Source organism: Geodermatophilus sabuli (assembly GCF_010686765.1).
In the GTDB taxonomy this organism is placed as follows: Bacteria; Actinomycetota; Actinomycetes; order Mycobacteriales; family Geodermatophilaceae; genus Geodermatophilus; species Geodermatophilus sabuli_A.
In genome coordinates this window covers 113,891-169,517 of the sequence record NZ_JAAGWF010000007.1, presented here as the reverse complement: position 1 = coordinate 169,517, position 55,627 = coordinate 113,891, and the positions used below count along the sequence as shown (strand labels likewise).

Sequence of the window (55,627 nt, the reverse complement as noted above, 5' to 3'; positions counted from 1 at the left end):
ATCGTGGCCCTGGTCGAGGGAACCGAGGCGACGGCCCGCTGACCTCACCGCTGGGCGGGGACGCGCGGCCGTCCCCGCACGGAGGTCACGACCAGCTCGGGGACCGGCACCTCCGTCCGGCCGGGTGCCGCGCGTGCGGGGAAGTCGAACAGGCCGAGCATGAGCTGCACGGGGTAGTCCGGGGCCTGGTCGAGCCGGCGGACGACCTCGCCGTCGATCGTGAAGACCAGTGACCCCGGCGCCCAGTCCACGGCGTAGGTGTGGAACGCGGCGACGTCCAGCGGGTACCGCTCGGCGGTGAAGTCCTCGGTCAGCGCCGGGTCGCGGAAGCGGTGCAGGCCCATCCCCACGGCCGCCGTCCCGTCGCGGACCGTGTCGCCGAAGACCTCGACCACGCAGATCTCCCCGGACCGCTCGGGCACGTCCTCGATCCCGGACAACCAGAGGGAGAACATCGAGCGCTCGGTGAGCGTCGCCCGCAGCGTCACCTCCACGTGCCCGTGGTGCGGCGTGTAGCCCCAGAAGGTCGGCTGCTCCTCCCGCACGACCAGGCCGTCCGCGAAGGGCTGCTGCCCGACCGTGCTGCCCAGCGGGCCGGCCGAGCTGCCGGTCTGCAGGCAGGAGACGCGCAGCGGCTCCGCGTGCAGGTCAGGGCACCACAGCGGCTGGTCGGCGGGGATGCTCAGCCGGAGCTCGCCGTCCCGCACCTCGTACGTGGCCGCGGAGCCGGCCCGGGAGCTCCAGTGCGGCAGGTAGTACGGGGACCAGACGTCGGTGTCGAGGTCCTCGCCGGCGAACCGCTCGTCCAACTCGTCGCGCACGGACCGCAGCGTAGGGGCGGCCACCGACGTTCCTCAGCTGGTCAGCAGCCCGCCCTCGACCGGCAGCGTCGTCCCGGTGACGTAGCCGCCGGCGTCGCTGACCAGGAACACCAGCGCCGCGGCCAGCTCGTCGGGATCGCCGGGCCGGCCCACCAGCACCCTCGCGAGCTGGGACTCGATGTAGCCCTCGGGGTACTGGTCGGTCATCTCGGAGGCGAAGAACCCCGGCGCGAGCGCGTTGACCCGGATGCCCTTGCGCCCGGTCCACTGCTGCGCCAGGTCACGGGTCAGCCCGATCAGCCCGGACTTGCTCGCCGCGTACGCGGCCTGGGGCAGCCCGGCCGTGGTCAGCCCCAGGATGCTGGAGATGTTGACGATGGAGCTGCCCGGCTGCATGACCCGCGCGCAGGCCTGGGCCATCCAGTAGCAGCCGTTGAGGTTGACGTCGATGACCGAGCGGAACTGCTCCGGCGTCTCCCGGGTGGCGGGGACGGCGGTGCCGACGCCGGCGTTGTTCACCAGCACGTCGACCCGGCCGAACTCCGACATCGCGGCGTCCACCAGTGCCTGACAGTCCTCGGGCCGGGAGACGTCGGTGCGCACGGTGACCGCCCGCCGCCCGGCCTGCTCGACCGCCTCCCGGGTGCCGGCCAGCCGGTCCTCGCGGCGCGCGCCGAGGGCCACGTCGCAGCCGGCCTCGGCCAGCGCGCGGGCGAACACCGCCCCGAGGCCCGAGGACGCCCCCGTCACGATCGCCACCCGGCCGTCCAGCCGGAACATGTCGAGGATCGTCCTGCCGGCCACGGTCGCTCCCGTCGTCGATGTCGGTGGTCCCCGCGAGCCTGTCCCCCGGCATCCGACGGCGCCACCGCGAGCTCCCGCAGGGGAGCGACCGGAGCCGGTCCCGATGTGGGGTAGACCACAGCCGGCCCGGGTAGGGGGCCACGGTCCAGCCCCCAGCAGAGGGAGCACTGCCATGGCCAACCTCGCCCAGCACCTGCTCGACTCCGCCGACGAGCACGGCGACCGGCCGGCACTGCGGATGGACGACGCCGTCCTCACCTACGCGGGGTTCCGCGACGCCGCCGCGGGTGTGGCCGCCGGTCTCCGGGCCCGCGGGATCGCACCCGGCGACCGGGTGGGGATGGTCCTGCCCAACGTGGTCAGCTTCCCGGTCGTCTTCTACGGCGCCCTGATGGCGGGGGCGGCCGTCGTCCCGATGAACCCGCTGCTCAAGGCCCGCGAGGTCGAGTACTACCTGCGCGACTCCGGCGCGCGGCTGGTCGTGGCGCTGGACTCCGTGGCGGCGGCGGCCGAGGAGGCCGCCGCCGCGGTGGGCGTGGAGGCGGTGACCGTCGGGCCCGTGGACCCCGGGGAGGCGCTGGGCGGGCCGGCCGGGGACGCCGGGATCGTGGAGCGCTCCGACGACGAGGCGGCGGTCATCCTCTACACCTCCGGGACGACCGGGCCGCCGAAGGGCGCCGAGCTGACCCACGCCAACCTGCGCGGCAACGCGCGGACGACGCAGGAGACCCTGCTCGAGGGCACGCCCGAGGACGTGATCATGGGCTGCCTGCCCCTGTTCCACGTCTTCGGCCTGACCTGCGCGCTGAACGCCGGCGTGCTCGCCGGGGCCTGCCTGACGCTGCTCCCCCGCTTCGACGGCGCGAAGGCCCTGGAGGTCATCGAGCGGGACGCCGTGACCGTGTTCGAGGGCGTGCCGACGATGTTCGCCGCCATGTTGCACTCGCCCGACCGCGACCGGTCCGACGTGTCCAGCCTGCGGCTGTGCGTCTCCGGTGGCTCGGCCATGCCCGTCGAGGTGATGCGCGGCTTCGAGGAGGCCTTCGACTGCATCGTCCTGGAGGGCTACGGGCTCAGCGAGACCTCGCCGGTCGCCTCCTTCAACCACCCGCACGCCGAGCGCAAGCCGGGCACGATCGGCACGCCCATCCGCGGCGTCGAGATGCGCCTGCTCGACGACGACGGTCGCGACGTCGGAGAGGGCGACGTCGGGGAGATCGCGATCCGCGGCGAGAACGTCATGAAGGGCTACTGGCAGCGCCCCGAGGAGACCGCGAAGGCCATCCCCGACGGCTGGTTCCGCACCGGCGACCTCGCCCGCCGGGACGCCGACGGCTACTACGCGATCGTCGACCGGAAGAAGGAGATGATCATCCGCGGCGGCTACAACGTGTACCCGCGGGAGATCGAGGAGGCGCTCTACGAGCACCCGGCGGTCGCCGAGGCCGCCTGTGTCGGCGTCGCGCACCCCGACCTCGGTGAGGAGGTGGCGGCCGCCGTCGCCCTCAAGCCGGGGGCGGAGGCCGACGTCGACGAGCTGAAGGCGTGGGTCAAGGAGCGGGTCGCGGCCTACAAGTACCCGCGGCACCTCTGGCTGGTCGAGGCGCTGCCCAAGGGCCCGACGGGCAAGATCCTCCGCCGCGCGGTCGAGGTCCCCGCGGGGGTCGCACGGTGACGACGCAACTGGACACCAGCCACCTGGGCGAGGCCCTGGGCACCGACTTCTTCTCGGTCCGCGACCAGTTCACCGAGGAGCAGTGGGAGAAGTTCCTGGCCGTCCGGCGGTTCGTCGACCGCGAGGTCCTCCCGGTGGTGGGCGACTACTGGGAGCGCGCGGAGGTGGCGTGGCCGCTGATCCGCCGGCTGCCGGAGCTGGGCATCGTCGGCGGGACCATCAGCGGGCACGGGTCGGCGGGGCTGAGCCCGATGGCGGCCGGTCTCGTGCAGATGGAACTGCACCGCGGCGACGGCAGCCTCGGCACCTTCATCGGCGTGCACGCCGGCCTGGCCATGCAGTCGATCGACATGTGCGGCTCCGAGGAGCAGAAGGCGCGCTGGCTCCCGCAGATGGCCCGGCTGGAGAAGCTCGGCGCGTTCGCGCTCACCGAGCCGCAGCACGGGTCGGACTCCGTCGCGCTCGAGACCACCGCCCGCCGGGACGGCGACACCTGGGTCCTCGACGGCTCCAAACGCTGGATCGGCAACGGCACCCTGGCCGACCTGGTCGTGGTCTGGGCGCGGGACGTCGCCGACGGCAAGGTCAAGGGCTTCGTCGTCGAGCGGCCGGCCGAGGGGTACGAGGCCACGGTCATCACCGGCAAGGTGTCGCTGCGCTCGGTGTGGCAGGCCGAGATCGAGCTGCGCGGCGTGCGGGTCCCCGAGGCCGACCGGCTGCAGGAGGCGCACAGCTTCGCCGACACCGGCCGGGTGCTGGCCACCACCCGCGGCGCCTGCGCCTGGATGGCCCTGGGCCACGCGACTGCCGGCTACGAGACGGCGCTGGCCTATGCCCGGGAGCGCACCCAGTTCGGCAAGCCGCTGGTCAGCTTCCAGATCGTGCAGGAGCGGCTGGTCAAGATGCTCGCGGCGCTCACCGGGATGCAGCTGTACTGCATGCAGATCGGCCGGCTGGCCGAGGCCGGGCGGCTGTCCCCCACCGTCGCCGGGCTGGCCAAGATGCACAACACCCGTACCGCCCGGGAGATCCTCGCCGAGGCCCGCGACCTGCTGGGCGGCAACGGGATCCTGCTGCAGAACCACGTCATCCGGCACATGGCCGACATCGAGGCGATCCACACCTTCGAGGGGACCGAGACGGTGCAGACGCTGATCGTGGGCCGGGACATCACCGGGGTCAGCGCCTTCACCTGAGCCGGCGGCGGGCCGCCGGCCGCCGTCCCGCCGTCCCGCCGTCCCGCCGTCCCGCCGCGAGCCCGGGAGGACCGCATGACCCAGCCCCCGCCCCTGTGGCGGCAGGCGTTCGACGCCGCCGAGAAGCGCGTCACCCCTCGCGCGGAGGAGTTCGCCCGCTCGGACACCTTCGCCGTCGGGGTCGCGCTGCTCCGCCGCGCGACGACCGTGGCGCGCGACTCCGCCCGCGGCGTCACCACCCGCTTCTGGCACCTGATCGACCTGCCCGCCGGCACCGACGTCAGCCGGCTGCGGGCGCAGGTCGGCGCGCTGGACCGGGAGGTCCGCCGGCTGACCCTGCAACTGGAGGCCGAGCGCCACCGGGCCGCCCCGCCGACCCCCGAGGAGCCCCATGCCGAGCATCCCGAGCCCGCAGACCGTCCTCGACCGGGTCCGGCGCGACGTCGAGCGCAACGCCCTCCGGGCGCGTAACGGCCTGAAGCTGGTCAGCGGGGTCGACCGCCCCGGCGTCGGCCAGACGCCCAAGGACGTCGTCTGGCGCCGCGGCCGCAGCCAGCTGTGGCACTACCGCAACGACCCGGACACGCACGGCGGGGTGCGGCACTCCCCGCCGCTGCTCATCGTGTTCAGCCTGGTCAGCCGGAGCTACATCCTCGACCTCACGCCCGGCAACAGCTTCGTCGAGCAGCTGCTGGCCGCCGGGTTCGACGTCTACCTGCTCGACTGGGGCGAGCCGGACGAGCGGGACGCGGCCAACACCCTCGAGGACTACGTCGACGACTACATCCCCGCCGCGATCGACCGCGTGCTCGAGGTGTCCGGCGCCGACGAGGTCAACCTGTTCGGCTACTGCTTCGGCGGCGACCTGACCCTGCTGCACGCCGCCCACCACCCCGACGCGCCGCTGCGCAGTCTCACCGTGCTCGCCACCCCCGTCGACTTCCGGCACATGGGGCCGCTGGCCGACGTCTTCCGCGTCGGGGGGCTGGAGGTCTCCTCGGTGCTGGACGCCGACGGCAACGTGCCGCCCCGGATCGTCGTCCAGGGCTTCCGGGCGCTGACCCCCACCGCGGAGGTGACCCGCTACGTGACGCTGTGGGAGCGGCTCTGGAACGACGAGTACGTGGCCGGCTACCAGGCGATGACCGGCTGGTCGGACGACCACGTGCCCTTCCCGGGAGCCGCAGCGGAGGAGACGGTGCGGATGCTGGTGCGCGACAACGGCATGGTCACCGACCGCCTCGCGGTCGGCGGCGACCGGGTGCACCTGGCCGACGTGCAGGTGCCGTTCCTGACCGTCAGGGCCGACCGGGACCACATCGTCCCGCCCGACGCGACGGCGCCGCTGATCGACCTGGTCGGCTCGCCGGACAAGCACGAACTGCGCCTGCCGGCCGGGCACATGGGCCTGGTGGTGGGACGGACGGCGGCGAAGACGACGGTGCCGCAGATCATCGACTTCCTCCGCCGCCGCAGCGAGCCCGTGGCCGGCGCCGCCCAGGGGGCTTGACGTGACCGACGTGGTCGAGCTGAGCGACACCCACTGCGACGCGCTGCTGCGCTTCTTCGCCGACCTGCCGGCCGGTGACCGCACGTTCATCCGCGAGGACGTCACCGACCCCGACGTGGTCCGCGGCTGGGCGGGCGGCGGGACGCCGGGCACCCGGCGCTGGGTGAGCACCGGGCCGGGCTCGGCCGTCACCGGCTACGTCGCCGTGCTGCGACTGCCCGGCTGGTCCGACCACGTAGGGGAGGTCCGCCTGGTCGTCGCGCCGTCGGCGCGCGGTACGGGGCTGGGCCGTGAGCTGGCCCGGCACGCACTCGTGCAGGCGGTGGAGGCGGGCCTGACCAAGGTCGTGGTGGAGGTGGTCGCCGAGCAGGGCGCGGCGCTCTCGCTGTTCACCGAGCTCGGGTTCACCGGCGAGGCACTGCTGGTCGACCACATCCGCGACCGCGAGGGCCGGCTGCGCGACCTGATGGTGCTGGCCCACCACGTCCGCGACACCTGGGCCGGGATGGACGCCGTCGGCCTCACCGACGCCCTCGGCGACGACCTGAGCTGACCGCGTCACCGGCCCGGCCCGCTCCGGTGACGGCGACGGCCCGCGACGGCACGAAGAGGTGCTGGTGGAGCACGCCCGGGTGCGTGCGGCAAGGGCCGTCGCGCATCTCGGGACAGCCCCGTGGGCTGGGGATCCACCGCTTGAACGCGCCTCCGTTCCGGTAGGCTTCGAACAGGTGATCGAGCCGGTGGGAGGTGTCGTGGACGAGCTGCACGCGGCGCTGGACGCCCTGGCCGGTCACGATCTGCACTGCTTGTCCGACGGTGCCCTGCTGGAGCGGACCGCGGCCCTGGTCGCCGTGCGCAACCGGCTCGACGCCGAACTGACCCGCACCGTCCGGGCCGCCGATACCCGGCAGGCCAGTGAGCACGACGGGCTGAGGACGATGCAGTCCTGGCTGCGCGGGCACGCCCGGCTCTCCGCCGCCGAGGCCGGCCGGATCCTCCGCGCCGGGCGGGCGCTGGCGGTGCTGCCCGCGGTGGCGGCCGCCTTCGCCGCCGGCACCATCACCGCCGAGCAGGTCACCGTGGTCGTGCCGGTGACCACCCCCGAGCGGCTGGCCGCCGCCGCCGCGCAGCAGGGCGTGGACCTGGCCGAGGTGGACGCGGTGCTCGCCGACACCGCCACCAGTCGGCAGCCGGTGCGGTTGGCCCGGGTGGTCGGGCACTACCTGACCCGCCTGGACCCCGACGGCGTGGAGCCCGACCCGACCGAGGGGCGCGCTCTGACCCTGGCCCGCCATCCCGACGGGTCGCTGTCGGTGCGCGGGGAGCTGGACTGCGTGGGTGGGGAGAAACTGGCCGCCGCACTGGAGGCCATCGCCGCCGCCGGGCGGTGCGCCGGGGACCGGCGGACCCGCGCCCAGACCCTCGGCGACGCCCTCGTCCAACTCGCCGACACCGCGCTGGCCTCCGGCCGGCTGCCGGTGCTGCGCACCGTCAAACCGCACGTCATCCTCACCCTTCCGCTCATCGACCTGGCCGACCCCACGGCGGGGCCGGGGGTGGCCGAGACCGGGTTCGGGGCCACCTGTCCGCCGCCCGCGCCCGCTGGCTGGCCTGCGACGCCACCCTCACCCGGCTGGTCCTGGACCCCGACGGGCTGCCGCTGGACGTCGGCCGCACCGCCCGCGTCGTCCCACCCCACCTGCGCCGCGCCGTCGAGCACCGCGACCGGCACTGCGTGTTCACCGGCTGCTCCGCCCCCACCCACTGGTGCGACGTGCACCACCTGCTGGAGTGGATCAACGGCGGCGCCACCAGCCTGGAGAACTCCGCGCTGCTGTGCGAAAGGCACCACACCCAGGTCCACCACGGGTACCGGATCGAACGACGACCCGACGGCCGATGGCGCACCTGGCGCCCCGACGGCACCCAGATCCAGACCCACCCCAACCGGCTCGCCGCCTGACCCACGGCCCGCGCACGGACGCGCGCCGTGGGTCAGGTGAGCGGCCGGCAGGTCAGCCGGCGGCGGGCGCCGGGCCGTAGGTCAGGTGCGCCACCCCGTTGCTGAGGCTCTCGGCACCGAGCAGGGACAGCGGTGTCCGCGGCGCGCCGTCCGGGAACATCCGGATGCCCGTCCCGACCGCCAGCGGGTACACGTACAGGTGCAGCTCGTCGACCAGGCCGTCGGCGAGCAGGGCCCGCACCAGGGTGACGCTGCCGCTCACGTAGAGGTCACCGTCGACCTCCTGCTTGAGCGCCCGCAGGCGGCCGGCGTCGTACCCCCCGACCACGGTCGAGTTCGACCACACCCCCTCGGCGTCGGAGAGGGTGGACGAGACCACGTACTTGCGCGTCTCGTTGAAGAAGGGGGCTCCCTCGTCGTCCTCCACGGTCCGGGTGGACCAGGCCGGCGCGAACATCTCGAAGGTGTTGCGGCCGAGCAGGATGCCCGACGAGGAGCCCGTGAGTGCGCCGATGGACGCGGCCAGGTCGTCGGGGAACCCGTAGTCGACCGTCCACATGGGTGCGTCGACCACCCCGTCGACGGTGGTGAACTCGTGGACCTTGATCGCGCCCAATGCGTGCTCCTCAGCTGTGCGGGCGGTGCTCCGCCGGTGTGGGTGTCGTACGGGAGACGATGTCCGATCCCGTTTCTCATCGGTGCGCGGGGGCGGCGGCCCGTGTCCCCGGTCACCCCGTGGCGGGTCCGGGGCAGGGAGAACGTCCCGACCCCGCCTCCCGGGCGTCACCGGCCGGTCACCTCGACCGGCCAGGCTCGGCGGCAGGCGGGCCCGCCCGGGCCCCGACCGCCGGGAGGTCCCCGTGGCCGCACCGTCCGCACCGCTCCGGCCGGCCCCGGCCGCCCACCCGCGCTGGCTCAGGGTCGGCGCCGCCTACGCCGCCGAACGGTTCCGCCCTCCCCTCGGCAGCCCGCGGCGCCGGGCCGTCTGCGGCGCGGCGCGGCTGCTGACCGGCCTCGGCGTCCGGGTGGAGGTGCGCGCACCGTCGACGGCCTGGCCGCGCACCCCCGGTCGCGCACTGCTCGTGGTGGCCAACTCCGTCTCGGCCCTGGACCCGCTGGTGCTGCTGACCGCGCTGCCCGGCACCGCCCAGGCGGCTCCCGACCGGATCGCCGGCGTCCCCGTGCCCGCCGTCCCGCCGGTGTCCGGACCGGTGGCCGCCGCGCTGCGACGGGGGACGTCGGTCACCGTCCGCCCGGAGCAGCCGGTCCCGGGACGGACCGGGCTGGGCCGCTTCTCCCCCACGCTGTTCGCCGCCGCCACCGAGACCGGCTCCCCCGTCTGCCCGGTCGCGCTCCGCTACCGGGGTGCCGGCGACCCGCCGCCGGCCGGCCGCTCGGCGGTGGCGGCGCTGCGCTGGCTCGGCAGCAGGCCGGGCGTCGTCGTCGAGGTGCACCTGCTGCCCGCGCTGACCCCGTCCGGTGCCACGCCGGCGGAGCTGGCCACGCTGGCGGAGTACGCGGTGGCCGCCGTCCTCGAGGCGCCGGCGCTCACGCCTCGGTGACCGTGCCGCTCTCGACGGCCAGCCGCCGGGTGGTGGCGACCGCGGAGAGCATCCGGCGGTCGTGGGTGACCAGCAACAACGTGCCGCGGTAGGCGTCCAGGGCCTGCTCCAGCTGCTCGATGGCCGCCAGGTCGAGGTGGTTCGTCGGCTCGTCGAGCACCAGCACGTTGATCCCCCGCGCCTGCAGCAGCGCGAGCGCCGCCCGCGTGCGCTCCCCCGGGGACAGCGTGTCGGCCGGTCGCAGCACGTGCTCGGCGGTCAACCCGAACTTGGCCAGCAGCGTGCGCACCTCCGCCGTCGGCCAGTCGGGCACCTCCGCGGAGAAGGCGTCGAGCAGCGTCTCCGACCCGAGGAACGCCTCGCGCGCCTGGTCGATCTCGCCCACCCGCACCGAGGGCCCCAGCGCCGACCGGCCGTCGTCCAGCGGCACCCGGCCCAGCAGCGCGGCCAGCAGGGTGGACTTGCCCGCGCCGTTGGGTCCGGTGATCGCGACCCGGTCGCCCCAGTCGACCTGCAGGTCCACCGGCCCGAGGGTGAACTCCCCCCTGCGGACGACGGCGTTCGACAAGGTGGCGACCACCGCACCGGCGCGCGGGGCCACGGCGATCTCCATCCGCAGCTCCCACTCCTTGCGCGGCTCCTCGACCACCTCCAGCCGCTCGATCCGCCGCTCGGTCTGCTTGGCCTTGGCCCCCTGCTTCTCCGACGTGGCGCGGTGGTGGTTCTTGACGTGCTTGTCGCCGTCCGTGGCCTTCTTGATCGAGTCACGCACGCCCTTGGCCAGCCAGTTGCGCTGCATGCGGGCGCGGGCCTCGAGGCCGGCCTTGGTGTCGGCGAACTCCTCGTACTCCTCCCGCGCGTGCCGGCGGGCGACCTCGCGCTCGGTCAGGTAGGCCTCGTAGCCGCCGTCGTGCACGCGCACCAACTGCTGGGCGAGGTCGAGTTCCACCACGCGGGTGACCGTGCGGGACAGGAACTCGCGGTCGTGGCTGACCACGACGATGCCGCCGCGGGCCCCGGTGACGAACCGCTCCAGCTGCTCGAGCCCGGCCAGGTCCAGGTCGTTGGTCGGCTCGTCGAGCAGCAGCACGTCGTAGCGCGACAGCAGCAGCCCGGCCAGGCCCACCCGGGCGGCCTGCCCGCCGGACAGCGCCGTCATGGCCGCGTCCAGCGACACCCCCGGCGCGACCTCGGCGACCACCTCGGTGGCCCGCTCGTCGAGGTCGGCGCCACCCAGGGCCAGCCAGCGCTCCAGCGCGTCGCCGTAGGCGTCGTCCGCGCCGTCCCGGCCGGCGGTGAGCGCCTCGGTCGCGTCCTCCAGCGCGGCGTGCGCCGCCGCCACGCCGGTGCGGCGGGCCAGCGCGGCCCGGACGGTCTCCCCCGGCCGGCGCTCGTGCTCCTGCGGCAGGTACCCGAGGGTCGCCGTCGGCGGGCTGACCGTGACGCTCCCCGACTCGGCCGGCAGCTGGCCGGCCAGCGTCCGCAGCAGGGTCGACTTGCCGGCGCCGTTGACCCCGACCAACCCGACGACGTCGCCGGGGGCGACGACGAGGTCGAGGTCGGAGAACAGGACGCGGGCGCCGTGGCCGGCAGCCAGCCCGCGGGCGACGAGGGTGGCGCTCACGACCGACAGCCTCCCACCCGCCCCGGTCAGTCCTCCGCGCCGCCGGGGCCCAGGACGTCGTCGGCCATCTCGTCGAGCATCGCCTCGAGCGAGCTGTCCTGCTCCCCCGGCGGACGCCGGCGCACCAGCCACGGCTGCAGCCGGTCGTACCCGCGCACCGACACCCGGTTCAGCGGGCGGACGCGGTAGCGGGGCAGGCCACGCAGGTGCCCGGCGAGGGCGCGGTCGACGAGCAGCGTCTCCGGCCGGGCGATCGAGGTCAGCCGGCTGGCCAGGTTGACCACCGGGGAGTAGACGTCGCCCAGGTGGGTGAGCACCGTCCCGTACGCCGCGCCCACGCGCAGCGGCGGGCGGTCCGCGGCCTGCCAGACCCGCGGCAGCTCGAGGCCGATCTCGACGGCGTCGACGGCGGACACGGTGGTGAACAGGACGCCGTCGCCGACGGTCTTCACCACCCGCCCGTGGTGCCGGGCGATGACCTCGGTGGCGATGCTCTCGAAGTCCTCCACCATCGCGCCGAGCTCCCGCCCGTCCATGCCCTGGCTGCGGGTCGTGTAGCCGACGAGATCGGCGAAGCCGACGGCGAGGTCGCGGCGGTCCCCGCGCCCGGCCGCGGCCAGCAGCCGCTCGGCGTTGGCGGCCAGGTGCCGCCGCCACACGTAGTCCTGCACGGCCCGGAGCAGCGGCAGCAGCCGGCGGGTGCTCTCGACCGCGCGCTCGGGGTCGATCGGCGCCTCCGGACCGGCCCCACGGGAGAGGACGTCGGCGAGCATGTCCGTCTGCCAGTCCGCCAGCCGCGAGAGCGACTGCGCCATCGCGCGGGCGATCGAGGCCTCGGCGTCCTCGTCGACGAAGCCGGTGTCGATGAGCGCCGAGAGCAGGCCCAGCGCCTGGACGTCGGCGTCGGTGAAGACGAGGTCGTCGTCCGCCGCGTCGGGGAAGCCGAGGGCCCGCCACAACCGCTGGGTGCGGTGCGGCGGCATGCCGGCGAGCTGGCCGACCTGCAGGCGCGTGTAACGCCGCGGCCCGCCCAGCAGCAGCCGCTCCAGTGCGTCCCCGGGGTCAGGAGCGCCGGGGACGTCCCCCGTTCCGGTGTCCGGCAGCGGTCACCCCGTGGTGTGCACGACGAGCACGTCGACCGACGAGCGGCGGGCGATGTCGGAGGGGACCGAGCCCAGCAGCCGGCCCTTGATGCTGTTGAGTCCGCGGTTGCCCACGACCAGCAGGTCGGCCTGCTCGCGCGCCACCACGTCCAGCAGCGCGTCGACCGGCTCCCCGACCACGGCGAAGGGGTACACCTCGGTCGCGCCGGCCTCCCGCGCCTTGTCGGCGGCGGTGCGCAGGGTCTCCTCGGCCGGACCCGACCCGATCACCTGGTAGGCGTCGTCGCCGAGGACCTCCTGGGCGCGGCGGACCTCCCGGTCGTCGGCCCGCGGCGGCTGGTAGGCGCAGACGATGACCAGCCGGGCGGCGCAGGCACCGGCCAGCGCACCGGCCCGGCGCACCGCGCGCAGAGAGGAATCCGACCCATCGGTCCCGACGACCACCGTGCGATACGCGCTCACGGGCGGGCAACCTACCGGGGAGGCCGGAGCTCGGCTGTGCGCGGGGTCACCCACGGCCCTCCGGCGGCGCTGCGACGCGCCCACGACGGACTCCCGGGACGTCGTCCGGGTGCGCTTGGATGGGTGGGACGGACGGCCGACGACGAGGGAGACCGCCATCCAACCCGGCAGCACCGCCCACCGCGACCCCGTGCGGGTCGAGGTCCGCGGCCTCACCAAGACCTTCGGCGCCGTCCGCGCCGTCGACGACCTCACCTTCACCGTCGAACCCGGCTCGGTCACCGGCTTCCTGGGGCCCAACGGGGCCGGGAAGACCACGACCATGCGCATGGTGCTCGGCCTGGAGGAGCCGGACTCCGGCACGGCGACGTTCAACGGGGCCGCCTACGCCACCCTGCCGGCGCCCGTGCGCACCGTCGGCGCGGTCCTGGAGACGGCGTTCCACCCCGCGCGCTCGGGCCGCAACCACCTGCGGGTGTACTGCCGCGCCGCCGGCCTGCCGCTCTCGCGCGCCGACGAGACCCTCCGCCAGGTCGGCCTCGCCGACGCCGGCGGGCGCCGCGCGGGCGGCTACTCGCTCGGCATGCGGCAGCGGCTGGCCCTGGCCACGGCGCTGCTCGGGGACCCGGCCGTGCTCGTGCTCGACGAGCCGGCCAACGGCCTGGACCCCGAGGGCATCCAGTGGCTGCGCGGCTTCATCCGCCACCTCGCCCACGACGAGGGCCGCACCGTCCTCGTGTCCAGCCACCTGCTGTCGGAGATGGAGCACACCGCCGACCGGGTCGTGATCGTCGGCGCCGGCCGGTTGGTCCGCGAGGGGTCGATCGCCGAGCTCCGGTCCGGCGCCCAGGGCGCGGGCACCGTGCTCGTCCGCAGCCCGGAGGCCGACCGGCTGTCCGCGGTGCTCACGTCAGCCGGCCTGGCCGCCACCCGCAGCGAGGACGGCCTGGTCACCGTGACGGACACGACGCCGGCCGCCGTCGGGGCGCGGGCCTTCGCGGCGCAGGTGGAGCTGCACGAGCTGCGGGCCGAGACCAGCGGCCTGGAGGCCCTCTACTTCCGGCTGACCGCCGGGCAGGAGCAGTTCGCGGCCGGCCCGACCCCGACGACGACCGAGGGAGCTGCCCGATGACCGCGCTCGTCCGCGCCGAGTGGACCAAGCTGTTCACCACGCGGGTGTGGATCGGCCTGCTGCTGGGGTCGTGCGTGATGGTGGCCGGCTTCGCCATCCTGTTCACCTCGTTCGCCGGGAACGCGCAGAGCGGCCTGCCGGCGGTGGGGACGGAGCAGTACGAGGAGCTCGCCTTCGCGACCGCGGCGAACGTCACGGTGCTGTTCCTGATCCTCGGCATCATCGGGATGACCCAGGAGTACCGGCACCGCACCGCCACGCCGACGTTCCTCACCACGCCCAAGCGGGGCCGGGTGGTCATCGCCAAGCTGATCGGGTACGCGCTGGCGGCGGTCCCGTTCGCCCTCGTCGTCCTGGCCGTGAACGTCCTGGTGGTGTGGATCCACGCCGGCGCCCGGGGAGCCGCTCCGTCGCTGACCGGGGACAACCTGCGGATCCTGGCCAGCAGCGGCCTGGCCCTGGTCATCTACGCGCTCATCGGGGTGGGCCTGGGGGCGTTGCTGCGCAACCAGGTCGGCGCGATCGTCGGCGGGCTGGTCTACCTGTTCGTCATCGAGCCGATCATCCGGTCGATCCCCGCGACGGCGGGGGCCTACAAGTGGATGCCCGGCGGCGCCCTGGAAGCGCTCACGGCGACCTTCGAGGGACCGGACCTGCTCGAGCCCTGGCAAGGCGGTGTGCTGTTGCTCGGTTACGGTCTGGTGGCGGCTCTGCTGGGCACCCTGCTGGCCGTCCGGCGGGACGTCGTCTGACGAAGGACGCCCGCGGACACCCCGACCCGGAACGAGATCTCCCATGACCATCCGCATGACCGCGCAGCGGCTGGGCCGGCTGATCGCCGAGGGCGACGTCGAGGCCGTCCGCGCCGCCGTCCAGGCCTCACCGCGGCTGCTGACGTCCACCGTGGAGCGCGGCGGCGACGGCGGCTGGACGCCGCTGCACCTGGCGGTCGCCGAGGGGCGCACCGACGTCGTCCGGCTGCTGGTGGACGCCGGCGCCGACCTCGCCGCGCGCACCGACCACGACCGGACCCCGCTGCACACCGCGCTGGAGTCGGCCCCGCACCTGGTCGTCGTGCTCCGCGAGCTGGGCGCCCCGGTGGACGCCCCGAGCGCGGCCTACCTCGACGACGTCGACCAGCTGACCGCCGCGCTCGACGGCGGGGCGCCGCTGGCCGACCCGGTGACCGGTGTGGACCTGCTGACCTGGGCCGCCGCGGGCGGGGCGGCGGGCACGGCCCGGACGCTGCTCGATCGGGGGGCCGATCCCGACGGCGGGGCCCTGCACGCGGCGGCCGGCAGGGCACGGCTGGAGGTGGTCCGGCTGCTGCTGGCGGCCGGGGCGGACGTCAACCGGCGGGATCCCGACACCGGCCGGCACCCTCTGCACGCCGCCGTGGCCGCCGGGGCCGGGGGCGACGCGCCCGAGGTGGTGCGGGTGCTGCTCGACGCCGGCGCCGACGTCGACGCCACGACCAGCGACGGCGCCAGCGCCCTGGACATCAGCCGGGTGGCCGCGGCCCGGAGCCGGCGCGCGGACGCGGGTCTGGCGACCGCCCTCGACGCGCTGGCCGACCTCCTGGTGGCCCGCGGCGCCACCGCCTGAACGAGCACCCGCCCGCCCGGACCCCGCGGCGTCGCGTCCGTGGCCTGGGACGGGCCTGTTTCGCACCCGGTCGGCCCGAGGGGACCGGCGTAGACTCCACCACCGGTCCAGACACGTCCCCCGACGACGAAGAAGGCACTCGACCCCGTGTCAAGCGTGAACTCATCCCGGCCCTCCGCCACCCCCTCCTCCTCCGCGGTGGCGGGCTTCGGCACCAACGAGTGGCTGGTCGAGGAGATGTACCAGCAGTACCTCGCCGATCCCTCCAGCGTGGACCAGGCCTGGCACGAGTTCTTCGCCGACTACCGACCCGGGAGCCCCGTCGCCGCCAGCGACGACCGTGAGCAGGCGAGCGCTCCCGCCGCGCCGCAGCCGTCGGCGTCCCCGGCGCCCCCGCCGGCCCAGCAGGAGGACCCCCCCGTGACGGAGCAGCAGGCCCCCGCCCGCGAGCAGACCGCTGCGGCGGACGACGGGGCGGCCTCCCGCGCGACGGCGGTCGAGGCGAAGACCGAGGCCACCGTCGTCCACCGCGCCGCGGACACCACGGCCGCCCAGCAGAAGGCGGCGCCCGCGCCGAAGCCGGCCGCCAAGCCGGCTGCCAAGGCGGCTGCCGGTCCGGGGCGGACGACGCTGCGCGGCGCTGCGGCCAGCATCGTCAAGAACATGAACGCCTCGCTGACCGTCCCGACGGCGACCAGCGTGCGCGCGGTGCCGGCCAAGCTGCTGGCCGACAACCGCATCGTCATCAACAACCACCTCGCCCGCGCCCGCGGCGGGAAGGTCTCCTTCACCCACCTGATCGGCTACGCGCTGGTCCGGGCGCTGGACGACTTCCCGGAGATGAACGCCGCGTTCGCGGAGGTGGACGGCAAGCCGACCCTCGTGCGGCCCGAGCACGTCAACTTCGGCCTGGCCATCGACCTGCCCAAGGCCGACGGTTCGCGCTCGCTCGTCGTCGCCTCGATCAAGGGCGCCGAGGAGATGGACTTCGCCCAGTTCTGGGGCGCCTACGAGGACGTCATCCGCCGTGCCCGGGCCGGCAAGCTGACCCTCGAGGACTACTCCGGCACCACGATCAGCCTCACCAACCCCGGCACCCTGGGCACCAACCACTCGGTGCCCCGGCTGACCGCCGGCCAGGGGACGATCGTCGGCGTCGGCGCGATGGAGTACCCGGCGGAGTTCCAGGGGATGAGCCCCGAGGCGCTCACCGACATGGCGGTCAGCAAGATCATCACGCTGACCTCCACGTACGACCACCGGATCATCCAGGGCGCCCAGTCCGGCGACTTCCTGCGCCGGCTGCACCAGCTGCTGCTGGGCGAGGACGGCTTCTACGACGGCGTCTTCCGGTCGCTGCGCATCCCGTACGCGCCGGTGCGCTGGATGCCCGACGTGCGCGTCAGCCGCGAGGGGCAGATCGACAAGGAAGCCCGGGTCATCGAGGTCATCGAGGCCTACCGGCGCAACGGCCACCTGATGGCCGACACCGACCCGCTCGAGTTCAAGGTCCGCACCCACCCGGACCTCGACATCCTCCAGCACGGCCTGACGCTCTGGGACCTCGACCGCAAGTTCCCGGTCGGTGGCTTCGCCGGCGAGCGCATGATGCCGCTGCGGGACATCCTCGGGGTGCTGCGCAACTCCTACTGCCGCACCGTCGGCGTGGAGTACATGCACATCACCGACCCCGAAGAGCGGGAGTGGATCCAGCAGCGGGTCGAGCTCAAGGCCGAGCAGCCCGACCGGGACAAGCAGAAGCACGTGCTGGGCCGGCTGAACGCCGCCGAGGCGTTCGAGACCTTCCTGCAGACCAAGTACGTGGGGCAGAAGCGGTTCAGCCTCGAGGGCGGCGAGTCGGTCATCCCGCTGCTGGACGAGGTGCTGATCGCCGGCACCGACCACGACCTCGACGAGGTCGCGATCGGCATGGCGCACCGCGGCCGGCTCAACGTGCTGGCGAACGTGCTCGGCAAGAGCTACGCCAAGATCTTCGGTGAGTTCGAGGGCAACATCGACCCCGGCACGGTCCAGGGCTCGGGTGACGTCAAGTACCACCTGGGCGCGGAGGGCACGTTCAAGAACCCGTTCGACGACAAGTCGATCGCCGTCTCGCTGGCCAGCAACCCGTCCCACCTGGAGACGGTCAACCCGGTCCTCGAGGGCATCGCCCGGGCCAAGCAGGACATGATCGACAAGGGCGAGCAGGGCTTCACCGTCCTGCCGGTCCTCCTGCACGGGGACGCCGCCTTCGCCGGCCAGGGCGTGGTGCAGGAGACCCTGAACCTGTCCCAGCTCCGCGGCTACCGGACCGGCGGCACGGTGCACGTCGTCATCAACAACCAGGTCGGCTTCACCACCAGCCCGGCGCAGTCCCGGTCGAGCCTGTACTCGACCGACGTCGCGCGGATGATCGGCGCGCCGGTCTTCCACGTGAACGGCGACGACCCCGAAGCCTGCGTGCGGGTGGCGCGGCTGGCCGTGGAGTACCGGCAGGCGTTCAAGAAGGACGTCGTCATCGACCTGGTCTGCTACCGCCGCCGCGGGCACAACGAGGGCGACGACCCCTCGATGACCCAGCCGCTGATGTACGACATCATCGACCGCAAGCGCTCGGTCCGGAAGCTGTACACCGAGGCCCTCATCGGCCGCGGGGACATCACCCTGGCCGAGGCCGAGGAGGCGCTCAAGGACTACCGCGGGCAGCTGGAACGGGCCTTCGCCGAGACCCACGACGCGCAGGACTCCTCCAAGCCCGAGCCGGTCATGGACCCGCGGACGGCGCAGGAGTCCACCGTGGCGACGGCGATCAGCACCGAGGTGCTCAAGGCGATCGGCGACGCGCACGTCTCGCTGCCCGAGCACTTCACCGCCCACCCCAAGCTCCAGCGGATGCTCGAGCGGCGCGCGGCGATGGTCAGCGAGGGCGGCATCGACTGGGCGATGGGCGAGCTGCTGGCGTTCGGGTCGCTGCTCATGCAGGGCGTCCCGGTCCGGCTGGCCGGCCAGGACTCCCGTCGCGGCACCTTCGTGCAGCGCCACTCCGTGCTCATCGACCGGCAGAACGCCGCGGAGTACACGCCCCTGGCCCACCTCTCGGACGACCAGGCCAAGTTCTTCGTCTACGACTCGCTGCTGTCGGAGTACGCGGCGCTGGGCTTCGAGTACGGGTACTCGGTGGCCAACCCCAAGGCGCTGGTGCTCTGGGAGGCGCAGTTCGGCGACTTCATCAACGGCGCGCAGATGGTCATCGACGAGTTCATCAGCTCCGGCGAGGCCAAGTGGGGCCAGCGCTCGGGTGTGGTGATGCTCCTGCCGCACGGCCTCGAGGGCCAGGGTCCCGACCACTCCAGCGGCCGGATCGAGCGGTTCCTGCAGCTGTCGGCGGAGAACAACATGACCGTCGCCAACTGCTCGACGCCGGGCAACTACTTCCACCTGCTGCGCCGGCAGGCGCTGTCGGACGTGCACCGGCCCCTGGTCGTGTTCACGCCGAAGTCGCTGCTGCGGGCCAAGGCCGCGGTCAGCGCGGTGTCGGACTTCACCGACGTGGACTTCCGGCCGGTGCTGCCCGACCCGGGCGTGGGTGGCGAGCCGCTGGACGACGGGGCGGTGCGGCGGGTGCTCCTGTGCAGCGGGAAGGTCGCCTACGACCTGCTCGCCCAGCGGGAGTCCGAGGGCACCGCGGACGTCGCCGTGGTGCGCGTCGAGCAGCTGTACCCGCTGCCGGCGGAGCAGATCCAGCAGGCGCTGGAGCGCTACCCGAACGCCTCCGACGTCGTCTGGGTGCAGGAGGAGCCGGCCAACATGGGCGCCTGGCAGTTCATGGCGGTCAACCTGCCGGAGCACCTGCCCTCGGGCCGCCGGCTGCGCCCGGTCAGCCGTCGCGCCTCGGCCAGCCCGGCCGTCGGCTCGGCCAAGGTGCACGAGGTCGAGCAGAAGGCCCTGGTCGCCCAGGCCTTCGCCGACTGACCGGCCGCCGCGTGTACTTCACCGACCGCGGCCTGGAAGAGCTGGTCGACCGGCGGGGCGAGGAGCAGGTGACCCTCGCCTGGCTGGCCGACCAGCTCCAGGCGTTCGTCGACCAGCACCCGGACTTCGAGGTGCCCGTCGAGCGGCTGGCCACCTGGCTGGCCCGCGGCGGCACCGGCGACGACGACGACGAGTGAGCAGGGGTGATCCCGGCGCGGGGGCCGGAGGCTCCCCGACGGGATCGCCGGACCGGCTCATCGCACCGGGGGACGGCACCGGGCCGCGGTCGGTGAGCAGGGGTGATCCCGGCGCGGGGGCCGGAGGCTCCCCGACGGGATCGCCGGACCGGCTCATCGCACCGGGGGACGGCACCGGGCCGCGGTCGGAGTCCGGAGGACGACCGAGTCATCGCCTCCCGTGGGACCTGCTGGCCCTGCTCGGCGTGCTCTCCGCCTTCGGGCCGCTGTCGATGGACCTGTACCTGCCGGCCCTGCCCTCGGTCGAGGACGAGTTCGGCGCGGGCCAGTCCGCGGTCCAGCTGACCGTCTCGGCCGCGGCGATCGGCCTCGCCCTCGGGCAGTTGCTCGTCGGGCCGCTGTCGGACCGGTACGGACGGCGCGGGCCGGTCCTCATCGGTGTGGGGGCGTGGGCCGTGGCGTCGGCGCTGTGCGCGGTCGCTCCGGACGTGTGGACCCTCGTCGCGATCCGCCTCCTGCAGGGTGTCGGCGGTGCGGCCGGGATCGTGCTCGCCCGGGCGATCGTGCGGGACCGGCTCGACGGCGTCGCCGCGGCACGGGCGTTCGCGGTGCTGGCCTCCATCATGGCCGCGGCGCCCGTCCTGGCACCGCTGGCCGGCGGCCTGCTGCTGAGCCTCACCGACTGGCGCGGGATCTTCGCCGCCCTCTTCGTCATCGGGCTGTGCGTGGTGGGTGCGCTCCTCTGGCGACTGCCCGAGACCCTGCCCCGCGACCACCGGGTCCCCGGCGGGCTCGCGACGACGCTGGCCAACGGCCGGGAGCTGCTCGGCCGCCGGAGCTTCCTCACCCCCGTCCTGGCCATGGGGCTGGGTTTCGGCGCGCTGTTCACCTACATCTCCCACTCCGCCTTCGTCCTGCAGGACGGCTACGGCCTGTCCGCGCAGCAGTTCTCGCTGGTCTTCGGGGCGAACGGCGTCGGGATCGTGCTGGCCGGCCAGTTCTCCCGGGTGCTGGCCGGCCGGGTGCGACTGCGGACCCTCCTGCGGGCCGGGCTGGCCGGGCAGGCCGTCGGGGGCGCCGTCCTCGCCGCCGCCGCCCTCGGCGGGTGGTCCCTCTGGGTCGTCCTCCCGGCGATGTTCGTCGTGACGACGTCCACGGGGCTGGTCATGCCCAACGCCACCGCGCTGGGCATGGCAGAGGCCGGCCGCAAGGCGGGGACCGCCTCCGCGCTGCTCGGCGTGGTCCAGTTCGGCCTGGGCGCGCTGATCGCGCCGCTGGGCGGGCTGGGCGCGGCGGGCGACCTGCTGCCGATGGCGCTGGTGATGCTGGGGTCGACGTCGCTGGGGCTGCTCGCCGCGGCCGCCCTGCCCGACCGGGAGCGACAGGCCGTCGGCGCCGACTGACCGGCTGCGGGGACACGCCGGACGGCCTCCCCCGCTCCCCCGCACGACGGCGGGACGCTTCGTGCATGCTCGGTCACTCCCATGCCCTCTCCGGGCTCGCCGTGGGCGCCGCGACGCTGCCCTGGGCCCCGGTCGAGGGCACGGTGGCGCAGGCGGCCTGGATCGCCGCCGTCGGTGGCTTCGCCATGCTGCCCGACCTCGACTCCAGTGGCTCGACCGTCTCGGACATGTGGGGGCCGGTCACCGACGTCCCGTCCGGTGCGATCGGCCGGCTGGCGCAGGGGCACCGCTGGGGCACCCACGACGCCGTCCTGGCCCCGCTCGCCTTCGGTGCCCTGGCCCTCGCCGCGGCCAACGCGTTCTGGTCCAGCATGCTGCTGATGGCGCTGGCCATCGGACTGGCGCTGCGCGCGCTGCACTTCGTCATCCCGGGGCGGGCGGAGAACACCGTCGTCGGCAACCTGGCGCTCTCCTGGGGCGGGGCCTGGCTGTTCCTGGACTCGATGCCGCCACCTGCCTGGCTGCCCTGGGCGGTCGCCGCCGGGGTCCTCACCCACATCGCCGGTGACGCCATCACCAAGCAGGGCGTGCCGGTCCCGCTGGTCTGGCTGCTCAAGCGCTGCCGGCTGGTGCTCACCCCGCTGCGCACCGGAGCCGCCCTGGAGAAGGGCGTGCTCGTCCCCCTCTTCGTCGGGGCGACGCTGTGGTTCGTGTACGCCAACACCGGCGTGCGGGCCGTCCTCGAGCCGCTGATCCAGGACCTGCAGAGCCTGGGCTGAGCTCCCCGGCGATCCCCGGGCAGGGCCTAGGGTGCTCGCCGATGCCACCTGAGCGACCGACGCGGGCACCGGGAGCGGCGCGGCCCACCCCCGGCCGGGAGCTGCTGTCGGTCCTCTGGTCGACCGACGCCGCCCGGCCGCCGTGGCTGGCCGGTCCCCGGTGGCTCCGGCGCGCGGTCCCGGTCGCCGCGGCGCTCTACGCACTCGTCGTGGCCATCGCCGCGTCCAGCCTGGTCAACGACTCCGGGCGCATGACCGGCGGGCTGTTCTTCCTGCTGGAACTGCCTGCGGTCGCCGGGGTCGCCGTGGCCGCGCACCGGCCGCTGGACGGCTGGCGCACGGTCACGGTGTGGCTGGTCCTCGTCCAGTTCGTCCTGCCGAAGTCGGACGCCGCTCTGCCCCCGCTGGAGCCCTGGGAGTGGTGCCTGTGGGTCCCGGTGCTGCTCGCTGTCGCCTGGACGTCGAGCCGGCTGGTGACCGTCGCCGTCGCCGTCGTCTCGCTGCTCGCACTGGGCCTCGTCGGTCTCCAGCACTTCTGGCCGCAGCAGCCGGGCAGCCTGGTCGTGCCGCTGGCCCTGCTGCTCCTGCCGCTGGCGCTCGGTGCCGCGCTCGGCTCCCGCTGGGACGCCCGCCGCGCGCTCGCGGCCGAGCAGGCCCGGACGGCGGAGGCCCAGGCGGCGCGGGGGGCGCTGGCCGAGCGAGCGCGGATCGCCCGCGAGATGCACGACGTGGTCGCCCACCACCTGTCCCTGGTGGCCGTGCGCTGCGAGACCGCGCCCTACCGCCTCGCCCCGCTGGAGGACCGCGCGGCCGCGGAGCTGGCGGAGGTCGCCGAGACGGCGCGGCAGGCGCTGCAGGACCTCCAGCGGCTGCTCGGCGTCCTGCGCACGGAGGACCAGCAGGCCGAGCGGGCGCCGCAGCCGGGCGCCGCCGCCCTCCCCCGCCTCCTCGACGACGTGCGGGCGGCGGGCACGGACCTCGAGGCGCACCTCGACGACCTGGCGCTGCCGGACACCCTGGGCCTGACCGTGTACCGGGTGGTCCAGCAGGCCCTGGCCAACGCCGCCCAGCACGCCCCGGGCGCCCCGGTGCGCGTCGCGGTGACCCGGTCGGGCCCCGCGGTCCGGGTCGAGGTGGTCAACGGGCCGGGGGTACGGCCGGGCACACCGGGCGCCGGGCAGGGCCTGGTCGGCATGCGGGAGCGGGTGGCCGTGCACGGCGGCCGGCTGGACGCGGAGCGGACGGCGGACGGCGGGTTCCGGGTCTGCGCCGAGCTGCTCCTGGCGGGCCCGGTCGCTGCGGCGCACGGGGAGGAGACGCGGTGATCCGGGTGCTGCTCGCCGACGACCAGGAGATGGTCCGGGAGGGCTTTGCGGCCCTGCTGTCCGCCCAGCCGGACATCGACGTGGTGGGCACCGCGGGCGACGGCGCCGCCGCGGTCGCGGCCTGCACGCGCCTGGCCGCCGCCGGGCACGGCCCCGACGTCGTCCTCATGGACGTCCGGATGCCGGTCATGGACGGGCTGGCGGCCACGCGGACCCTGCTCGGCGGGGCCGCGGACGGGCCGGCGCCGCGGGTCGTCGTCCTGACCACCTTCGACCTTGACGACTACGTCTACGACGCGCTGCACGCCGGGGCCAGCGGGTTCCTGCTCAAGCACGCTCCGGCCGCCGAGCTGCTGCAGGCGGTCCGCGTGGTGGCGGCCGGCGACGCGCTGCTGGCGCCGGCCGTCACCCGGCGGCTGATCGCCGACTTCGTCGCCGCCCGCCCGCGCCCGACCGACCGCGTGGGCCGGCCCGACCGGCTCGGCTCGCTCACCGAGCGGGAGACGGAGGTGCTCGCGCTGGTCGCCCGGGGGCTGTCCAACGCCGAGATCGCCGGCAGCCTCGTCCTCGCCGAGCAGACGGTGAAGACCCACGTGAGCCGGGTGTTCACCAAGCTCGGGCTGCGCGACCGGGCGCAGGCGGTGGTACTGGCGTACGAGACTGGGCTGGTCGCGCCGGGCGCCTGACCACCCCGGTAGCACCGCAGGACGGCACTGCGGTGTGACGACCCGGTCGCCGTCCGTGCCTAGCGTCAGGTGGCGTGACGCGCCGGATCCTCTCCCTGTTCCTCCTGCTCAGCGCGGTGTGGGCGGTCGTGTCCGGTCCCGCCGACGCGCCGGTCCCGCCGCGCCCGGGGGTGCACGCGGACTGCGCCGCGGCGCTCGCCGACCGGCTCGGCCCGGTCCGGGTGCTCGGCTGCGACCCGCGCGGGCGCGGGCTGGCGGTCCTCGCGCTGGGCGACCCCGCCACCGCCGCCGCCGTCGCCGTCCTGGTCCCCGGCGCGGACACCGACCTCGCCCGGCTGGCCGACGACCTGCTCCCGGAGCGCCGGCCGTTCGGCTGGGCCCGCGCACTGGCCGACGCCGGGGGCCCGGACCTCGCCGTCGTGCTGTGGGTGGGGTACCGGACGCCGCAGGGGCTGGGGCTGGACGCGGCGACCGGCCGGCTGGCCCGCGCGGGGGCGGTCGCCCTGGTCCGCTTCGTCGACGAGCTGGACGCCCTGGGCCGGGTCACGGTGGTCGGGCACAGCTACGGAGCCGTCGTCGCCGCCCTCGCCGGACCGGACCTGGCCGCCGACGACCTCGTCCTGCTGGCCAGCCCGGGCGCCCGGGCCGGGTCCGCGGCCGAGCTCGGGACGCGGGCCCGGGTGTGGGCGGCCCGCGCCCCCGGCGACTGGATCGGCCGGGTGCCGCACCTGCGCCTCGGCGACCTCGGGCACGGCACCGATCCCACGGACCCGGCGTTCGGCGCCCGCCTGCTCCCCACGGGTGGTGGAGCCGGTCACGCCGGGTACTTCCGCCCCGGCTCGGCCACCCTCGCCGCCGTGGCCGACGTCGCGCTCGGGCGGGGAGCGCGGGCGTGACCGGGCCGCGCGAGCCGGCGGTCGACGCGGTGCGGGCCCTCGCCGTCGGCGGGGTCGTGCTGGGCCACTGGCTGGTCACCGCCCCGGTGCTGGTCGACGGTGCCGTGCGCGCCGACAGCCCACTGCGCGGCGTCCCGGGTCTGGCACCGGCGAGCTGGCTGCTGCAGACGCTCGGGCTGTTCTTCCTGGCCGCGGGCTTCGCCGCCGCCCGGAGCGGCGGCGGCTGGTGGCCACGCGTCCGCCGGCTGCTGTCCGCCGTCACCACGCTGGTCGCGGTCGTCGGGGTGGCCGCCGCGGCGCTGGCGTGGACCGGCGCACCGCAGGGCGTCGTCCGGACGGCGGTGCTGCTCCCCCTCCGCCCGCTGTGGTTCCTCGCCGTGTACCTGGTGCTGCTGGCCGCCACGCCCGCGCTCCTCCGGCTGGACCGGCGGTGGGGCGCGCGGGCCGCCGCCGTCCCGGTGCTGCTCACCCTGCTGCTGCCGCTGGCCGGTCCGGTGCCGGTCGCGGTCGCCGCGCCGCTCGCCTGGTGGACCCCGTGGCAGCTCGGCGTCGCCATGGCCCGCCGGCCGCTCCCGCCGCGGGCGTCGTGGGCGCTGCTGCTGGGCGGGGTGCTGGCCGTGGCGCTCCTGGTCGGCCCCGGTGGCCTGCCGGACACCGCCGTCGGCGTCCCCGGCGCCCGCGCCTCCAACCTCGACCCGCCGTCGGCCGCCACCCTCGCCCTCGCCCTCGCCCAGACCGGCGCGGTGGGGATCGCCCTGCCCGGGCTGCGGCGACTGGGCCGGACCCGGGCGGTCGCCGCCGTCGACCGCGCCGCCCTGCCGGTCTTCCTCGCCCACCAGCCCCTCCTCGTCGCGCTGTGGCTGGGCACCCTCCCGCTGGCGCCGGTGCCCGGCCTGCACGACGCCCCGGCCGGGTGGGGTTGGCTGCTGCACCGGGCGGGCTGGGCCGCGCTGTGCGCCGGCGTCCTGGTCGCCACCCTGGCGGCCACCCGGCGGACCGCGCCGCACCGCTGACCAGGCACTACGGTCGGCGACCGTGACCGCCGTCCCCTCCCCCACGCGGCTGGGCCGCGGGGTCCACGTCGGCTACGCGCTCGGCTCGGTCGGGACGGCGGCGTTCGGCACGGTGCCCGGCCTGCTGCTGCTCTTCTACCTGACCGACGTCCTCGGCGTGGCCGCCGGCATCGCCGGACTGGTGGTGTTCGCCCCCAAGGCGTGGGACGTGCTGCTCAACCCCTGGATCGGCAGCCGCTCCGACCGGACGGCGAGCCGATGGGGCCCGCGCCGGCCGTGGATGCTGGCCGGCGGGCTGGCCCTGCCGCCGCTGTTCGTGCTGGTCTTCGCCGGCCCCGGGGCGCCGCCCGGGGCGGCGGCGGCGTGGGTGGCGGTGACCTTCCTGCTCGCCGCCACCGCCTACGGCTGCTTCCAGGTGCCCTACGTGGCGCAGCCGGCCGAGATCACCGACGACCCGGGCGAGCGGGCCACCCTCATGTCCTGGCGGGTGGCGGTCCTGGCGCTGGGCATCCTGGTGGCCGGCGCGGGGGCCCCTGCCGTCGTGGACGCCTTCGGCGGCGGGCGGGGCGGGCACCTGGCCATGGCGGTGTTCGTCGCCCTGCTGCTGGCCCTGGGGATGCTCGGCGCCGTCGCCGGCACCCGGGCCGCACCGACCCTGAGCCGAGTGCGCAGCGAGGGCCGGCTGAGCGCCACCGTGGCGGTGGCGTGGCGGGCCCGGCCGTTCCGGGTGCTGCTGACCGGCTTCGTCGTCCAGGCCCTGGGGATCGGGGTGATGCTGGCCGGCGTGCCGTACTACTCGCGGCAGGTCCTGGGCGACCCGGCGGCCGGATCGCTGCTGTTCGGCGCGCTGGTCGGCCCGGCGATCCTGGTCATGCCGCTGTGGCTGCGGGTCAGCCGCCGGCTGGGCAAGCGGTCGGGGCTGCTGCTGGCCTCGGCGCTGTTCGTCGTCGGCGCGACGGGACTGGCCGTCGGCGACGCGGGGGGCACCGGTCTCGTGCTCGCGCTGGTCGTCCTGGTGGGGATCGGCTACGCGGGGATGCAGATGTTCCCGCTGGCGATGCTGCCCGACGTCATCGCCGCCGACGAGGCCGCGTCCGGGCAGCGCCGGGCCGGTGTCTTCACCGGCGTCTGGACGGCGGCCGAGACCCTCGGCCTGGCCGTGGGGCCCGGCCTGCTCGGTGGCCTGCTCGCCCTGGCCGGGTACGTCTCGACCACCGGCGACGACGTGGTCGCCCAGCCCGGCACCGCGGTGACGGCCGTCCGGCTGGGCTTCAGCGTCGTCCCGGCGCTGCTGGTGCTGGCCAGCCTCCCGGTCCTCGCCCGCTACCGCCTCGACCCGCAGGAGACCCCGTGACCCCGGACGACGTGCTGGCCGAGCTCACCGCGCTGCAGGCGGGGGACGTGCCCACCCACGGCGGCGCGACGATGGCCTACGTCTACGACTCCGGGCGGGCGGACGTCGACGAGCTCGCCGCGGCCGCCCAGGCGTCGTTCCAGTGGACCAACGCCCTGGACCCGACCGCCTTCCCGAGCGTCGCCCGCATCGAGAACGACCTGGTCGGCGTGGCCGCCGCGCTGCTCGGCGGCGGACCGGGGACCGTGGGCACGCTGACCAGCGGCGGCACGGAGAGCTGCCTGCTGGCGGTCCTCGCCGCGCGGGAGCGGTGGCGTGCCGCCGGCGGCCCGGGCCGCGCGCGGCTGCTGCTGCCGGTCACCGCGCACGCCGCCTTCCGCAAGGCCGCGCACCTGTTCGACCTCGAGGTCGTCGACGTCCCGGTGGACCCGGTCAGCTGCCGCGCCGACCCGGCCGCGGTGCGGACCGCGCTCGACGACCGGTGCGCGCTGGTGGTGATCAGCGCGCCGTCCTACCCGCACGGCGTCCTGGACCCGGTCGGGGAGATCGCCGGGCTGGCCGCCGCGGCCGGCGCCGGCTGCCACGTCGACGCCTGCATCGGCGGCTGGGTGCTGCCCTTCCTCGACGACGTCCCCGAGCCCTTCGACCTGTCCGTGCCCGGGGTGACCTCGCTGTCGGTCGACCTGCACAAGTACGGCTACGCCCCCAAGGGCGTCTCCGTGCTGCTGACCGCCGACCCCGAGCTGCGGCAGGCGCACTGGTTCGCCACCGCCGGCTGGCCGGGCTACCCGGTGGTGAACCCGACCCTGGCCGGCACCCGCCCGGCCGGCCCGATGGCCGCCGCCTGGGCGGTGCACCGGCTGCTCGGGGCCCCGGGCTACCGGCAGCTGGCGCGTGACACCCGGGCGGCGACGCTCGCCCTGGCCGCGGGCGCCGGCGCCCTCGCCGGCCTGCGGGTCGTCGGGACGCCGGTGACGACGCTCGTCGCCCTGGCCCAGGACGGGCCGGACGGCGTCGACGTGCTGAACCTCGCCGACGAGATGACCGCCCGCGGGTGGCTGCTGCAACCCCAGCCACCGTTCGCGCAGTCCGGCGGCGACCTCCCGGCCACCCTGCACCTGACGGTCACCGGGGCGACCGCGGGGCGGGTCGACGCGCTGCTGGCCGACCTCGCCGACGCCGCCCGCGACGCGGCGGCGCTGCCCCGGCCGGTCGCCGACCCGGAGCTGGTCGCCGCGGCGGCGGGCATCGACCCGGCCGCGCTCACGGTCGCCGAGGTCGACGGGCTGCTGGAGCTGGCCGGGGTCGGCGGAGGCCGGCTCCCCGAGCGGATGGCGCCGGTGCACGCGCTGGTCGCGGCGCTCCCCCGCCCGGTGGCCGAACGGCTGCTGGCCGGCGTGCTCGACCTGGTCTACCGGCCCGCCGCCGTGCCGCGCTGAGCGGTCTCCCGGGCCCACCTGCGGGAGCGGACCGGCTGCGCGCACGGTGCTGGACGGCGACCGGCCGCGCGAGGACGCTGGTCCCACTGCCCCGCCCCGGGCAGGCCGCCCGGCGGGAGGAGACGCCGATGCTGCTCCGCTTCACCTTCGACACCCGGGCCACGCCCGCGCAGGTCCGGGAGGCGTTCACCGACGTCAGCGACCGCCGCCTGCAGGTGTGGCGACGCACGCTGGACCCGGCGAAGTACGAGGTGCGCGAGACCGGCGACGACTGGGCCGTCGTCAAGGAGGGCAGCCGCGGCACGCGCATCTGGGTGCTGCTGCGCTACGAGTGGCCCGAGCCGGACACGATCCGCTGGACGCTGCTGGACAGCGACCACTGCGACCGTGGCCGCGGCGAGGTCGTGGTCACCCCGGCGCCGGACGGCGGCAGCCGGGTGCGCACCTCGATCGACCACCGCGCCCCCCGGGGCCTGCGCGGCCGCGCGATCCTCCTGACGCAGCGGCTCGTCGGCCCGATCGCCTTCCCGCGGCTGTGGCGCTCGACCCTCGACGAGCTGGCCGCCACCCTCAGCGGGTGACGCCCTGCTCCCGCGCGCAGGTGGCCACGGCGGACGCCACGGCCTCGGCCACCCGGCGGTCCAGCGGGCTGGGCACGACGTGGTCGGCGCGGACGTCGTCGCCCACCACCCCGGCGATCGCCGTGGCGGCGGCCAGCTTCATCTCCTCGGTGATGCGCGTGGCCCCGGCGTCGATCGCACCCCGGAAGACACCGGGGAAGGCGAGCACGTTGTTGATCTGGTTGGGCTCCCCGCTGCGCCCCGTGGCCACCACCGCGGCGTGGCGGGCCGCCATCTCCGGGTCGACCTCGGGGATCGGGTTGGCCAGCGAGAACACGATGCACCCCGGCGCCATCCCGGCGATCGCCGCCTCGGGCACCGAGCCGCCCGAGACCCCCAGGTACACGTCGGCGCCCTCGAGCGCGGCGACCATCGAGCCCGCGGCACCGCCGCGGTTGGTGTGCTCGGCGAGCCACCGCTTGACCGGGGGCAGGTCGGCACGGCCGGTGTGGAGGATCCCGCGCGAGTCGGCCACGGCGATGTCGCCGACGCCGGCCTCCAGCAGGATCTTGGTGCAGGCCACGCCGGCGGCCCCGGCGCCGGAGACGACGACCCGCAGGTCCCCGAGCTCGCGCCCGACCACCCGCGCGGCGTTGCGCAGCGCGGCGAGGACGACGATCGCCGTCCCGTGCTGGTCGTCGTGCATCACCGGGATGGGCAGGCGGGCACGCAGCCGCTCCTCCACCTCGAAGCACCGGGGCGCACTGATGTCCTCGAGGTTGATGCCGCCGAAGGACGGCGCGATCGCCGCCACCGTCTCGACGATCGTGTCGACGTCGGTGGTGGCGAGGACGACCGGCACCGCCGACAGCCCGGCGAACTCGCTGAACAGGCAGGCCTTGCCCTCCATCACCGGCAACGCGGCGACCGGGCCGATGTCGCCCAGGCCGAGCACGGCCGTGCCGTCGGACACCACGGCGACCGCCCGCGGCGCCCAGGTGAACCGGTGCGCCAGCTCGGGCTCGGCGGCGATGGCGCTGGACACCCGCGCGACGCCGGGGGTGTAGGTGAGGGCCAGATCGGCCACCGTCGCGATCGGCCGGGTGGGCCGTACCACCAGCTTCCCGCCCTCGTGCACCGCGAACGCCGGGTCGGCGGCGAAGCGGTCGGGGCTCCCCACCGGAGGCGGGGACTGCTCGGAGGAAGGGGTTCCGCCCATGGACACCGCAGCGTAGCGGCGCGGGCTCGATACGGTCGCTGCGTGCAGATCCGGGAACTCGCCGTGCGCGACGCCTACGTCCTCGACCTCGTCCCCCACGGGGACGCCCGCGGCCGGTTCACCGAGTGGTACCGGGCGGACGTGCTGTCGTCGGCGACCGGGTACGGCCTGCCGCTGGCCCAGGCCAACCACAGCGTGTCCGCGCGCGGGGTGCTGCGCGGCGTGCACTTCGCGCTGGTGCCCCCGGGCCAGGCCAAGTACGTCTACTGCCCGGCCGGGCGGGTGCTCGACGTCGTCGTCGACGTCCGGGTCGGCTCCCCCACCTTCGGCGGCTCCGACGCGGTCGTCCTCGACAGCGAGCAACCCCGCGCGGTGCACCTCGCCGAGGGCCTGGGCCACGCCTTCGTCTCCCTCGCCGACGGCAGCTCGGTCACCTACCTGGTGTCCAGCGGCTACGACCCCGAGCGGGAGGTCGGCATCGACCCGCTGGACCCGGCGCTCGGGCTGCCGTGGCCCGCCGACGTCGAGTTCGAGCTCTCGGCGAAAGACCGCGCGGCCCCCACCCTCGCGCAGGCGCAGGAGCAGGGCCTGCTGCCGACGATGGAGCAGTGCTCGGCGCGCTACGCCGAGCTACGCGCCCGGCGCTGACCCCGGCCGCGCCCCCAGCCGCCCGGGCCGCGGCCACAGCCGGCCCACCACCCGGCCGACGACCACGGCCGGCCCGAAGGCCCGGCTGTCGTCGGCGACGAGCGGGTTGTCCCCCTCGACCCAGTGGCCGCCGGGTACCACCCGGGCGACCCGTTTCACCACGAGCAGGTCGGGCCGCGACGGGAACCGGGCGAGGACGACGTCGCCCGTCCCGACGGCGACCCCGGCGTCGGCCCGTCGCACGAGCAGCCGGTCGCCGTGCCGCACCGTCGGGGACATCGAGGGGCCGGCCACCCGCGCCAGGACCCAGGGCGTGACCAGCGGCGGGACCTCTCCGGAGGTCCCGCGCTCGGACGTGTCTCCGCCACTCACCGCGAGTAGGGTCGCAGACGACACAACCGACGAGATCCGGAGGCACGTCCATGCGTTTCCGCATGTTCTCCGCCGTGGAGGCCACCGCTCACTGCGACCTCCCCTGCGGCGTGTACGACCCGGCCCAGGCCCGCATCGAGGCGGAGTCCGTCAAGGCCATCCAGGAGAAGTACCAGGCCAACGAGGACCCGGTCTTCCGGATGCGCGCCGTCCTGATCAAGGAGCAGCGGTCCGACCTGGCCAAGCACCACCTGTGGGTGCTCTGGACCGACTACTTCAAGCCCCCGCACTTCGAGAAGTACCCGCAGCTGCACGAGCTGTTCAACAAGGCCACCAAGCAGGCCGGCGCGTCCGGCGGCAAGGGCAGCATGGACCCCGCCGAGGGTCAGAAGCTGCTCGACTACATCGCCGAGATCGACAAGATCTTCTGGGAGACGAAGGCCGCCGCCTGAAAGAGGACCCCGCTGCCCCCACCGCTCGCGAGCTCGCGGCGGGGCCCTGCAGCGGGGCCGAGGCTGCCGGGTCGTCCTTCCGGACGGCCCGGCAGCGTCGTCGTGGGCATGTTCCACTGCACCGGTCCAGGCCCGGCTCGCGCCCGCGCCTAGGGTCGGCCCATGCGCGGCTCGGAGGATCTCGTGATCGACGTCGGCGCACTCCTCGAGAAGGTGGAGGCCGCGGCCCCCCTCGACGCCGTGCCCGCCGTCGCGGCCGCCCTGGCCGAGATGGTCGAGGCCCGGTCGGCGACCCTGCTCGTCGCCGACTTCAGCGGCCGGGCCGTCGTCCGCCTCACCTCCGCCGCGCCCGGCGTCGAGGGAGCCCGGAACCGGGGGATCGAGCAGGCGGAGACCCTGCCGCTCACCGGCACCGTGTACGAGCGGGTGCTGCGGACGCAGCAGCCCGACGTGCAGCCCGAGGGCGACGGCGCCCGGGCGATCGTCCCGGTCACTGACCGGGGGGATGCCATCGGCCTGCTGGAGCTCGAGCTGCCCCGGAGCCCCTCGGCTCACGACATCGCCGAGATCGGGAACGCCGCGCACGCCCTGGCCTACGTGGTCATCGCCGCCCGGCGGCACACCGACGTGTTCGAGTGGGGCCAGCGCTCCACGCCCTTCGCGTTGGCCGCGGAGATCCAGCGACGGCTCCTCCCGGCCGCCTACACCTGCGAGGCCGGGCAGTTCACCCTCGCCGGCTGGCTGGAGCCGGCCAGCTCGGTGGGCGGCGACACCTTCGACTACACCCTGGACCGCGACTCCCTGCAGGTCTCCATCACCGACGCCGTCGGCCACCAGGTGGCGGCCGCCCTGCTCGCCACGCTGCTGGTGGGCAGCCTCCGCAACGGCCGCCGCCAGGGCCTCGACCTCACCGCGCAGGCCGGCCACGCCAACGACGCCCTCGTCGCGCACGCCGAGTCGGGCCAGTTCGTCACCGGGCAGCTGGTGCGGCTGGACCTGCACACCGGGACGGCGGAGATCGTCAACGCCGGCCACCCCTGGCCGCTGCGGCTGCGCGACGGGCGGGTGAGCGAGATCGCGCTGGACATCGAGCCCCCGTTCGGGGTCGTGCGGGGTCGGACCTACACGCCGCAGCGCCTCCCGCTCGAACCGGGCGACCGGATCGTCTTCCTCACCGACGGCATGGAGGAGCGGAACGCGGCCTCCCTCGACGTCGCCGCGGCACTGGCGGAGAGTTCGGACCTGCACCCGCGGGAGGTCGTCCACGCACTCGGCGCGGCCGTGATGCACGCCACGGGGGGAGACCTGCGGGACGACGCCACGATGGTCTGCCTGGACTGGTACGGCGGCCCGCCGCGTGGCCGGAGGACCGAGCACGGCGCCGATCCCGACCGGGTCTCGCCGCCTGCCGTCCCCGGGTGACGCCGGATGCGTCCCGGTACCGTCTGACCCCGATGCGCATCGACCCGGCCGGGTGGCCCTTCCTCACCGGGCCCCTGGCCCCCGCCGCCCTCCTCGCCGCCACCGCGCGGGCCACCGGCCGGCGCGGCCTGCGGCTCGCGGCCTGGCCCTTCGTCGCCCTCGCCGCCTACATGGCGCTGTTCTTCCGGGACCCCGACCGCCGCTGCGACGCCGAGCCCCCCGCCCCCGACGACGTGGTCTCCCCCGCCGACGGCGTGGTCATGGTCGCCGGCGAGCCGCAGGAGGGGGTGGCGCCCGACGGCGAGTGGCAGCAGGTGAGCGTCTTCCTGTCGGTCGTCGACGTGCACGTCAACCGCTCCCCGTACCGCGGCGAGGTCGTCGAGAGCTCCTACCGCCCGGGCAGCTTCCTCGCGGCCTACCGCAAGGAGTCCGCGCACCGCAACGAGCGCAGCGAGCTGTGGCTGCGCGACGGCGACCGGACCGTGGTGTTCCGGCAGGTCGTCGGCGTGCTCGCCCGCCGCATCGTGACCCGCACCGGCGTCGGCCAGCAGCTGGCGACCGGCGAACGGATGGGCCTGATGAAGTTCGGCTCCCGCATGGACGTCTTCGTCCCGCCGCAGTGCACACTCACCGTCCGCACCGGTCAGCGGGTGCGGGGCGGCGAGACGGTCATCGCCCGCTTCCCCCACTCCGGCTGAGAGGTCGCCGCCGATGCCGCCGACCCGGCGAACGGCCACCGTCGAGTTCGTGCGCGGCTCGGTCCGCGGCACCCGCAGACGGGCGCTGGCCACGCTGCCCAGCCTGTTCACCCTCGCCAACATGATGTGCGGCTTCGCCGCGATCCTGGTCTCCATCCGCGGCCAGTACACCCTGGCCGCGGTGCTGGTCGGGTTGTCGATCGTCTTCGACATCACCGACGGCGCGGTGGCCCGGCTGGTCGGCGCGGTGACCCCCTTCGGTCTCCAGTTCGACTCGCTGGCCGACCTGGTCTCCTTCGGGATCTCGCCGGCGGTGCTCGCCTTCACGCTGTTCAGCGAGGGGCGGGACGAGTGGGACCCCCTGGGCTGGGTCGTCTGCTTCCTGTGGGTGGCCTGCGCCGCGATCCGGCTCGCCCGCTTCAACACCACCATCGACCCGACGGCCGACAAGCGGTACTTCATCGGCATGCCCAGCCCGGGCGCGGCCGGGGTGGTGCTCGCGTCGGTGTTCGCCTTCGGGGACCAGATGCAGGGCCGGGACCGGCTGTGGGTGCTGCTGATCGTCGCCGTCCCGGCGCTGCTCATGGTGAGCAACATCCGGTTCCGCTCGTTCCGCTCCCTGGTCAGCCCCAGGAGCGGCAAGCCCTACGGCATCATCGCCGCGGCCCTCGCCATGGTCGTCGGCTTCTCGCTGGCCCCCGTGGTCACGGGCATCGTCCTGGCCTACGGCTACCTGCTGGCGCCCGTCCTCATCCCGGTGGTGTCCCCGCTCGCCCGGCTGGTGCCCGACCGCCTCAAGGAGCTGCTCACATGACGGTGCGGGCGATCCGCCCCGACGACGTCCCCGCCGTGGTCGGGCTCGTCCGGGAGCTGGCCGAGTACGAGCGCGCCGCGCACGAGGTCCGGCTCACCGAGGAGCAGCTGACCGCGGCGCTGTTCGGGGAGTCCGCCGCGCTCTTCGGGCACGTCGCCGAGGCCGGTGGCGAGGTCGTCGGGATGGCCCTGTGGTTCCTCAACTTCAGCACCTGGCGGGGCACCCACGGCATCTACCTGGAGGACCTCTACGTCCAGCCCGGGCACCGCGGCAGCGGCCTGGGCCGGGAGCTGCTGCGCACCCTGGCCCAGGTGTGCACGGACCGGGGCTACGACCGGCTGGAGTGGTCGGTGCTGGACTGGAACACGCCGTCGATCGCGTTCTACGCGGCGGCCGGGGCGGTGCCGATGGAGGACTGGACGGTCTTCCGGCTCACCGACGAGGCACTCTCCGGCTTCGCCGCCGACCGGCGCGTGCCGTGAGCCTCGAGCGGCGGCCGGCCGAGTGCTGGCTCACCGACATGGACGGCGTCCTGGTGCACGAGGGGAACGCCCTGCCCGGCGCGGCGGACTTCCTCGCCCGCCTGCAGGAGCAGGGACGGCGCTTCCTGGTGCTGACCAACAACTCGATCTTCACCCCCCGCGACCTCGCCGCCCGGCTGGCCCGGTCCGGTCTGGCCGTGCCGGAGGAGTCGATCTGGACCTCCGCGCTCGCGACGGCGGACTTCCTCTCGGGACAGCTGCCCGGCGGCTCGGCCTACGTCATCGGCGAGGCGGGGCTGACCACGGCGCTCTACGAGGCCGGCTACACCCTGACCGACACCGATCCGGACTACGTGGTGCTCGGGGAGACCCGCACGTACTCGTTCGAGGCGATCACCCGGGCCATCCGGCTCGTCGGGCTGGGGGCCCGCTTCATCGCGACCAACCCCGACGTGACCGGCCCCTCCCCCGAGGGCCCGCTGCCGGCCACCGGGTCCGTCGCGGCGATGATCACCAAGGCGACCGGCGCGGAGCCGTACTTCGTCGGCAAGCCCAACCCGATGATGTTCCGCAGCGCGATGAACCGGATCTCCGCGCACTCGGAGTCGACCGTCATGATCGGCGACCGCATGGACACCGACGTCGTCGCGGGCATCGAGGCCGGGCTCGACACGATCCTGGTGCTCACCGGCTCGACCCGGGCCTCCGACGTGTCGCGCTTCCCGTTCCGCCCCGGCCGCGTCCTCGACTCGATCGCCGACGTCGTCGACCTGGTCTAGGGCCCCCTGCCCCACCGCTCGCACGCTCGCGGCGGGACGCGGGGGGTCCTCAGCGGCCGGAGAACGCCAGCCGGGCCTCGGGCGTGGCCAGCTGGTAGAGCTCCACGGCGACCAGGACGAGGATCGGGACGCCGATCAGCGGGCGGTCGGCCTCGAACGCGGACGTGTAGCCGAACAGGCCCAGCAGCACCTGCAGGACGATCACCGGGCCGCGGGCCCAGCCCGACACCCGCCACAGGCCGACCGCCGCCGCGGCGAGCAGGGCTGCGAAGAAGCCCACGTAGACGACCTCGGCCACGGCCCGGCTGACGCTGTCGGGGGTCGAGGTGATGGTCAGGTACAGCAGCACGAAGGCGAGGACGGCCAGGCCCGCGGACTCGACGGCGACGACGAGGGCGGCCCGGCGGACGGCGGGCGGCGCCTCCGGGCGGTGACGTCCCCGCCGCGGCGCCGTCGGCTCCGCCGCTCCCCCGAGCAGCCGGTCGACGCGCCGGCGGCCGCTCGCCGGCCGCCCCCCGGGCTCCTCCGTCACGGCCGCGAGGGTACGCGCCGCGCCCGGGTGGTCCGGGTCTCCGTTCGCGTCCGCCCGCACCTGCCCGGCTCCGGCGACGACGCTGGCTAGCCTGGCGACATGCGTGCGCTCGTGGTGGCCAACCCCGCGGCGACGACGACGACCCGGGCGACGCGGGACGAGGTGCTCGCCGCCCTGGCCGGCGAGCTCAAGGTCGACCTCGCCGAGACCGGCCACCGCGGCCACGGCAGCGACCTCGCCGCCCAGGCCTGCGCGGACGGTGTCGACGTGGTCGTGGCCCTGGGCGGCGACGGCACGGTCAACGAGGTGGTCAACGGCCTCCTCCACCACGGGCCGCGGCCCGGCCTCCCGCTGCTGGCGGTCGTCCCGGGCGGCTCCACGAACGTCTTCTCGCGGGCGCTGGGCCGCTCGCGCGACCCGCTCAGGGCGACCCGGGAGGTCCTCGCCGCGGTGCAGGCCGGGCGGACCCGCCGGGTGTCGCTGGGGACGGCGAGCGCGCGAGGCGCCCCCCGGACCCCGGCCACCGTGCCCGATCCCGCCGGTGCGCAGCAGGCCGCCGACGGCGCCGCCGCCGCACACCCGGAGTGGAGCGAGCCGCGTTGGTTCGCCTTCTCCGCCGGGCTCGGGTTCGACGCCGACGTCATCGGCCGGGTGGAGGCCCACCGCGCCCGCGGCCGGCGCTCGACCGGGGTGCTCTACGTCCGGGAGGCCACCCGCGCGTTCGTGCTCGGGCACGAGCGCCGGAACCCGGCGATGACGCTGGAGGTGGCCGGGCAGCCCCCGCTGGACGGGCTGTTCCTCTGCCTGGTCTCCAACGTGGCCCCGTGGACCTACCTGGGGCCGCGGCCGGTCAACCCGAGCCCGGAGGCGTCCTTCGACACCGGCCTGGACGTGTTCGCCATGGGCCGGGTGGGGGTCTTCCGCATGCTGCACCACGTGCGGCAGGTGTTCGCCGCCCGCCCGGACGCCCGGGGCCGCGGCGTCCACCGGCTGCACGACCTGCACGAACTCACCCTGACCGCGTCCCGTCCGCAGGGCTGGCAGGTCGACGGCGACCACCTGGGGACGGCGACCGGCCTGCGGGTGACCCACGTGCCCGCCGCCCTCCGCGTCGTCGCCTGAGCGGGAGAACCGGACGTTCTCGTAACACGGCTCTCACCTGCGCATTTCCACGGATGGCCGCCGTTGTCAAGGTCCCGCGCGCATCCGGGGACAGGTCGAGTGGCAGGCCTAGCACGGGCGTGGTGAGGTTGCTCACGAGGGGTCGACCGAAGCCCTCGTTCTGCTTGACAGGCGTCCTCGCCGTGAAAACATCGCGAGAGGAAAGCAACCTGTCGGTAACAAATGCACGACGTCGCTGTGCCATGGCGCTGGTCACCCCGGTGCCGGCCTGCGGAACGGTCCGAGGCCGGCGACTGACGCACGAGACCGTAGACGACACCGAGGAGAACCCCACCATGGACTGGCGCCACCGCGCGCTCTGCCGCGACGAGGACCCGGAGCTGTTCTTCCCCATCGGGACGACCGGCCCGGCGACCGTGCAGATCGAGCAGGCCAAGGGTGTGTGCCGGCGCTGCCCCGTCGTCGAGTCGTGTCTGGACTGGGCCCTGCGCTCGGGTCAGGACTCCGGCGTCTGGGGTGGGCTGTCCGAGGACGAGCGGCGCGCGCTGAAGCGGCGCCAGTCTCGTACTCGGGTGCGCACCGCCTGAGGGGTCGCACCCCCGGCGTCCGGACCCCGGTCCGGCGCCACCCTGCAGCACCGACCGCGAGGCCGGTCCCGGACCCGGGACCGGCCTCGCGGCGTCGGGGCTCACCGGCGCAGCCGGGCGGCTCCGGGGAGGGTGAGCACCACCTCGGTGCCCGACCGGTCGCCGCCGGGCCGGCCCATGCGGAGGCTGCCCCCGAGCTCGCTGGTGACCAGGGTCCGCACGATCTGCAGGCCCAGTCCCTCGCTGACCGCGGGGTCGAAGCCCTCCGGTAGCCCGCGGCCGTCGTCGCAGACCCGGACGACGAGGTCGTCGCCGTCCCGCTCGGCCACCAGCTCGATGGCGCCCGGGCTGCCGTCGGGGAAGGCGTGCTCGGCGGCGTTGTGCAGCAGCTCGGTCACCGCCAGCACCAGCGGCGTGGCGGCCTCCGCCGGCAGCTCCCCGACGTGGCCGACCCGGCGGACCCGTGCGGCCGGGCCGACCGACGTCAGGTCGCCCAGCATCGGCAGCACCCGGTCGAGGACGTCGTCGACGTCGACGACGTCCTCGCGGCTGCCGGCCAGCGTCTCGTGCACCACGGCGATCGAGGAGACCCGCCGCACCGACTCCTCCAGGGCCTCGCGCGCCGCGGGCTCGGTCATCCGCCGGGCCTGGAGCCGCAGCAGCGCGGCGACGGTCTGCAGGTTGTTCTTCACCCGGTGGTGGATCTCGCGGATGGTGGCGTCCTTGGTGAGCAGCGCCCGGTCGCGCCGGCGGACGTCGGTGACGTCACGGACCAGGACCAGCGCGCCGGCCTCCCCACCGGGCGCCTGCAGCGGCAGCGCCCGCACGAGGAGGATGGCCGCTGCGCCCTCGACGTCGGTCGGGTCGGGGAAGCGGCCGGCGACCGCGGCCCGGATGCCGGCCGCCACCGCCTCCCCGGCCACCCGGTCGGCCGCGGCGTCCCGCGTCAGGCCCGCCAGGTCCGCGCCCACGACGTCCCCGGTCGCGCCCATGCGCCGGTAGGCCGACAGCGCGTTGGGACTGGCGTAGACGGCGCAGCCGTCGCCGTCGAGGCGCACCAGGCCGTCGCCCACCCGGGGGCTGATCTCGGCGTCCAGCGGCTTCTGCGGCGGGAAGGTGCCGGCCGACACCATCAGGCAGAGGTCGGCGGCGATGTCGAGGTAGGTCAGCTCCAGCGTGGACGGCGACCGGGTCACCGCGAGGTTGGTGTCGCGGGCCAGGACGGCGACGACCACACCGTCGTGCCGCACCGGGATCACCTCACGGCGCCGTGGGGTGGTGCCCGACCAGTCCGGCTCGCCCTCGGTGACCGGGCGGCCCTCGCGGTGCGCCACGTCGAACGGCTCGGACGTGGGCCCGGCCACCTCGGAGCCGACCAGGTCGTCGGGCTGGCTGGTCGGCGCGGTCAGCGGGCGCACCTGCGCCACACACCACCACGACCCGCCCGCCAACGGGACCCAGAGGGTCAGGTCGGCGAAGGACAGGTCGGCCAGCAGTTGCCAGTCGGCCACCAGCCGGCGGGCGTGGTCGACCTGCGCGGGGGCGGAGGCCGCGCCGCGGGTCAGGCGTTCGGAGAGGCTGTTCATGGTGCTTCGAGGGTAGAGAAGGGCCCCTCCTGCCCCCCACCGCTCGCCGGATCGCGGCGGGACACCGGAGGAGGGCCACTCAGGCTGGCGGACGTGGTCTCCCCCGCCGATGCGTCGCCCCTGTCCGTCGAGACGGCCGGACCGGCGGACTCCCCCCGGATCGCCGACCTGACCGTCGCGGTCTACCCGGCCGGCGGCCTGGCCTCACCGGACTACGCGACCCAGCTGGGTGACGTCGCGGGGCGGGCCGGGCGGGCCCAGCTGCTGGCCGCCCGGGACGCCCGCGGGCTGGTCGTGGGCAGCGTGGCGCTCGTGCTGTCGGGCGACTTCGGCGAGGTGACGCAGTCGGACGAGGAGGCTGCGTTCCGGAGGACCCCGGGCTGCTCCCGGGGCCGTCAGCCGTCGACCGTGGCGATCAGGTCGCCCTCCTGCAGCACCTCGCCCTCGACGACGTGCAGCTCCCGGACGGTGCCGGCGCGCTCGGTGAGGACCGGGATCTCCATCTTCATCGACTCCAGGATCACCAGCGTGTCGCCGGCCGCCACCTGGCTGCCCGGCTGCACGAGCACCTTCCAGACGCTGGACACCATCTCCGCCTGGATCTCCTCGACCGCCACCGGCACCTCCCTCGCTGACCTGCGGTCGATCCAAGCACGCGGCGACGGCGGTCCGGCAGGGCCGGCGAGCCGATCAGCGCGCGGGTGCGCGGGTGCCGGCGGCCAGCCGGTCGAGCACCGGGCGGATCTCCGCGGCGTCGTGCGGCACGCCCGTGTGCGGCAGCCCGGCGAGGACGCCGGCAGCGGCGCGCGCCGCGGTCGCGGTGTCGGGGGCGCTCGCGCTCACGGTGGCCAGCAGGGCGTCGTACCAGCCGTCGAGACGGTCGCCCGGGTCGTAGCCGCTCACCGCCACGAGGTCGACGTCGGGCGACAGGGCCGGTAGGCGTCCGGGCTCGGGCAGCCGGCCGGTGACACGACCGGCCTCCCCCGGTGGCAGGGTCGACCGCAGCTGGACCGCGACCGCCTTCCGGGCGGCGCGTCCCGGTGACACGTCGGTCGCACCCCGGCGTCCGGAGGCACTGCGCAGCGCGAGTTCGACGGCGTCCACCCCGTGGGCCCGCTCCAGGACGGCCATGTCCAGGGAGAAGCCGGCGGCCACCTCGGCCAGCGCGCCGTCCGGGGCGATGCCGACGGTCACCAGGCCGCGCCAGCCGACCTCCGGCAGCCGCTCGGCCGCCGGGGGGAGTTCCACCGGCTCGTCGGGGGTCCAGGAGACCCGGGCGATCCCCGCCGCGCGGTCGCGGGAGACCGACGTCGTGTACCGCAGCCCCGACTCGGTGACCCACGCCAGGAACCCGCGCTCGCTCGCCGGCTCCACCCCGTCGCCGCCGAGCCGCTCCAGCACCGCGGCCGGTGGCCCGACCCAGGTCAGCCCGGCGGCGACGACCGCGCCGGCCAGGCGTGCGTTGCCGGCCAGGGCCGGCGGTACCGGCAGGACGGCGGCCACCCCGCTGCGCCGCGCCGCCTCCACGATCCGGTCGACGGCCAGGTAGGACTCCGCGGCCGGCGCCGGGCCGAGCAGCACCGCGTCGTCGGCCAGCCGCACGTGACGGGCGGACCGGTCGGCCTCGGAGTGGACGGCGACGGCCTTGACCTCCAGCCGGGAGCACGCCGCCACCACCGCGCACGCCGCGGGTCCGCGTCCCGCCACGAGCACGCTCTCGATCCCGAGGTCTGCCACCGTGCCGCCCCTCCTGATCCCGCACGCAGGGCTGCCCACCCGGACGGCCGTCCCCCAGCCTCACCCGCCGCCCTGCCCTCCCGCCACAGGGGGACGGCGCCGCCGGCGGTCGTGAGAAGCTGGAGCCACGGAGCCCGTGGGTCACGGGCAGCGACGACCAGGGGCCAGCGGCTCGCCAGTCACGACGAGGAGAGGAGGGCAGCGATGTCCAAGCGTGGACGCAAGCGGCGCTCCCGCAAGGGGAACAAGGCCAACCACGGCAAGCGGCCCAACGCCTGAACGAGGCCCCCCTGCCCCCGCCACCCGCGGCGGGGCCTGCAGGGGGCCGCGGGGCGGCGCCCCACCGCCTCAGGCGGTGGGGCGCTCCTCCGTCCGCTCGACGGTCACGCGCTCGACGCTGACCGACGTGCCGTCCTCCTCGAAGGAGACGGTGGTGAGCTGCATCTTGATCCGGTCACGCAGGCCGACCGGGGGTGCGTCACCACCGCAGCGCCGGCGGACCAGCGCCTTGAACTCCTGCTCGATGCCGAACTGGCGCAGGCAGGGTGAGCAGTCCTCGAGGTGCTCGGCGATGAGCGCGCGTCGCGCGTCCCCGGTCTCGTGGTCGAGGAACTCGAACACGTGGGACAGGACGTCGTCGCAGGAGTGGATCTCGATCGGCTCGCCCTGGCCGTGGACGTCGTCGGTCATGACTGGCTCGCCTCCTCACCGGCTCCGGCGCGGACGAAGCCGCGCTCGCGTGCGTAGTCGGCCAGCAGCTTCTGCAGTCCGCGGCGGCCGCGGTGCAGGCGGGACATCACCGTGCCGATGGGCGTGCCCATGATCTCGGCGATCTCCTTGTAGGCGAACCCCTCGACGTCGGCGAGGTAGACCGCCAGCCGGAAGTCCTCCGGCAACTGCTGGAGGGCCTCCTTGATGTCGGAGTCCGGCAGGTGGTCCAGCGCCTCGATCTCGGCCGACCGCAGGCCGCTGGAGCTGTGCTCCTCAGCGGCGTACAGCTGCCAGTCCTGCACCTGGTCGGTGGGGTACTGCTGCGGCTGGCGCTGCTTCTTGCGGTAGCTGTTGATGTAGGTGTTCGTCAGGATCCGGTACAGCCAGGCCTTGAGGTTGGTGCCCTCGGCGAACTGGTGGAACGCGGAGTACGCCTTGACGAAGGTCTCCTGGACGAGGTCCTCGGCGTCGGCGGGGTTGCGGGTCATCCGCAGCGCCGCCGGGTAGAGCTGGTCGAGGAACGGCAGGGCGTCGCGCTCGAAGCGGGCGTCGCGTTCCGCGCGGGTCTCGTCCATCCCGGTCCGGCTGCCGTCCGAGCGCGCCTCGGGGGTCTCGACGGGCGTCTGGTCCACGGACTCCTCAGGCACCGACCGTCCTCTCTGCGGCCCCCGGACGCGGGGCACCGCCTCGGTCGATCCTAGCCGCGTGGCATCCGGGCGGCCCGGGGGACGCCGGTGTGCGGCCCGCTGGCGGGCGCTGGACGACAGGGTGCTGCTCACGGCCACTCCAACCGAGGGCACCGGACGCCGATTCCCGCCCCGCCGCGCCATCCTCCGGGCTCCCGTGCCGAGCGGGCGAGGCCTGGGGGCGGGTGGTCCCGATAGGCTGCCCCGCCGTGGCGGCGACCCCCGCGGTGCGGGCCCTGGAGCGAGCCGGGGTGGCGCACACCCTGCACCCCTACGACCCCGAGCACCCCTCGGACCAGGGGCACGGCGAGGCCGCGGTCGCGGCGCTCGGCGCCGACCCCCGGCAGGTGTTCAAGACGCTGGTCACCCGCGTCGACGGGACGCTCACCGTCGCCATCGTCCCGGTGAGCGGCAGCCTCGACCTCAAGGCGCTGGCCGCCGCGGTGGGCGGGCGCAAGGCCGCGATGGCCGAGCCCGCCGACGCCGAACGGACGACGGGCTACGTGCTGGGCGGGATCAGCCCGCTCGGTCAGCGCAAGCCCCTGCCCACGGTCGTCGACGACTCCGCGCTGCGGTTCGCCACGGTGATGGTCAGTGCCGGCCGGCGGGGCCTGCAGGTGGAGGTGGCCCCGGCCGACCTCGTGCGCCTGACCCGGGCCCGCACCGCCCCGATCAGCCGCTGACGGCCGACTCGTCCCGCCCTGCACCTGGAGCCCCCGGGACCCTCCGCGGGGAGCGCCGGGACTCCCCGCGGGGAGGCCCGCTCAGGTGCCGGGGGCGGCGTAGGGGGTGAGCAGTTGGTCGACCGGCGCGGCGTCGTCGGTGAGCACCCGCGCGTCCCCGACGAACCTCGTCAGCCGCTGGCCCTCGGCGACCTCCCACCCCAGGTCCTGGGCCCGCAGTGCGTCGGCGATCGCCTCGGTGGGCAGCGGGCTCCGGGAGGCGACCGCGACCACGTTGCCGCCGTCCTCCCCGGCCAGCACGGCCTCGCGGGCCAGCAGCGCCACGTGCGGGAACACCGCCTGCAGGGTGGCCAGCTCGGCGCGGACGAAGCCCATGGGCGGGTGGTCGATGAGGTTGGCGACGTAGCGGCCGTCGTCGGTGAGTGCGCGGTCCACCAGCTGCAGCGCCTCGGTGGTGGTCAGCTGCCAGGGCACCGACAGGCCGCCGAACGCGTCCCCGACGACCAGGTCGCGCTCCCCCGCCGCCTCGTCGTCCAGGCCCACCCGGGCGTCGACCACCCGCACCCGCAGCCGATCGCCCTCCTCGAGCGCCAGCTGCTCGCGGTCCATGGCCACGACGCCGGGGTCCACCTCGAGCACCAGGCTGGAGGTGCCCGGCCGGACCTCGGCCAGGTAGCGCGGCAGGGTCAGCCCTCCCCCGCCCAGGTGCAGCGCCGAGAGCGGCTGCCCGGCCGGTGCCATGGCGTCGGTGACGGCGGCGATCGCCCGGACGTACTCGAACTCCAGGTGGGTCGGGTCGGCGAGGTCGACGTAGGAGTGCCGGAGGGTGTCCAGCAGCAGCACCCGGCCGGTCTCCCGCTCGGGGTCGGCGACCACCCGCGCGCAGTGGTAGGCGGTCTCCGCCTGGCAGGGGGTCGGCGCGACCGCCGCGAGCAGCGACCCGACCAGCGCCAGCAGGAACAGCCCCACCGGCACCCGGCCGGTGCCCCCGGACGACCGGCGGCGCAGCAGCACCCCGACGGCGCCGCCGGCGAGCACGGTGACCAGCCCGGTGCCGACCAGGATCCCGCTGGTGGGGAACACCGCGATCAGCAGGAACCCGGTGAGGAAGGTCGCCGCGATCCCGCCGAGCGTGCCGATGCCCGAGAGCCGGCCGACCACCGAGCCGGTCTCCTCGAGGCTGGCCAGCTGCAGCTTGACCACCATCGGCGGCACCGCGGACAGCAGCGCCGCGGGGACGACGACGGCGATCGCCGCCAGCAGCAGCACGCTGCCGGCGTCGGCGCCGGTGAGCACCGAGCCGGCGAACCGCACCAGCGGCAGGACGGCGACCACCAGCGCGCCGCCGGCGACCATGAGCGGGGCGATCAGCCGCCGCGGGTCGGTGCGGTCGGCGACCGCGCCGCCCGACCACGCGCCGATGGCGATGGCGGCCAGCGCGAACCCGATGATCGCGGTGTTGGTCTGCAGCGTGATGCCGACGTAGGGGGCGATCAGCCGCAGGCCGGCGATCTCCAGGACCAGCACCGCGCCGGACGTCAGGAAGGTGACCACCACGGCCACCCAGCCGGGCAGCGCGCCGGACGGCGGGGCCTGCCCGACCGCGGGCGTGGCCTCCTCGGTGCCGGCCACCTCAGAAGAGGGCGGGCTGGTCGGCCGGCGGGCTGACCGTCTCGACCCGGGCCGCGAGCTCCGGGCCGTTGTTGGCGACGTTGTTGACCGCGGTGCTCACCGGGCGCAGCTCCAGCCGCTCGACCAGCTCCGGCGGCGTCGGCCCGGTCAGCGCGGCGACGTCCGCACGCCCGGGGTCGAGCCACTCGGCCCAGCGGTCGCGGGGCAGCACCAGCGGCATCCGGTCGTGGATCTCGGCGAGCGCGCCGACGGCGGGCGAGGTCACGACGGTGCAGGTGTAGAGCCGGTCCTCACCACGACCCCACACCTCCCACAGGCCGGCGAAGGCGAGCACCGAACCGTCCTCGGGGGTGATGTAGTACGGCTGCTTGCCCGGGGTGTCCAGCCGCTTCGCCCACTCGTACCAGCCGTCGGCGGGGACCAGGCAGCGGCGGGTCGCGGCGGCCTTCTTGAACGCCGGCTTCTCCGTCAGGGACTCGACCCGGGCGTTGAGCATCCGGTTGCCGACGGAGACGTCCTTGGCCCAGGAGGGCACCAGGCCCCAGCGGACGGCCCGCAGCTCCCGGTGTCCCTCACCGGTGGGCCGCCCCTCGGCGTCGCGCTCCTTCTTGTGCCGCACGACGTACACGTCCTTGGTGGGGGCCACGTTGTGGTCGGCCGGGAGCACCGGCTGCCCCTCGGCGCGGACCGCCTCGAACTCGAGGACCAGGTCCTCGGGACGGCGGCTGGCGGCGTAGCGGCCACACACGGTCGGTCTCCCTCCCCGGTCGGGCGGCGGGCATCCCGGGCGGCGGCCCGCGGTCTGCGATCGGCGGTGATCACGAGCCTAGATCGCTCCTCCGTCCCGCGCCCCGGCCTGGCGTGCCGATCGGGACGGCGGGTAGGAGTGGGTCGCACACAACCGAGCATCGACGGAGGACACCACGACCGTGACCACCACCCAGAGCTCCCCGGCCGGCAAGACCGCCAGCGATTCCGGCGACCGGCCCTACGCGACGGTCAACCCGGCCACCGGACGGACGGAGCAGGAGTTCCCCTTCCTCGACAGCGGCGAGGTCGACGCGGTCGTCGACAAGGCGCACGCCGCGTTCCTCGAGTGGCGCCGCCGGCCGGTCGAGGACCGGGCCGCCGTCGTCGCCCGCATCGGTGAGCTGATGCTGGAGCGCCGCGACGACCTGGCGGCGCTGATCACCACGGAGATGGGCAAGCCCATCCGCGAGGCCGCCGGCGAGGCCATGCTCGTCGCGTCGATCTTCGACTACTACGCCAAGAACGGCCCGCGGTTCCTCGAGCCCAAGCCGATCGACGTGATGGACGGCGAGGCCGTCGTCCTCAACGAGCCCACCGGCGTCCTGCTGGCGATCGAGCCGTGGAACTTCCCGCTGTACCAGGTGGCCCGCGTCGCGGCGCCGAACCTGGTGCTGGGCAACGCCATCCTGCTCAAGCACGCCGAGAACAACCCGCAGACCGCCCTGGCGCTGGAGCAGCTGTTCCACGACGCCGGCGTCCCCGAGGGCGTCTACACCAACCTGTTCCTGCGCATCTCCGACGTCGAGAAGATCATCGCGCACCCCTCGGTACAGGGCGTGACGCTGACCGGCAGCGACCGGGCCGGCAGCGCGGTGGCCTCGCTTGCCGGCAAGTACCTCAAGAAGTCGGTGCTCGAGCTCGGCGGCAGCGACCCGTTCATCGTGCTGGACGCCCCCGAGGTGGAGCAGACGGTGAAGGCCGCGGCCATGTCGCGGACCATGAACGCCGGTCAGGCCTGCATCGCCGCCAAGCGGTTCATCGTCATGGACGACGTCTACGACGACTTCGTCTCCGGTCTGACCGAGGTCTTCCAGGGCATCGAGCCCGGGGACCCGACCGACCCGTCGACCCGGCTGGGCCCGCTGTCCTCCGAGCGCGCCGCGGCCGATCTCACCGCCCAGGTGCAGGACGCCATCGACAAGGGCGCGACCGTGCTCGCCGGCGGTGGCCGCCCGGACCGCGAGGGGGCCTACGTGCAGGCCACGCTGCTCGCCGACGTCACCCCGGAGATGCGGGCCTACCGCGAGGAGCTGTTCGGGCCGGTCGGCGTCGTGCACCGCGTCTCCAGCGAGGAGGAGGCGGTGCGGCTGGCCAACGACACCCCGTACGGGCTGTCGGCCACGGTCTTCAGCAGCGACGTCGAGCGGGCCCGCAAGGTGGCCGACCAGGTCGACTCCGGCATGGTCTGGATCAACTCGCCGTCGGGCACCTCGGCCGAGCTGCCCTTCGGCGGCGTGAAGCGCTCCGGCTACGGCCGCGAGCTCTCGGAGCTCGGCATGTTCGAGTTCGCCAACCGCCGGCTGGTCCGCACCGCCGGGGCGAAGAAGGCCCGGCCCGCGGATGCCGCTGCCGCCGGCTGACCGCCGTGGCCTGCCCTGCGCGCCGACCCCGCGGTCGGCGCGCAGGGCAGGATGACCCCATGAGCGAGGTCTGGACGACGCCGCACCGCAGCGCCCCGGTGGACGCCGTCGTGGCCCTGCCCGGCTCGAAGTCGCTGACCGCCCGCGCGCTGGTCCTCGCCGCGCTGTCCGACGGGCCGAGCCGGCTGGTGCGCCCGCTGCGCGCCCGCGACACCGATCTCATGGCCGGCGCGCTCCGGGCCCTCGGGGTGCACGTGCGTGCGGACGGCGCCGACTGGCTGGTCACCCCCGGCGACCTGCGTGGCCCGGCCGAGGTCGACGCCGGCCTGGCCGGCACCGTCCTCCGCTTCCTCCCGCCCGTCGCCGCGCTGGCCACCGGTCCGGTCCGGGTGGACGGTGACGCCCGGCTGCGCGACCGACCCAACGCCGGGCTGATCGCCGCGCTGCGCGACCTCGGCGTGCGGATCGAGGACGACGGCCGCGGCCGGGCCCCCTTCACCGTGCACGGGACCGGGCGGGTCCGCGGGGGGGCGGTGACGGTCGACGCGAGCGAGTCCTCCCAGATCGTCTCCGGACTGCTGCTGGCCGCCGCCCGCTTCGACGAGGGCATCGACCTCACCCTGGCCGGCGGGCTGCCGTCGATGCCGCACGTGGAGATGACCGTGGAGTCCCTGCGCGAGCACGGCGTCACGGTCACCGCGACCGACGGCGGCTGGCGGGTGACCCCGGGCCCGATCACCGCCCGCGACGAGGTCCTCGAGCCCGACCTGTCCAACGCCGCGCCCTTCCTCGCCGCCGCCCTGGTCACCGGCGGGCGGGTCACCGTGGGCGACTGGCCCACCGCGACCACCCAGCCCGGCGGGCGGCTCGACCAGCTCCTGGGTGAGATGGGCGCATCGGTGACCCGCACGGACGACGGCGGGCTCCAGGTCACCGGCACCGGCGTCGTCCGGCCGCTGGTCGCCGACCTCGGCGAGGTGGGTGAGCTGACCCCGGTGCTGGCGGCGCTGTGCGCGCTGGCCGAGGGCCCCTCCCGGCTGACCGGGATCGGGCACCTGCGGGGGCACGAGACCGACCGGCTGCAGGCCCTCGACGAGGTGCTCACCGCGGTCGGGGCCCGGGTCGAGCAGCTGCCCGACGGGCTGGTCGTGACCCCCGGCCCGCGCCGGGCCGCCCGCCTGGACTCCTACGCCGACCACCGGATGGTGATGGCCGGGGCGGTCCTCGGGCTGGCCATCGCGGGCGTCGAGGTCGCCGATCCGGGCGCGGTCAGCAAGACGCTGCCGGACTTCGCCGACCGGTGGAGCGCGATGCTGGGAGCGGACCGCTGAGCCGCGGGGTCCGGGCGTGAGCCGCCGGCACGACAGCCGCTCGGACGAGGACGACATCCGGGTCCGGCCCAGCCGCCGCGGTTCCCGGCCACGGACCCGCACCCGGCCCACCCACTCCGACGCCGTCCCGGGGCTCGTCGTCGCCGTCGACCGCGGTCGCATGACGGTCCGGGTGGACGGGCCGGACGGCGTCGTCGACGTCACCTCGATGCGCGCGCGGGAGTTGGGGAAGCACGGCGTGGTGGTCGGCGACTCCGTCCGGGTGGTCGGCGACACCACCGGGCGCACCGACAGCCTGGCCCGCATCGTGGCGATCGAGGAGCGGACCACCTCGCTGCGCCGCACCGCCGACGACACCGACCCCACCGAGCGGGTGGTCGTGGCCAACGCGGACCTGCTGGTCATCGTCACCGCGGTCACCGATCCCGAGCCCGCGCTGGGCTTCCTGGACCGCTGCCTGGTCGCCGCCTACGCCGGCGGGCTCGAGCCGCTGCTGTGCCTGACCAAGACCGACCTGGGCAGCCCCCAGCCGCTGCTGGACCGCTATGCCGGCCTGGGCCTGGACGCGGTGCACATGAGCCGGGAGACCACGCTGGACCCGCTGATCGACCGCCTGGCGGATCGGATGAGCGTCTTCGTCGGACAGTCCGGTGTCGGCAAGTCGACCCTGGTGAACCGGCTCGTCCCCGACGCCTTCCGCGCCACGGGCGACGTCAGCAAGATCGGGAAGGGCCGGCACACGTCGTCCTCCGCGGTGCTGTTCGACCTGCCCGACGGTGGCATGGTCATCGACACCCCCGGCATCCGCTCCTTCGGGCTGGCCCACGTCACCGCCGACGACGTCCTGTCGGCCTTCGACGAGATCGCCGAGGCCGCGGTCGACTGCCCCCCGCTGTGCGGGCACACCGCCGACGACCCCGACTGCGCCCTCGACGCGTGGGCCGCTGCCGGTCCGCCGGCCCGCCGGCAGCAGCTCGCCGGCCTCCGGGTCCTGCTCGCCGCCGTCGGCCAGGTCGGCCCGGGGTACTGAGAAAGGACCCCGTCCTCCTCACCCCTCGCAGCGGCCCCGTCCCGGGTCCCGGCCTGAGCTTGCGAAGGCTGGGGAGGACGGGGTCCTCTCTCAGACGTCGACCCAGCCGCCGCTGCGCCAGTAGACGCCGGCCTCCCGGCTCAGCAGTCCCTCGTCGACCAGGTACCGGCGCAGCGCCGCGACGTCGGGGTGCCAGACGCCGAGCAGCGCGTTGACCTCCCGCTCGGGATAGCGGACGCCGGCGTCGAACACCCGCACCAGGTGCTCGAGCACCACCCGGCGCTTGCCACGCTGCGCGGGGATGGACACCAGCCGGCCCTCGCGCACGAACGCGGACAGGACGGCGTCCTCCGCGGGGTCGTCCGACAGCGGCTCCGGTGGCGGCGCGGACTCCGCGGCGGCCCGGGCCGCGGCGCCGAACCGGTCGGTCAGCAGCTCCAGGTCGTGCCCGTCGCGGCGCACCAGTCCGGCCCGGGCCAGCCGCCGGGCGGCCAGCGCGACGTCCTTGAGCGGCAGGCCCGCCGCCCGGGCGACCTCGTCGATCGTCCCGGCGCCCAGGGCGAGCGCGGCGACCACCTTCAGGCGCGCCGGGTCGGCGAGCAGCCCGGCGATCGTCGCGGCGTCCACCCTGCCGACGGTATGCCGCCGGCGCGTCGCGGGTAGGCCCGGGACATGGTGAGCCCCATCGGCGTCCAGAAGGCCCTGTCGGGCATCGACCACCCCGCGAGCAAGCAGCAGATCGTCGAGCACGCCGAGAAGAGCGGCGGCGGCGCGGACGTGCTCGACGCCCTCCAGGGCAGCGAGGACCGCGAGTACGAGGGGCCCAGCGGGGTCAGCTCCGCGGTGTTCGACTGACCGCCCAGTAGGTTCGGTGTCCATGACGCCGGGCCGCGACTACACGGGGGACATGCACCTGGCGCACGTGCTCGCCGACCAGGCTGACTCGATCAGCCTCGACCGCTTCCGTGCGCAGGACCTGAAGGTCGACACCAAGCCGGACCTCACGCCGGTCACCGACGCCGACCGGGCGGTCGAGGAGCAGCTGCGGATCACGCTGGCCCGCGCGCGCACCCGCGACGCGGTGCTGGGCGAGGAGATGGGCGTGACCGGCCACGGCCCGCGGCGGTGGGTGCTGGACCCGATCGACGGGACGAAGAACTTCGTCCGCGGCGTGCCGGTGTGGGCGACCCTCATCGCGCTGTTCGACGGCGACGAGCCGGTGGTCGGTCTGGTCTCGGCGCCGGCGCTGAACCGGCGGTGGTGGGCGGCCAAGGACGTCGGCGCCTGGACCGGCCGGCGGCTGGAGTCCGCGACCCGGTGCCGGGTGTCGAACGTGACCGGGCTGGCCGACGCGAGCCTGTCCTACTCGAGCCTGTCGGGCTGGGAGGAGCGCGGACTGCTCGGGGGCTTCCTCGACCTGACCCGGTCGGTGTGGCGGACCCGGGCCTACGGCGACTTCTGGAGCTACGTGCTGCTCGCCGAGGGGGCGGTGGACGTCGCCTGCGAGCCGGAGGTGTCGCTCTGGGACCTCGCCGCGCTGGACGTGATCGTGCGGGAGGCCGGTGGCCGGTTCACCGACCTGGCCGGCACGCCCGGCCCGGCCGGCGGCAGTGCCCTGGCCACCAACGGCGCGCTGCACGACGCCGCGCTCGGCCTCCTGCGCCCCGGCTGAGCACCTCCGGGCGCCCCCGCGGGGACGCCCGGAGGCCGGGCTCAGTGGCCCGTGGTCCCGGTTCCGGTGCCCGTGCCGCGACCGCCTTGGAAGCGCTTGCGCACGTCCTCGATCTTGGCCTTGGTCTTCGGGTCCTTCGCCACCTGCTGGGCCCGCTCCGACACCTGCCGGATGGCCTCCTTGGCCTTGGGGTTGTTGGCCGCCTGGGTGAGCTTCGTGAACAGCGACGCCATGTGCGATCGCTCCCTTCCCTCTGGTCGGGACCGTCGTCCGGCCCCGCTGTCCGCACCAACGGCGGCCGGGGCAGCGCCGTTCCGCGCTCACCCCTCGCGCCAGCGCCCCAGCGCCGCCCGCACGTCCGCGGAGTCACGGGGGACGGCGGCCGGCCCGGTTCCCCGCGGCGGGACGACGGCGGGGCCGGTGCCCAGCCCGGCCAGGAGCGCCGCACCGACGGCGGACGCGCTGCGCAGCGGCAGGTGGCGCACCGGGGCACCGAGGACGTCGGCGAGCAGCTGCCGGACCACCGGCGCGCGTCCCCCTCCCCCGGTCAGGACCACGTCCCCGGCGCCCCCGAGCAGGCCGGCCGCCGTCCCGACCGCGAACACCACCCCCTCGACCGCCGCGCGGGCCAGGTCGGCGCGGGTGGTGCCCGGGTGCAGGCCCGTCCAGCTCCCCCGGTCGGCCGGCCCGGCGACGCCGCCGCGCTCACCGGTGAGGAACGGCCGGAACCGGACTCCCCCGGCGCCGGCCGGCGTGACCGCCGCCAGGTCGAACAGCTCCCCGGCACCCAGTCCCAGCACGTCGGACACCCATGACCACGCCAGCCCGCCGTTCTGCAGGGCCGCCATCGCGTACCAGCCGTCCGCCACGTCGGCGTAGCAGTGCACCGGCGGGTCGTCGGCCGGCGCGGGCACCGCCCCGGGCCGCAGCACCTGGGCGCCGGTGCCCAGGTTGACCTGCCGGCCCGCCGTCGTCCCGGCCGCGAGCAGGGCCAGCGGGGTGTCGGCGCCGCCGACCACGACGGGCACGTCCCCACCCGGCAGCGCCGCGGCGCCGACCACCTCCGCGGAGGGGCGGACGGCCGGGAGCTGCTCCGGCGCGAGACCGGCGGCGTCGGTCGCGGCGCCCGACCAGGTGTCGGCGACCACGTCCCACAGCAGGGTGGCCGAGGCGTCACTGCGATCGGTGACCCGCGGATCGGCGTCCGGGACCAGGGCGGCGCGGAGGGCGTCCTTGGGCAGCAGCACGGTGGCCGCCCGAGCGACCAGCCCGGGCCGGTGCGCCGACAGCCAGGCGAGCACCGGGCCGGTCATCCCCGGCACCAGCGGGTTGGCCAGCGCGGCGCGGGCGTCGCCGGGGAGCGCCCGCCAGCGGTCGACCTCGGCGGTCGCGCGGGAGTCCGGCCAGAGCACCGCCGGTCCCAGGGGCGCCCCGGCGGCGTCCGCGAGCACGGTGCCGTGCATCTGCCCGGACAGGCCCAGCCCGCGGACCCGCCGCCCGGCGAGGGTGGGAGCCACCTGCGCCAGGGCGTCGTCCAGGGCCCGCCGCCAGGCCGCCGGATCAGCCTCCGCCCAGCCGGGCCGGGGACGGTCGAGCGCGTAGCCGGACTCCCCCTCGGCCAGCACCGCACCGGACTCGTCGAGGACGACCAGCTTGAGCCCGCTGGTGCCGAGGTCGGCACCGAGCAGGACGCCGGTCACCTCGAGCCGTGTGCCGTGCCGCCGGCGCGGCCGTTGCGGTCGGCCAGCAACCCGGCCAGCGTGCTGAGCGCGATCTCGGCGGGCGTACGCGAGCCGATGTCCAGCCCGATCGGGCGGTGCACACGGGCGACGTCCTCGGCCGGCACGCCCAGCGCAGCGAGCGCGGCGACGTGCGGGCCCTCGTGCCGCGGATTGCCCATGACGCCCACCCAGCGCATCGGCCGGGCCAGCGCGTCGCGCAGCACCGCACCCAGCTCGGGGCGGTGGTGGTCGGTGACCACCACGTCGGTGTGGGTGGGGTCGGTGTCCAGGTCCCCGAAGCCGGTGGCCGCGGCGCCACGGGCCGGGTCCGGGTCGAGGACCACCGTCGCGAACCCCAGCTCCGGTCCCCAGCGCAGCAGCACCTCGGCCACCGGGGAGGCGAAGACGGCCACCAGCACCCGCCCCGTGGCCTCGGGCGAGGGAGCGCCGTGGGCGACGCCGCAGGTCGGGTCCGGGTCGGTCATGCCCGCCATCCTCGCCGTCGGCGCCCCCGCGCCGCCAGCCGCCCACGACGCGCCCGGGGGACCCCGGCGTTTCCGCCGTCCGCGGCGCCGGGTAGGTGCGGCGCTCCGGATCCGCCGACGACCCCGGAGGTCCCCCGATGAGTTCGACCGCCAGCCCCCGCCTGCGTCGGACGGCCCGTCTGCTCGGCGCGGCGAGCGCCGGCCTGGGGGTGGCGATGCTGCGCGATCCGGTGGGAGTGGCGCGGACGGCGGGGGTGGACGACTCGGACACCGTGCTCTCGGTGCTGCCGCTGGTCGGCGCACGGGAGCTGGCGCACGCGCTGCCGCTGCTGGCCGGCCGGCCGGGCTGGGCGTGGACGCGCGTCGCGGGCGACGTGATGGACCTCGCCGTGATGGGAGCCGCGCTGGCCGACCGCCGCGGCGAGCGGTACCGCCGGCTGCGGACGGCGACGATCGCCGTCGCAGGGCTGGCCGCCGTCGACCTGGGGACCGCGCTGCGCTCGCGGCGCGCCCGAAGGACCGGACCGGCCGCGGACCTGCCCCTGACCGGCCCGCTGACCAGCCCGATCGAGGTGTCGGCGTCCACGACGGTGAACAAGCCCCCGGCGGAGGTCTACGGCTACTGGCGGGACTTCTCGCGACTGCCCACGTTCATGGCGCACGTCCGGCAGGTCGCCACCCTCGAGGGCGGGAGGCGCTCGCACTGGGTCGCCGAGGCCCCGGGCCGGCGCACCGTCGAGTGGGACGCCGAGGTCGTCGAGGACGAGCCCGGCCGGCTGATCAGCTGGCGCTCGACCGCCGGAGCCGACGTCCCCAACACCGGTTCCGTGGAGTTCACCCCCGCGCCGGGCGACCGCGGCACCGAGGTGCGGGTGCGCCTGGCCTACGCCCAGCCCGGCGGGCGGCTCGGCAAGGCCGTGGCGAAGCTCTTCGGCGAGGCACCCGACCAGCAGGTCCGCGACGACCTGACCCGCTTCAAGCAGGTCCTGGAGACCGGTCAGGTGGTCCGGTCGGAGGGCACGCCCGAGGGGCCCTTCGCCAAGCGGCTGCTCACCCAGCGCCCGGCCGCCCCGCACGCCTGACCCGACCGCTGCTCAGAGAGGAACACCGTGCGCGCCACCCAGTGGATGGGCAAGTACCGGGTCGAGGTCAACGAGGTGCCCGACCCGCAGATCCTCAACGACCGGGACGCGATCGTGCAGGTGAGCTCCACCGCGATCTGCGGCTCGGACCTGCACCTGTTCGACGGGTTCATCCCGACCATGCGACGCGGCGACATCCTGGGCCACGAGTTCATGGGCGAGGTCGTCGAGGTCGGCCGCGGCGTCGGCAACCTGCGCGTGGGCGACCGGGTGGTCGTGCCGTTCCCGATCGCCTGCGGCAACTGCTCGGCCTGCCGGCGCGGGTTCTTCTCGGTCTGCGAGAACTCCAACCCCAACGCCGGCATCGCCGAGAAGTTCATGGGCCACTCGCCCTGCGGGATCTTCGGCTACTCGCACATGATGGGCGGCATCCCCGGCGGGCAGGCCGAGTACGTGCGCGTGCCGTTCGCGGACGTCGGCCCGCTGAAGGTCGACAGCGACCACACCGACGAGCAGCTGCTCTTCCTCACCGACGTCTTCCCGACCGGCTACCTGGGTGCCGAGCACTGCGAGATCCGGCCGGGCGACGTCATCGCCGTCTGGGGCATGGGCGCCGTCGGTCAGTTCGCCGTGGCCAGCGCGAAGATGCTCGGCGCCGAGCGGATCATCGCCA

At 75.3% G+C, this 55,627-nt stretch carries 60 protein-coding genes (2 of these 60 cut by a window edge); 40 read left to right on the top strand and 20 right to left on the bottom strand.

Annotation, left to right across the window (positions count from 1 at the left end):
- Window positions 1–42, top strand: partial view of an alpha/beta fold hydrolase gene (locus tag GCU56_RS05760; protein ID WP_345771661.1) — the 3' end only. 855 nt of this gene lie to the left of the window's left edge; the window shows 42 of its 897 coding nt (coding positions 856–897); its start codon lies beyond the left edge, outside the window; the stop codon is at window positions 40–42.
- A gap of 2 nt (window positions 43–44) precedes the next feature.
- On the opposite strand, the gene GCU56_RS05755 is transcribed toward GCU56_RS05760, so the two are convergent.
- Both GCU56_RS05755 and GCU56_RS05750 read right to left on the bottom strand, forming a co-directional pair.
- Window positions 45–821, bottom strand: coding sequence for a glycoside hydrolase family 16 protein (locus tag GCU56_RS05755; protein ID WP_345771660.1), 777 nt, complete (start codon window positions 819–821; stop codon window positions 45–47).
- Window positions 822–854: 33 nt separating this feature from the next.
- Complete coding sequence (locus GCU56_RS05750) at window positions 855–1,625, bottom strand: SDR family NAD(P)-dependent oxidoreductase (RefSeq protein ID WP_345771659.1); 771 nt, start codon at window positions 1,623–1,625, stop codon at window positions 855–857.
- A 172-nt stretch (window positions 1,626–1,797) separates the two neighbouring features.
- Between GCU56_RS05750 and GCU56_RS05745 the strand changes: the two genes are divergently transcribed.
- The 6 genes from GCU56_RS05745 (at window position 1,798) to GCU56_RS05720 (ending at window position 8,009) form a co-directional block, all read left to right on the top strand.
- Window positions 1,798–3,300 carry a long-chain-fatty-acid--CoA ligase gene (locus GCU56_RS05745; protein WP_163480555.1) on the top strand — a complete coding sequence of 501 codons (1,503 nt, stop codon included), beginning with the start codon at window positions 1,798–1,800 and terminating at the stop codon, window positions 3,298–3,300.
- Window positions 3,297–4,496 carry an acyl-CoA dehydrogenase family protein gene (locus GCU56_RS05740; RefSeq protein WP_163480554.1) on the top strand — a complete coding sequence of 400 codons (1,200 nt, stop codon included), beginning with the start codon at window positions 3,297–3,299 and terminating at the stop codon, window positions 4,494–4,496. Before GCU56_RS05745 ends, GCU56_RS05740 begins: the two co-directional genes overlap by 4 nt.
- Before the next feature lie 75 nt (window positions 4,497–4,571).
- Window positions 4,572–4,967, top strand: a complete 396-nt coding sequence (locus GCU56_RS05735; RefSeq protein ID WP_163480553.1) for a hypothetical protein — start codon at window positions 4,572–4,574, stop codon at window positions 4,965–4,967.
- A complete protein-coding gene (locus GCU56_RS05730) occupies window positions 4,888–6,006 on the top strand; it encodes an alpha/beta fold hydrolase (protein ID WP_163480552.1) in 1,119 nt (372 codons plus the stop codon). Before GCU56_RS05735 ends, GCU56_RS05730 begins: the two co-directional genes overlap by 80 nt.
- A gap of 1 nt (window position 6,007) precedes the next feature.
- Window positions 6,008–6,559, top strand: a complete 552-nt coding sequence (locus GCU56_RS05725; RefSeq protein ID WP_163480551.1) for a GNAT family N-acetyltransferase — start codon at window positions 6,008–6,010, stop codon at window positions 6,557–6,559.
- A 175-nt stretch (window positions 6,560–6,734) separates the two neighbouring features.
- A complete protein-coding gene (locus tag GCU56_RS05720; protein ID WP_345771658.1) occupies window positions 6,735–8,009 on the top strand; it encodes a DUF222 domain-containing protein in 1,275 nt (424 codons plus the stop codon).
- A 12-nt stretch (window positions 8,010–8,021) separates the two neighbouring features.
- Here GCU56_RS05720 and GCU56_RS05715 read toward each other — a convergent pair whose 3' ends face one another.
- Entirely contained in the window at window positions 8,022–8,585 is a 564-nt protein-coding gene (locus GCU56_RS05715) for a dihydrofolate reductase family protein (RefSeq protein WP_163480550.1), read from the bottom strand.
- Between the two features lie 244 nt (window positions 8,586–8,829).
- Here GCU56_RS05715 and GCU56_RS05710 point away from each other — a divergent pair, with 244 nt between their 5' ends.
- The gene (locus GCU56_RS05710; RefSeq protein WP_163480549.1) at window positions 8,830–9,531 is read left to right on the top strand and encodes a hypothetical protein; all 702 of its coding nucleotides are present in this window, start codon (window positions 8,830–8,832) and stop codon (window positions 9,529–9,531) included.
- Here GCU56_RS05710 and GCU56_RS05705 read toward each other — a convergent pair.
- From GCU56_RS05705 to GCU56_RS05695, 3 genes are all read right to left on the bottom strand, one after another.
- Window positions 9,518–11,155, bottom strand: a complete 1,638-nt coding sequence (locus tag GCU56_RS05705) for an ATP-binding cassette domain-containing protein (RefSeq protein ID WP_163480548.1) — start codon at window positions 11,153–11,155, stop codon at window positions 9,518–9,520. The two genes, GCU56_RS05710 and GCU56_RS05705, sit on opposite strands and share 14 nt — an antisense overlap.
- A 26-nt stretch (window positions 11,156–11,181) precedes the next feature.
- Window positions 11,182–12,189 carry an adenylate/guanylate cyclase domain-containing protein gene (locus GCU56_RS05700; protein WP_275585734.1) on the bottom strand — a complete coding sequence of 336 codons (1,008 nt, stop codon included), beginning with the start codon at window positions 12,187–12,189 and terminating at the stop codon, window positions 11,182–11,184.
- Between the two features lie 72 nt (window positions 12,190–12,261).
- Window positions 12,262–12,720, bottom strand: a complete 459-nt coding sequence (locus GCU56_RS05695) for a universal stress protein (RefSeq protein WP_163480547.1) — start codon at window positions 12,718–12,720, stop codon at window positions 12,262–12,264.
- A 190-nt stretch (window positions 12,721–12,910) separates the two neighbouring features.
- On the opposite strand from GCU56_RS05695, the gene GCU56_RS05690 reads away from it, so the two are divergent.
- The 14 genes from GCU56_RS05690 to GCU56_RS05625 all read left to right on the top strand — a co-directional run bounded on the left by GCU56_RS05690 (window position 12,911) and on the right by GCU56_RS05625 (window position 29,102).
- Complete coding sequence (locus GCU56_RS05690; protein WP_345771657.1) at window positions 12,911–13,852, top strand: ABC transporter ATP-binding protein; 942 nt, start codon at window positions 12,911–12,913, stop codon at window positions 13,850–13,852.
- The gene (locus tag GCU56_RS05685) at window positions 13,849–14,604 is read left to right on the top strand and encodes an ABC transporter permease (RefSeq protein ID WP_163480546.1); all 756 of its coding nucleotides are present in this window, start codon (window positions 13,849–13,851) and stop codon (window positions 14,602–14,604) included. The genes GCU56_RS05690 and GCU56_RS05685 overlap by 4 nt, the downstream gene beginning before the upstream one ends.
- Before the next feature lie 43 nt (window positions 14,605–14,647).
- Window positions 14,648–15,457, top strand: a complete 810-nt coding sequence (locus GCU56_RS05680; RefSeq protein WP_163480545.1) for an ankyrin repeat domain-containing protein — start codon at window positions 14,648–14,650, stop codon at window positions 15,455–15,457.
- Between the two features lie 156 nt (window positions 15,458–15,613).
- Window positions 15,614–19,429: a multifunctional oxoglutarate decarboxylase/oxoglutarate dehydrogenase thiamine pyrophosphate-binding subunit/dihydrolipoyllysine-residue succinyltransferase subunit gene (locus GCU56_RS05675; protein WP_345771656.1), complete on the top strand. Its 3,816-nt coding sequence runs from the start codon at window positions 15,614–15,616 to the stop codon at window positions 19,427–19,429.
- Window positions 19,430–19,440: 11 nt separating this feature from the next.
- Window positions 19,441–19,626: a DUF6104 family protein gene (locus GCU56_RS05670; protein WP_163480543.1), complete on the top strand. Its 186-nt coding sequence runs from the start codon at window positions 19,441–19,443 to the stop codon at window positions 19,624–19,626.
- Window positions 19,623–21,029, top strand: a complete 1,407-nt coding sequence (locus GCU56_RS05665) for a multidrug effflux MFS transporter (protein ID WP_345771655.1) — start codon at window positions 19,623–19,625, stop codon at window positions 21,027–21,029. The genes GCU56_RS05670 and GCU56_RS05665 overlap by 4 nt, the downstream gene beginning before the upstream one ends.
- A gap of 65 nt (window positions 21,030–21,094) precedes the next feature.
- Window positions 21,095–21,808 carry a metal-dependent hydrolase gene (locus GCU56_RS05660; RefSeq protein ID WP_163480541.1) on the top strand — a complete coding sequence of 238 codons (714 nt, stop codon included), beginning with the start codon at window positions 21,095–21,097 and terminating at the stop codon, window positions 21,806–21,808.
- A gap of 41 nt (window positions 21,809–21,849) precedes the next feature.
- Complete coding sequence (locus tag GCU56_RS05655; protein ID WP_163480540.1) at window positions 21,850–23,133, top strand: sensor histidine kinase; 1,284 nt, start codon at window positions 21,850–21,852, stop codon at window positions 23,131–23,133.
- Window positions 23,130–23,819, top strand: a complete 690-nt coding sequence (locus GCU56_RS05650; protein ID WP_163480539.1) for a response regulator — start codon at window positions 23,130–23,132, stop codon at window positions 23,817–23,819. Before GCU56_RS05655 ends, GCU56_RS05650 begins: the two co-directional genes overlap by 4 nt.
- A gap of 74 nt (window positions 23,820–23,893) precedes the next feature.
- Window positions 23,894–24,715, top strand: a complete 822-nt coding sequence (locus GCU56_RS05645) for an alpha/beta hydrolase (protein WP_163480538.1) — start codon at window positions 23,894–23,896, stop codon at window positions 24,713–24,715.
- Window positions 24,712–25,728 (top strand): acyltransferase family protein, encoded by a 1,017-nt coding sequence (locus GCU56_RS05640; RefSeq protein ID WP_163480537.1) that lies wholly within the window; start codon window positions 24,712–24,714, stop codon window positions 25,726–25,728. Before GCU56_RS05645 ends, GCU56_RS05640 begins: the two co-directional genes overlap by 4 nt.
- 22 nt (window positions 25,729–25,750) lie before the next feature.
- Entirely contained in the window at window positions 25,751–27,082 is a 1,332-nt protein-coding gene (locus GCU56_RS05635) for an MFS transporter (RefSeq protein ID WP_163480536.1), read from the top strand.
- Entirely contained in the window at window positions 27,079–28,521 is a 1,443-nt protein-coding gene (locus tag GCU56_RS05630) for an aminotransferase class V-fold PLP-dependent enzyme (RefSeq protein ID WP_163480535.1), read from the top strand. Before GCU56_RS05635 ends, GCU56_RS05630 begins: the two co-directional genes overlap by 4 nt.
- Before the next feature lie 128 nt (window positions 28,522–28,649).
- Complete coding sequence (locus GCU56_RS05625; protein ID WP_163480534.1) at window positions 28,650–29,102, top strand: SRPBCC family protein; 453 nt, start codon at window positions 28,650–28,652, stop codon at window positions 29,100–29,102.
- Here GCU56_RS05625 and GCU56_RS05620 read toward each other — a convergent pair.
- Complete coding sequence (locus tag GCU56_RS05620) at window positions 29,092–30,300, bottom strand: NAD(P)-dependent malic enzyme (RefSeq protein WP_163480533.1); 1,209 nt, start codon at window positions 30,298–30,300, stop codon at window positions 29,092–29,094. The two genes, GCU56_RS05625 and GCU56_RS05620, sit on opposite strands and share 11 nt — an antisense overlap.
- A 42-nt stretch (window positions 30,301–30,342) precedes the next feature.
- On the opposite strand from GCU56_RS05620, the gene GCU56_RS05615 reads away from it, so the two are divergent.
- Entirely contained in the window at window positions 30,343–30,948 is a 606-nt protein-coding gene (locus tag GCU56_RS05615) for a dTDP-4-dehydrorhamnose 3,5-epimerase family protein (RefSeq protein WP_163480532.1), read from the top strand.
- Here GCU56_RS05615 and GCU56_RS05610 read toward each other — a convergent pair.
- Window positions 30,931–31,320: a S26 family signal peptidase gene (locus GCU56_RS05610; RefSeq protein WP_163480531.1), complete on the bottom strand. Its 390-nt coding sequence runs from the start codon at window positions 31,318–31,320 to the stop codon at window positions 30,931–30,933. The two genes, GCU56_RS05615 and GCU56_RS05610, sit on opposite strands and share 18 nt — an antisense overlap.
- 50 nt (window positions 31,321–31,370) lie before the next feature.
- On the opposite strand from GCU56_RS05610, the gene sodN reads away from it, so the two are divergent.
- The 6 genes from sodN (at window position 31,371) to GCU56_RS05580 (ending at window position 35,967) form a co-directional block, all read left to right on the top strand.
- Entirely contained in the window at window positions 31,371–31,772 is a 402-nt protein-coding gene (gene sodN / locus GCU56_RS05605) for a superoxide dismutase, Ni (protein ID WP_163480530.1), read from the top strand.
- Between the two features lie 162 nt (window positions 31,773–31,934).
- Entirely contained in the window at window positions 31,935–33,194 is a 1,260-nt protein-coding gene (locus GCU56_RS05600) for a PP2C family protein-serine/threonine phosphatase (protein WP_163480529.1), read from the top strand.
- Between the two features lie 32 nt (window positions 33,195–33,226).
- A complete protein-coding gene (locus tag GCU56_RS05595) occupies window positions 33,227–33,892 on the top strand; it encodes a phosphatidylserine decarboxylase (RefSeq protein WP_163480528.1) in 666 nt (221 codons plus the stop codon).
- Between the two features lie 13 nt (window positions 33,893–33,905).
- Entirely contained in the window at window positions 33,906–34,706 is an 801-nt protein-coding gene (gene pssA / locus GCU56_RS05590) for a CDP-diacylglycerol--serine O-phosphatidyltransferase (protein WP_163480527.1), read from the top strand.
- A complete protein-coding gene (locus GCU56_RS05585) occupies window positions 34,703–35,188 on the top strand; it encodes a GNAT family N-acetyltransferase (RefSeq protein ID WP_163480526.1) in 486 nt (161 codons plus the stop codon). The genes pssA and GCU56_RS05585 overlap by 4 nt, the downstream gene beginning before the upstream one ends.
- On the top strand, window positions 35,185–35,967 hold the full coding sequence (locus tag GCU56_RS05580; RefSeq protein ID WP_345771654.1) for an HAD-IIA family hydrolase: 783 nt from the start codon (window positions 35,185–35,187) through the stop codon (window positions 35,965–35,967). The genes GCU56_RS05585 and GCU56_RS05580 overlap by 4 nt, the downstream gene beginning before the upstream one ends.
- Window positions 35,968–36,016: 49 nt before the next feature.
- Here the strand turns inward: GCU56_RS05580 and GCU56_RS05575 are convergent, their stop codons facing one another.
- Window positions 36,017–36,499 (bottom strand): hypothetical protein, encoded by a 483-nt coding sequence (locus GCU56_RS05575; RefSeq protein WP_345771653.1) that lies wholly within the window; start codon window positions 36,497–36,499, stop codon window positions 36,017–36,019.
- A gap of 99 nt (window positions 36,500–36,598) precedes the next feature.
- Here GCU56_RS05575 and GCU56_RS05570 point away from each other — a divergent pair, with 99 nt between their 5' ends.
- On the top strand, window positions 36,599–37,621 hold the full coding sequence (locus GCU56_RS05570) for a diacylglycerol/lipid kinase family protein (protein WP_163480525.1): 1,023 nt from the start codon (window positions 36,599–36,601) through the stop codon (window positions 37,619–37,621).
- 335 nt (window positions 37,622–37,956) lie between these two features.
- A complete protein-coding gene (locus tag GCU56_RS05565; protein ID WP_163480524.1) occupies window positions 37,957–38,208 on the top strand; it encodes a WhiB family transcriptional regulator in 252 nt (83 codons plus the stop codon).
- A 101-nt stretch (window positions 38,209–38,309) separates the two neighbouring features.
- Here GCU56_RS05565 and GCU56_RS05560 read toward each other — a convergent pair whose 3' ends face one another.
- The 3 genes from GCU56_RS05560 to GCU56_RS05550 form a co-directional block, all read right to left on the bottom strand.
- Window positions 38,310–39,794 carry a sensor histidine kinase gene (locus tag GCU56_RS05560; protein ID WP_163480523.1) on the bottom strand — a complete coding sequence of 495 codons (1,485 nt, stop codon included), beginning with the start codon at window positions 39,792–39,794 and terminating at the stop codon, window positions 38,310–38,312.
- A 395-nt stretch (window positions 39,795–40,189) separates the two neighbouring features.
- Window positions 40,190–40,411: a biotin/lipoyl-binding carrier protein gene (locus tag GCU56_RS25035; protein WP_163480522.1), complete on the bottom strand. Its 222-nt coding sequence runs from the start codon at window positions 40,409–40,411 to the stop codon at window positions 40,190–40,192.
- A gap of 73 nt (window positions 40,412–40,484) precedes the next feature.
- A complete protein-coding gene (locus GCU56_RS05550; protein WP_163480521.1) occupies window positions 40,485–41,531 on the bottom strand; it encodes a biotin carboxylase N-terminal domain-containing protein in 1,047 nt (348 codons plus the stop codon).
- Between the two features lie 204 nt (window positions 41,532–41,735).
- Here GCU56_RS05550 and GCU56_RS25840 point away from each other — a divergent pair, with 204 nt between their 5' ends.
- Window positions 41,736–41,810, top strand: coding sequence for a 50S ribosomal protein bL37 (locus tag GCU56_RS25840; RefSeq protein WP_014377707.1), 75 nt, complete (start codon window positions 41,736–41,738; stop codon window positions 41,808–41,810).
- A gap of 69 nt (window positions 41,811–41,879) precedes the next feature.
- Here GCU56_RS25840 and rsrA read toward each other — a convergent pair whose 3' ends face one another.
- Together rsrA and GCU56_RS05540 are read right to left on the bottom strand one after the other, a co-directional pair.
- Window positions 41,880–42,221 carry a mycothiol system anti-sigma-R factor gene (gene rsrA / locus GCU56_RS05545; RefSeq protein ID WP_163480520.1) on the bottom strand — a complete coding sequence of 114 codons (342 nt, stop codon included), beginning with the start codon at window positions 42,219–42,221 and terminating at the stop codon, window positions 41,880–41,882.
- Window positions 42,218–42,889 carry a sigma-70 family RNA polymerase sigma factor gene (locus tag GCU56_RS05540; protein ID WP_163480519.1) on the bottom strand — a complete coding sequence of 224 codons (672 nt, stop codon included), beginning with the start codon at window positions 42,887–42,889 and terminating at the stop codon, window positions 42,218–42,220. The genes rsrA and GCU56_RS05540 overlap by 4 nt, the downstream gene beginning before the upstream one ends.
- Before the next feature lie 248 nt (window positions 42,890–43,137).
- Here GCU56_RS05540 and ybaK point away from each other — a divergent pair, with 248 nt between their 5' ends.
- Complete coding sequence (gene ybaK / locus GCU56_RS05535) at window positions 43,138–43,611, top strand: Cys-tRNA(Pro) deacylase (RefSeq protein ID WP_163480518.1); 474 nt, start codon at window positions 43,138–43,140, stop codon at window positions 43,609–43,611.
- 81 nt (window positions 43,612–43,692) lie between these two features.
- Here the strand turns inward: ybaK and GCU56_RS05530 are convergent, their stop codons facing one another.
- A complete protein-coding gene (locus GCU56_RS05530) occupies window positions 43,693–45,243 on the bottom strand; it encodes a fused MFS/spermidine synthase (RefSeq protein ID WP_163480517.1) in 1,551 nt (516 codons plus the stop codon).
- 1 nt (window position 45,244) lies between these two features.
- Window positions 45,245–45,991 (bottom strand): SOS response-associated peptidase family protein, encoded by a 747-nt coding sequence (locus GCU56_RS05525; protein ID WP_163480516.1) that lies wholly within the window; start codon window positions 45,989–45,991, stop codon window positions 45,245–45,247.
- 181 nt (window positions 45,992–46,172) lie between these two features.
- Here GCU56_RS05525 and GCU56_RS05520 point away from each other — a divergent pair, with 181 nt between their 5' ends.
- From GCU56_RS05520 to rsgA, 3 genes are read left to right on the top strand one after another with little or no spacing between them, the layout of a single operon-like run.
- Complete coding sequence (locus tag GCU56_RS05520; protein WP_163480515.1) at window positions 46,173–47,633, top strand: aldehyde dehydrogenase family protein; 1,461 nt, start codon at window positions 46,173–46,175, stop codon at window positions 47,631–47,633.
- Between the two features lie 59 nt (window positions 47,634–47,692).
- Window positions 47,693–48,964 carry a 3-phosphoshikimate 1-carboxyvinyltransferase gene (gene aroA / locus GCU56_RS05515; protein ID WP_163480514.1) on the top strand — a complete coding sequence of 424 codons (1,272 nt, stop codon included), beginning with the start codon at window positions 47,693–47,695 and terminating at the stop codon, window positions 48,962–48,964.
- A gap of 16 nt (window positions 48,965–48,980) precedes the next feature.
- Window positions 48,981–49,994, top strand: a complete 1,014-nt coding sequence (gene rsgA / locus GCU56_RS05510) for a ribosome small subunit-dependent GTPase A (RefSeq protein WP_163480513.1) — start codon at window positions 48,981–48,983, stop codon at window positions 49,992–49,994.
- Window positions 49,995–50,084: 90 nt separating this feature from the next.
- Here the strand turns inward: rsgA and GCU56_RS05505 are convergent, their stop codons facing one another.
- Window positions 50,085–50,621, bottom strand: a complete 537-nt coding sequence (locus tag GCU56_RS05505; RefSeq protein ID WP_163480512.1) for a DUF2087 domain-containing protein — start codon at window positions 50,619–50,621, stop codon at window positions 50,085–50,087.
- A 45-nt stretch (window positions 50,622–50,666) separates the two neighbouring features.
- On the opposite strand from GCU56_RS05505, the gene GCU56_RS05500 reads away from it, so the two are divergent.
- Together GCU56_RS05500 and hisN are read left to right on the top strand one after the other, a co-directional pair.
- Window positions 50,667–50,849 carry a DUF2795 domain-containing protein gene (locus GCU56_RS05500; RefSeq protein ID WP_163480511.1) on the top strand — a complete coding sequence of 61 codons (183 nt, stop codon included), beginning with the start codon at window positions 50,667–50,669 and terminating at the stop codon, window positions 50,847–50,849.
- Between the two features lie 22 nt (window positions 50,850–50,871).
- Window positions 50,872–51,666 (top strand): histidinol-phosphatase, encoded by a 795-nt coding sequence (gene hisN / locus GCU56_RS05495; RefSeq protein WP_163480510.1) that lies wholly within the window; start codon window positions 50,872–50,874, stop codon window positions 51,664–51,666.
- Window positions 51,667–51,707: 41 nt separating this feature from the next.
- Here hisN and GCU56_RS05490 read toward each other — a convergent pair whose 3' ends face one another.
- The 3 genes from GCU56_RS05490 to GCU56_RS05480 form a co-directional block, all read right to left on the bottom strand.
- The gene (locus GCU56_RS05490) at window positions 51,708–51,899 is read right to left on the bottom strand and encodes a hypothetical protein (protein ID WP_163480509.1); all 192 of its coding nucleotides are present in this window, start codon (window positions 51,897–51,899) and stop codon (window positions 51,708–51,710) included.
- Window positions 51,900–51,986: 87 nt separating this feature from the next.
- Window positions 51,987–53,366, bottom strand: coding sequence for an FGGY family carbohydrate kinase (locus tag GCU56_RS05485; protein WP_163480508.1), 1,380 nt, complete (start codon window positions 53,364–53,366; stop codon window positions 51,987–51,989).
- On the bottom strand, window positions 53,363–53,872 hold the full coding sequence (locus tag GCU56_RS05480; RefSeq protein ID WP_204331491.1) for an XdhC family protein: 510 nt from the start codon (window positions 53,870–53,872) through the stop codon (window positions 53,363–53,365). The genes GCU56_RS05485 and GCU56_RS05480 overlap by 4 nt, the downstream gene beginning before the upstream one ends.
- 137 nt (window positions 53,873–54,009) lie before the next feature.
- Here GCU56_RS05480 and GCU56_RS05475 point away from each other — a divergent pair, with 137 nt between their 5' ends.
- Complete coding sequence (locus tag GCU56_RS05475; protein WP_163480506.1) at window positions 54,010–54,954, top strand: SRPBCC family protein; 945 nt, start codon at window positions 54,010–54,012, stop codon at window positions 54,952–54,954.
- A 27-nt stretch (window positions 54,955–54,981) separates the two neighbouring features.
- On the top strand, window positions 54,982–55,627 hold the 5' portion of the coding sequence (locus GCU56_RS05470; RefSeq protein ID WP_163480505.1) for an alcohol dehydrogenase catalytic domain-containing protein. Its footprint extends 527 nt past the window's final position; only the first 646 of its 1,173 coding nucleotides appear in the window; it begins with the start codon at window positions 54,982–54,984; its stop codon lies beyond the right edge, outside the window.

What these genes read in the sequence shown, in the direction of transcription:
- GCU56_RS05745 (WP_163480555.1), top strand. Translation starts at nt 1,798, where the DNA reads ATGGCCAACCTCGCCCAGCACCTGCTCGACTCCGCCGACGAGCACGGC.
- GCU56_RS05735 (WP_163480553.1), top strand. Translation starts at nt 4,572, where the DNA reads ATGACCCAGCCCCCGCCCCTGTGGCGGCAGGCGTTCGACGCCGCCGAG.
- GCU56_RS05730 (WP_163480552.1), top strand. Translation starts at nt 4,888, where the DNA reads ATGCCGAGCATCCCGAGCCCGCAGACCGTCCTCGACCGGGTCCGGCGC.
- GCU56_RS05685 (WP_163480546.1), top strand. Translation starts at nt 13,849, where the DNA reads ATGACCGCGCTCGTCCGCGCCGAGTGGACCAAGCTGTTCACCACGCGG.
- GCU56_RS05680 (WP_163480545.1), top strand. Translation starts at nt 14,648, where the DNA reads ATGACCATCCGCATGACCGCGCAGCGGCTGGGCCGGCTGATCGCCGAG.
- GCU56_RS05660 (WP_163480541.1), top strand. Translation starts at nt 21,095, where the DNA reads ATGCTCGGTCACTCCCATGCCCTCTCCGGGCTCGCCGTGGGCGCCGCG.
- GCU56_RS05655 (WP_163480540.1), top strand. Translation starts at nt 21,850, where the DNA reads ATGCCACCTGAGCGACCGACGCGGGCACCGGGAGCGGCGCGGCCCACC.
- GCU56_RS05625 (WP_163480534.1), top strand. Translation starts at nt 28,650, where the DNA reads ATGCTGCTCCGCTTCACCTTCGACACCCGGGCCACGCCCGCGCAGGTC.
- GCU56_RS05620 (WP_163480533.1), bottom strand. Translation starts at nt 30,300, where the DNA reads ATGGGCGGAACCCCTTCCTCCGAGCAGTCCCCGCCTCCGGTGGGGAGC.
- sodN (WP_163480530.1), top strand. Translation starts at nt 31,371, where the DNA reads ATGCGTTTCCGCATGTTCTCCGCCGTGGAGGCCACCGCTCACTGCGAC.
- GCU56_RS05600 (WP_163480529.1), top strand. Translation starts at nt 31,935, where the DNA reads ATGCGCGGCTCGGAGGATCTCGTGATCGACGTCGGCGCACTCCTCGAG.
- GCU56_RS05595 (WP_163480528.1), top strand. Translation starts at nt 33,227, where the DNA reads ATGCGCATCGACCCGGCCGGGTGGCCCTTCCTCACCGGGCCCCTGGCC.
- pssA (WP_163480527.1), top strand. Translation starts at nt 33,906, where the DNA reads ATGCCGCCGACCCGGCGAACGGCCACCGTCGAGTTCGTGCGCGGCTCG.
- GCU56_RS05585 (WP_163480526.1), top strand. Translation starts at nt 34,703, where the DNA reads ATGACGGTGCGGGCGATCCGCCCCGACGACGTCCCCGCCGTGGTCGGG.
- GCU56_RS05570 (WP_163480525.1), top strand. Translation starts at nt 36,599, where the DNA reads ATGCGTGCGCTCGTGGTGGCCAACCCCGCGGCGACGACGACGACCCGG.
- GCU56_RS05565 (WP_163480524.1), top strand. Translation starts at nt 37,957, where the DNA reads ATGGACTGGCGCCACCGCGCGCTCTGCCGCGACGAGGACCCGGAGCTG.
- GCU56_RS05560 (WP_163480523.1), bottom strand. Translation starts at nt 39,794, where the DNA reads ATGAACAGCCTCTCCGAACGCCTGACCCGCGGCGCGGCCTCCGCCCCC.
- rsrA (WP_163480520.1), bottom strand. Translation starts at nt 42,221, where the DNA reads ATGACCGACGACGTCCACGGCCAGGGCGAGCCGATCGAGATCCACTCC.
- aroA (WP_163480514.1), top strand. Translation starts at nt 47,693, where the DNA reads ATGAGCGAGGTCTGGACGACGCCGCACCGCAGCGCCCCGGTGGACGCC.
- GCU56_RS05500 (WP_163480511.1), top strand. Translation starts at nt 50,667, where the DNA reads ATGGTGAGCCCCATCGGCGTCCAGAAGGCCCTGTCGGGCATCGACCAC.
- hisN (WP_163480510.1), top strand. Translation starts at nt 50,872, where the DNA reads ATGACGCCGGGCCGCGACTACACGGGGGACATGCACCTGGCGCACGTG.
- GCU56_RS05490 (WP_163480509.1), bottom strand. Translation starts at nt 51,899, where the DNA reads ATGGCGTCGCTGTTCACGAAGCTCACCCAGGCGGCCAACAACCCCAAG.
- GCU56_RS05480 (WP_204331491.1), bottom strand. Translation starts at nt 53,872, where the DNA reads ATGACCGACCCGGACCCGACCTGCGGCGTCGCCCACGGCGCTCCCTCG.
- GCU56_RS05475 (WP_163480506.1), top strand. Translation starts at nt 54,010, where the DNA reads ATGAGTTCGACCGCCAGCCCCCGCCTGCGTCGGACGGCCCGTCTGCTC.